Origin of the sequence: Alicyclobacillus suci (genome assembly GCF_017329615.1) — a bacterium.
Taxonomy (GTDB): Bacteria; Bacillota; Bacilli; order Alicyclobacillales; family Alicyclobacillaceae; genus Alicyclobacillus; species Alicyclobacillus suci.
Genome location: NZ_JAFMTW010000016.1, coordinates 1 through 57671 on the forward strand (window position 1 = coordinate 1; position 57671 = coordinate 57671).

Annotated in this window: 54 protein-coding genes and 1 pseudogene (1 of these 55 running past the window's edge); 38 read left to right on the forward strand and 17 right to left on the reverse strand. The window is 51.9% G+C overall.

Annotated elements, in window-relative coordinates; translation table 11 throughout:
• Positions 1–396: 396 nt before the first annotated feature.
• The gene (locus J3482_RS09890; RefSeq protein WP_146823761.1) at positions 397–1086 is read left to right on the forward strand and encodes a class II aldolase/adducin family protein; all 690 of its coding nucleotides are present in this window, start codon (positions 397–399) and stop codon (positions 1084–1086) included.
• A 176-nt stretch (positions 1087–1262) separates the two neighbouring features.
• Here the strand turns inward: J3482_RS09890 and J3482_RS09895 are convergent, their stop codons facing one another.
• The gene (locus J3482_RS09895) at positions 1263–2210 is read right to left on the reverse strand and encodes a LysR family transcriptional regulator (RefSeq protein ID WP_146823762.1); all 948 of its coding nucleotides are present in this window, start codon (positions 2208–2210) and stop codon (positions 1263–1265) included.
• Positions 2211–2376: 166 nt separating this feature from the next.
• Here J3482_RS09895 and J3482_RS09900 point away from each other — a divergent pair, with 166 nt between their 5' ends.
• The 10 genes from J3482_RS09900 to J3482_RS09945 all read left to right on the forward strand — a co-directional run bounded on the left by J3482_RS09900 (position 2377) and on the right by J3482_RS09945 (position 13462).
• Positions 2377–3255, forward strand: coding sequence for an NAD(P)-dependent oxidoreductase (locus tag J3482_RS09900; RefSeq protein ID WP_146823763.1), 879 nt, complete (start codon positions 2377–2379; stop codon positions 3253–3255).
• Between the two features lie 27 nt (positions 3256–3282).
• Complete coding sequence (locus tag J3482_RS09905; protein ID WP_236018106.1) at positions 3283–4767, forward strand: aldehyde dehydrogenase; 1485 nt, start codon at positions 3283–3285, stop codon at positions 4765–4767.
• Positions 4768–4791: 24 nt separating this feature from the next.
• Positions 4792–6096 (forward strand): MFS transporter, encoded by a 1305-nt coding sequence (locus tag J3482_RS09910; protein WP_146823764.1) that lies wholly within the window; start codon positions 4792–4794, stop codon positions 6094–6096.
• A gap of 85 nt (positions 6097–6181) precedes the next feature.
• Positions 6182–6955: an N-acyl homoserine lactonase family protein gene (locus J3482_RS09915; protein ID WP_146823765.1), complete on the forward strand. Its 774-nt coding sequence runs from the start codon at positions 6182–6184 to the stop codon at positions 6953–6955.
• Positions 6956–7081: 126 nt separating this feature from the next.
• Positions 7082–7342, forward strand: coding sequence for a hypothetical protein (locus tag J3482_RS09920; RefSeq protein ID WP_206922340.1), 261 nt, complete (start codon positions 7082–7084; stop codon positions 7340–7342).
• 68 nt (positions 7343–7410) lie between these two features.
• Entirely contained in the window at positions 7411–8523 is a 1113-nt protein-coding gene (locus J3482_RS09925; RefSeq protein WP_206922341.1) for an XRE family transcriptional regulator, read from the forward strand.
• Positions 8524–8596: 73 nt separating this feature from the next.
• Positions 8597–9646: an extracellular solute-binding protein gene (locus J3482_RS09930; protein ID WP_146823768.1), complete on the forward strand. Its 1050-nt coding sequence runs from the start codon at positions 8597–8599 to the stop codon at positions 9644–9646.
• 9 nt (positions 9647–9655) lie between these two features.
• Positions 9656–10423 (forward strand): ABC transporter permease, encoded by a 768-nt coding sequence (locus J3482_RS09935; RefSeq protein ID WP_206918621.1) that lies wholly within the window; start codon positions 9656–9658, stop codon positions 10421–10423.
• The gene (locus tag J3482_RS09940; RefSeq protein ID WP_206922342.1) at positions 10416–11420 is read left to right on the forward strand and encodes an ABC transporter ATP-binding protein; all 1005 of its coding nucleotides are present in this window, start codon (positions 10416–10418) and stop codon (positions 11418–11420) included. The genes J3482_RS09935 and J3482_RS09940 overlap by 8 nt, the downstream gene beginning before the upstream one ends.
• A 2-nt stretch (positions 11421–11422) precedes the next feature.
• A complete protein-coding gene (locus J3482_RS09945) occupies positions 11423–13462 on the forward strand; it encodes a sigma-54 interaction domain-containing protein (RefSeq protein WP_206922343.1) in 2040 nt (679 codons plus the stop codon).
• Between the two features lie 97 nt (positions 13463–13559).
• Here J3482_RS09945 and J3482_RS09950 read toward each other — a convergent pair whose 3' ends face one another.
• Positions 13560–14684 (reverse strand): M20 family metallopeptidase, encoded by a 1125-nt coding sequence (locus tag J3482_RS09950; protein WP_206922344.1) that lies wholly within the window; start codon positions 14682–14684, stop codon positions 13560–13562.
• A 387-nt stretch (positions 14685–15071) separates the two neighbouring features.
• On the opposite strand from J3482_RS09950, the gene J3482_RS09955 reads away from it, so the two are divergent.
• The 9 genes from J3482_RS09955 to J3482_RS09995 all read left to right on the forward strand — a co-directional run bounded on the left by J3482_RS09955 (position 15072) and on the right by J3482_RS09995 (position 26461).
• On the forward strand, positions 15072–15872 hold the full coding sequence (locus J3482_RS09955) for an SDR family NAD(P)-dependent oxidoreductase (RefSeq protein ID WP_206922345.1): 801 nt from the start codon (positions 15072–15074) through the stop codon (positions 15870–15872).
• Positions 15873–15934: 62 nt separating this feature from the next.
• The gene (locus tag J3482_RS09960; protein ID WP_328702682.1) at positions 15935–17695 is read left to right on the forward strand and encodes a M28 family peptidase; all 1761 of its coding nucleotides are present in this window, start codon (positions 15935–15937) and stop codon (positions 17693–17695) included.
• A 2-nt stretch (positions 17696–17697) separates the two neighbouring features.
• Positions 17698–19008, forward strand: coding sequence for an MFS transporter (locus J3482_RS09965; RefSeq protein ID WP_188332297.1), 1311 nt, complete (start codon positions 17698–17700; stop codon positions 19006–19008).
• Between the two features lies 1 nt (position 19009).
• A complete protein-coding gene (locus J3482_RS09970) occupies positions 19010–19789 on the forward strand; it encodes an SDR family NAD(P)-dependent oxidoreductase (protein ID WP_206922347.1) in 780 nt (259 codons plus the stop codon).
• A 51-nt stretch (positions 19790–19840) separates the two neighbouring features.
• On the forward strand, positions 19841–20707 hold the full coding sequence (locus tag J3482_RS09975) for a polysaccharide deacetylase family protein (protein ID WP_206922348.1): 867 nt from the start codon (positions 19841–19843) through the stop codon (positions 20705–20707).
• Between the two features lie 213 nt (positions 20708–20920).
• Entirely contained in the window at positions 20921–22351 is a 1431-nt protein-coding gene (locus J3482_RS09980) for a 4-hydroxyphenylacetate 3-hydroxylase family protein (RefSeq protein ID WP_206922349.1), read from the forward strand.
• 79 nt (positions 22352–22430) lie between these two features.
• The gene (locus J3482_RS09985) at positions 22431–23828 is read left to right on the forward strand and encodes an LLM class flavin-dependent oxidoreductase (RefSeq protein ID WP_206922350.1); all 1398 of its coding nucleotides are present in this window, start codon (positions 22431–22433) and stop codon (positions 23826–23828) included.
• A gap of 45 nt (positions 23829–23873) precedes the next feature.
• Complete coding sequence (locus tag J3482_RS09990) at positions 23874–25247, forward strand: short-chain fatty acid transporter (protein WP_206922351.1); 1374 nt, start codon at positions 23874–23876, stop codon at positions 25245–25247.
• 29 nt (positions 25248–25276) lie between these two features.
• Positions 25277–26461 carry an acyl-CoA dehydrogenase family protein gene (locus J3482_RS09995; RefSeq protein WP_328702683.1) on the forward strand — a complete coding sequence of 395 codons (1185 nt, stop codon included), beginning with the start codon at positions 25277–25279 and terminating at the stop codon, positions 26459–26461.
• A 119-nt stretch (positions 26462–26580) separates the two neighbouring features.
• Here the strand turns inward: J3482_RS09995 and J3482_RS21810 are convergent, their stop codons facing one another.
• The 7 genes and pseudogenes from J3482_RS21810 to J3482_RS10030 all read right to left on the reverse strand — a co-directional run bounded on the left by J3482_RS21810 (position 26581) and on the right by J3482_RS10030 (position 31666).
• Complete coding sequence (locus J3482_RS21810; protein WP_188332298.1) at positions 26581–26715, reverse strand: hypothetical protein; 135 nt, start codon at positions 26713–26715, stop codon at positions 26581–26583.
• Positions 26714–26860: pseudogene (locus tag J3482_RS10005) on the reverse strand (aldehyde dehydrogenase family protein); the annotation flags it as partial. The gene J3482_RS21810 and the pseudogene J3482_RS10005, both read right to left, overlap by 2 nt.
• Complete coding sequence (locus tag J3482_RS10010) at positions 26853–27980, reverse strand: zinc-dependent alcohol dehydrogenase family protein (RefSeq protein WP_206922354.1); 1128 nt, start codon at positions 27978–27980, stop codon at positions 26853–26855. The pseudogene J3482_RS10005 and the gene J3482_RS10010, both read right to left, overlap by 8 nt.
• A 129-nt stretch (positions 27981–28109) precedes the next feature.
• Positions 28110–28790: a LutC/YkgG family protein gene (locus J3482_RS10015; RefSeq protein WP_206922355.1), complete on the reverse strand. Its 681-nt coding sequence runs from the start codon at positions 28788–28790 to the stop codon at positions 28110–28112.
• Positions 28783–30216: a LutB/LldF family L-lactate oxidation iron-sulfur protein gene (locus J3482_RS10020; RefSeq protein ID WP_206922356.1), complete on the reverse strand. Its 1434-nt coding sequence runs from the start codon at positions 30214–30216 to the stop codon at positions 28783–28785. Before J3482_RS10020 ends, J3482_RS10015 begins: the two co-directional genes overlap by 8 nt.
• Positions 30213–30959, reverse strand: coding sequence for a (Fe-S)-binding protein (locus tag J3482_RS10025; protein WP_146823783.1), 747 nt, complete (start codon positions 30957–30959; stop codon positions 30213–30215). The genes J3482_RS10020 and J3482_RS10025 overlap by 4 nt, the downstream gene beginning before the upstream one ends.
• Positions 30956–31666 carry a FadR/GntR family transcriptional regulator gene (locus J3482_RS10030; protein ID WP_188332299.1) on the reverse strand — a complete coding sequence of 237 codons (711 nt, stop codon included), beginning with the start codon at positions 31664–31666 and terminating at the stop codon, positions 30956–30958. Before J3482_RS10030 ends, J3482_RS10025 begins: the two co-directional genes overlap by 4 nt.
• A gap of 253 nt (positions 31667–31919) precedes the next feature.
• Between J3482_RS10030 and J3482_RS10035 the strand changes: the two genes are divergently transcribed.
• The gene (locus J3482_RS10035; protein WP_146823785.1) at positions 31920–32840 is read left to right on the forward strand and encodes an aldo/keto reductase; all 921 of its coding nucleotides are present in this window, start codon (positions 31920–31922) and stop codon (positions 32838–32840) included.
• Positions 32841–32912: 72 nt separating this feature from the next.
• Here the strand turns inward: J3482_RS10035 and J3482_RS10040 are convergent, their stop codons facing one another.
• The 3 genes from J3482_RS10040 to J3482_RS10050 all read right to left on the reverse strand — a co-directional run bounded on the left by J3482_RS10040 (position 32913) and on the right by J3482_RS10050 (position 36058).
• The gene (locus J3482_RS10040; RefSeq protein WP_146823786.1) at positions 32913–33584 is read right to left on the reverse strand and encodes a YcnI family copper-binding membrane protein; all 672 of its coding nucleotides are present in this window, start codon (positions 33582–33584) and stop codon (positions 32913–32915) included.
• Positions 33585–33625: 41 nt separating this feature from the next.
• A complete protein-coding gene (locus tag J3482_RS10045; RefSeq protein ID WP_206922357.1) occupies positions 33626–35287 on the reverse strand; it encodes a copper resistance CopC/CopD family protein in 1662 nt (553 codons plus the stop codon).
• Between the two features lie 237 nt (positions 35288–35524).
• Positions 35525–36058 carry a hypothetical protein gene (locus J3482_RS10050; protein ID WP_146823788.1) on the reverse strand — a complete coding sequence of 178 codons (534 nt, stop codon included), beginning with the start codon at positions 36056–36058 and terminating at the stop codon, positions 35525–35527.
• Between the two features lie 222 nt (positions 36059–36280).
• Between J3482_RS10050 and J3482_RS10055 the strand changes: the two genes are divergently transcribed.
• Positions 36281–38467: a heavy metal translocating P-type ATPase gene (locus J3482_RS10055; protein ID WP_206922358.1), complete on the forward strand. Its 2187-nt coding sequence runs from the start codon at positions 36281–36283 to the stop codon at positions 38465–38467.
• An 8-nt stretch (positions 38468–38475) separates the two neighbouring features.
• Here J3482_RS10055 and J3482_RS10060 read toward each other — a convergent pair whose 3' ends face one another.
• Entirely contained in the window at positions 38476–39135 is a 660-nt protein-coding gene (locus J3482_RS10060; RefSeq protein ID WP_146823790.1) for a response regulator, read from the reverse strand.
• 146 nt (positions 39136–39281) lie between these two features.
• Here J3482_RS10060 and J3482_RS10065 point away from each other — a divergent pair, with 146 nt between their 5' ends.
• The 9 genes from J3482_RS10065 (at position 39282) to J3482_RS10105 (ending at position 47636) form a co-directional block, all read left to right on the forward strand.
• Positions 39282–40253, forward strand: a complete 972-nt coding sequence (locus tag J3482_RS10065) for a sensor histidine kinase (protein WP_206922359.1) — start codon at positions 39282–39284, stop codon at positions 40251–40253.
• Between the two features lie 70 nt (positions 40254–40323).
• Positions 40324–41142 (forward strand): methyl-accepting chemotaxis protein, encoded by an 819-nt coding sequence (locus tag J3482_RS10070; RefSeq protein WP_236018117.1) that lies wholly within the window; start codon positions 40324–40326, stop codon positions 41140–41142.
• Positions 41143–41582: 440 nt separating this feature from the next.
• A complete protein-coding gene (locus J3482_RS10075) occupies positions 41583–42056 on the forward strand; it encodes a chemotaxis protein CheX (RefSeq protein ID WP_236018107.1) in 474 nt (157 codons plus the stop codon).
• A 34-nt stretch (positions 42057–42090) separates the two neighbouring features.
• On the forward strand, positions 42091–42447 hold the full coding sequence (locus J3482_RS10080; RefSeq protein ID WP_206918012.1) for a response regulator: 357 nt from the start codon (positions 42091–42093) through the stop codon (positions 42445–42447).
• Between the two features lie 118 nt (positions 42448–42565).
• Positions 42566–43426, forward strand: a complete 861-nt coding sequence (locus J3482_RS10085; RefSeq protein WP_188332300.1) for a Rossmann-like and DUF2520 domain-containing protein — start codon at positions 42566–42568, stop codon at positions 43424–43426.
• A 38-nt stretch (positions 43427–43464) separates the two neighbouring features.
• Positions 43465–44331 carry a 3-methyl-2-oxobutanoate hydroxymethyltransferase gene (panB, locus tag J3482_RS10090; RefSeq protein WP_146823793.1) on the forward strand — a complete coding sequence of 289 codons (867 nt, stop codon included), beginning with the start codon at positions 43465–43467 and terminating at the stop codon, positions 44329–44331.
• The gene (panC, locus tag J3482_RS10095) at positions 44318–45187 is read left to right on the forward strand and encodes a pantoate--beta-alanine ligase (protein WP_146823794.1); all 870 of its coding nucleotides are present in this window, start codon (positions 44318–44320) and stop codon (positions 45185–45187) included. The genes panB and panC overlap by 14 nt, the downstream gene beginning before the upstream one ends.
• A 275-nt stretch (positions 45188–45462) precedes the next feature.
• Positions 45463–46689, forward strand: coding sequence for an NAD(P)-dependent malic enzyme (locus J3482_RS10100; protein WP_146823795.1), 1227 nt, complete (start codon positions 45463–45465; stop codon positions 46687–46689).
• 71 nt (positions 46690–46760) lie between these two features.
• Positions 46761–47636, forward strand: a complete 876-nt coding sequence (locus J3482_RS10105; protein WP_146823796.1) for a proline iminopeptidase-family hydrolase — start codon at positions 46761–46763, stop codon at positions 47634–47636.
• A 33-nt stretch (positions 47637–47669) separates the two neighbouring features.
• Here the strand turns inward: J3482_RS10105 and J3482_RS10110 are convergent, their stop codons facing one another.
• Positions 47670–48173 (reverse strand): hypothetical protein, encoded by a 504-nt coding sequence (locus J3482_RS10110; RefSeq protein WP_146823797.1) that lies wholly within the window; start codon positions 48171–48173, stop codon positions 47670–47672.
• A 419-nt stretch (positions 48174–48592) separates the two neighbouring features.
• On the opposite strand from J3482_RS10110, the gene J3482_RS10115 reads away from it, so the two are divergent.
• From J3482_RS10115 to J3482_RS10125, 3 genes are all read left to right on the forward strand, one after another.
• Positions 48593–49540 carry a peptidyl-prolyl cis-trans isomerase gene (locus tag J3482_RS10115; protein WP_223204204.1) on the forward strand — a complete coding sequence of 316 codons (948 nt, stop codon included), beginning with the start codon at positions 48593–48595 and terminating at the stop codon, positions 49538–49540.
• A 396-nt stretch (positions 49541–49936) separates the two neighbouring features.
• Entirely contained in the window at positions 49937–50419 is a 483-nt protein-coding gene (locus J3482_RS20905; RefSeq protein WP_146823798.1) for a MarR family transcriptional regulator, read from the forward strand.
• Between the two features lie 13 nt (positions 50420–50432).
• Positions 50433–51074 (forward strand): FMN-dependent NADH-azoreductase, encoded by a 642-nt coding sequence (locus J3482_RS10125; protein WP_146823799.1) that lies wholly within the window; start codon positions 50433–50435, stop codon positions 51072–51074.
• 100 nt (positions 51075–51174) lie between these two features.
• Here the strand turns inward: J3482_RS10125 and J3482_RS10130 are convergent, their stop codons facing one another.
• The gene (locus J3482_RS10130; RefSeq protein WP_188332301.1) at positions 51175–52428 is read right to left on the reverse strand and encodes an MFS transporter; all 1254 of its coding nucleotides are present in this window, start codon (positions 52426–52428) and stop codon (positions 51175–51177) included.
• A 343-nt stretch (positions 52429–52771) separates the two neighbouring features.
• Between J3482_RS10130 and J3482_RS10135 the strand changes: the two genes are divergently transcribed.
• Both J3482_RS10135 and panD read left to right on the forward strand, forming a co-directional pair.
• The gene (locus J3482_RS10135) at positions 52772–53248 is read left to right on the forward strand and encodes a hypothetical protein (protein ID WP_146823801.1); all 477 of its coding nucleotides are present in this window, start codon (positions 52772–52774) and stop codon (positions 53246–53248) included.
• A gap of 191 nt (positions 53249–53439) precedes the next feature.
• Positions 53440–53826, forward strand: coding sequence for an aspartate 1-decarboxylase (gene panD, locus J3482_RS10140; RefSeq protein WP_146823819.1), 387 nt, complete (start codon positions 53440–53442; stop codon positions 53824–53826).
• 72 nt (positions 53827–53898) lie between these two features.
• Here panD and J3482_RS10145 read toward each other — a convergent pair whose 3' ends face one another.
• Positions 53899–54120, reverse strand: coding sequence for a DUF378 domain-containing protein (locus tag J3482_RS10145; protein ID WP_146823802.1), 222 nt, complete (start codon positions 54118–54120; stop codon positions 53899–53901).
• 263 nt (positions 54121–54383) lie between these two features.
• Here J3482_RS10145 and lysA point away from each other — a divergent pair, with 263 nt between their 5' ends.
• Positions 54384–55727, forward strand: a complete 1344-nt coding sequence (gene lysA / locus J3482_RS10150; protein WP_438938584.1) for a diaminopimelate decarboxylase — start codon at positions 54384–54386, stop codon at positions 55725–55727.
• 241 nt (positions 55728–55968) lie between these two features.
• Positions 55969–57492 carry a fumarate hydratase gene (locus tag J3482_RS10155; RefSeq protein ID WP_146823803.1) on the forward strand — a complete coding sequence of 508 codons (1524 nt, stop codon included), beginning with the start codon at positions 55969–55971 and terminating at the stop codon, positions 57490–57492.
• 70 nt (positions 57493–57562) lie between these two features.
• Here the strand turns inward: J3482_RS10155 and J3482_RS10160 are convergent, their stop codons facing one another.
• On the reverse strand, positions 57563–57671 hold the 3' portion of the coding sequence (locus J3482_RS10160) for an MATE family efflux transporter (protein WP_223204202.1). The gene runs 1235 nt beyond the window's last position; only the last 109 of its 1344 coding nucleotides appear in the window; the start codon falls outside the window, past its right edge; its stop codon occupies positions 57563–57565.

Below are 57671 nucleotides of genomic sequence, written 5' to 3' on the forward strand. Positions count from 1 at the left end.
GAGGGGGGAATTGTGTCCATTGCTCTAGTTCCGTACCATGATTTCGCCGTGTTCGCCAACAAATCCACCAAATACTTGAAAACATGCCCCGGTCAATGACCTCAATCACCTAATCGTCGAAATCCGGGATTATGTCAGATATTACATCACAGGAATTGCAAGCGAGCGCATATAGTTTATTTTTTGCTATCACGTATGGCGCTTCGGCGGTCTGGCCTCTGATCTTATCGATTGTCGTAAGTCACTTCGGTTTTACCGCATTCTTCATCATTGTAGGTCTTTCTTACCTAGCGGGGGCTGTCATATATTGGACCGGAAATTGGAAGCCGTCTGTATCGTCTAGTCAGAATGTAGTTTCCTAATATTCAGGGTGTAATCAAAATGGGGGAGTAATCCATGAATCTACGAATGAAATTGGCTGAAACCGTGCGGTTGTTTGAGGCGATGCATCTATTTGACATGAATGGGCACGTCAGTGTGCGGCTCAAGGATGGTTTCCTAACGCATGGTCAGCAGGCTTCTAGGGCCGCGCTGACGGTCAATGACGTGATAGAAGTAGACTGGGATGGCGTTTTAAAAGAAGGACAACAGGAACCACCAAATGAAATTTATTTGCACTCAGAAATTTACCGTGCCAGAAAGGACGTTCAAGCTATCGCACATTTTCATGGCCACTGGATCAATATGCTGAGTGTGGCCGGGGTGAAATTTGTCCCGGTTAGTTCGGTCGCTTGTGGCCTAGGCAAAGATATCCCGATATATTCTATGCCCGATTCCATTAGCACGGCCGCGCGAGGGCGAGAAGTGGCAGCGTGTCTTGGTACTCAAAAAATTCTCATCCTCCGGGCACATGGTGCGATTGTTACCGGAAGCACACTCGAGGAAGTGCTCGTGGCAGCGAAGTACTTGGAAATCAATGCTCAGCGTCAAGTATTTGCCCAACTTCTGACGCCTGGAACGAGGTTGGCCGATGATGAGATAGAGAGAATCGGAAAATCCCTCTGGACGCAGAAGAACATTAAAAAGAGTTGGACCTATTACTATGAAAAGGCGAAGCGGGATGGCCATTTTTATGGGGTGATTTAGAGGAAGTTTGACGATGCTTGGGATGTTTTACTAGCGTTCTTTTTCAACTCCGTTTATCTTTGGCATAGAGGATTTCGCTTTCTAAAATTTCTAGTAAAAAGAGCCGTCCCAATGGTGGACGCCCTGGGACGGCTTTGCATGCATGGAGTTCCTCGTACCTATGCATCTCCGTCATCCTACCTTTGGTAGCTTGACGAGGAGTCATTTGGGTTTTTAACCGCAGAATGTGGCCCGTGCCCCTTTCGATTATCCCGTTCTATAAACTCCGGTACTGATACAATGAGAAATTCAATAAAAGTGCGTACCGATAAGTAAGATAGTGCTTCGTTGGTACTGTATATCCACGTTTCGCGTCGAAGAGGTTGATGATTATGGTCGTATAGTGGCCTGCAATGCAGATCCGGTTCGGACGCCAAAAGCAGTCCTGTCAGTATTGCGTAGCCTAATCCTGCACGAACCAACTCTTTACAGGTTTCTGCTGAGTCTACCTCCATTGATATGGTAGGTGGAACTTGAAAATGTGTAGACCACCATTGATTGATAAGCATTTGCAGAGAGGGATTGGTAATATAATTGATTCGGGCGAGCGATGGTAAATCTGTGAGTTCAACGGGTGAATTGGAGACTAGGTAAAGGTTTTCTGTCGATAACAAATGTTGATATGCGTTAGGGCCGATATTTTCTCTTAGTAGAGCAATATGAATTTCCCCGTGAGACAACAGGTTGGCGATTTTTGAAGTGAATCCAGTCACCAGTTTGACGTCGACGCTTGGATGATGGGCGAGAAAGGTGGACAGGATGTCTGGTAGTAGGTATTTCGCTACAGCGTCTGAAGATCCGATGCGGATAGTCCCTTTAATTTGTCCCTCCATCGTGAAGATACTTTCACGAGTTCGTCGCAATTCCTGAGTCATGTGTTTAGCATATTGAATGGCTTGTTCCCCTTGGGGCGTGATTTGAATACCTTGGTTGTTCCGGATAAAGAGTTTTGCGCCAAAGAATTTTTCAATTTTATTAATACGGTAGGTTAAGGCTGGCTGTGAGATAAACAATGCCTCAGATAATTTCGAAATACTTCGTTTTCCATCGATTTCGCACAGAATTTCCCAATCTCGTTCATCCACTTTCCCCACTCCTATCTAAACGCCCTGTAACTTTGCGTTCAATTTATTTTATAACGAGTGATAGCAATATTGTATTTTATCTTATAACAAGGTGCTCCTATAATCTGAATGAAAGCACTTACTTCGAGGCTCTATTTTAAGCATATGTCAAAGGAGACTTTCATCTATGACACTTACATTAGGAGTCGTCGGTCTAGGAAGAATGGGCAATGTCATCGCGCGGCGGTTGAACAGAAAATATCATGTCATCGGTTATGATGTTCAACCAGAGCAACGATACCGCCTACGTGAGAAGGGCATTGACGTTCGGGACGTGTTAGAGGATTTGGCTGCGGATGTCGATATGGTGATTCTGTCGCTTCCGAGACCTGATATCTCTTTAGATGTTGTTCGAAGTATTGCTCCGTGTCTTCGTCGAGGCATTAGCATTGTCGAAACCAGTACGGTTTTGCCCACAGACGTCCAGCGTTTGCACGATGTTTGTGCACCTTACGGTATACGTGTGATGGATGCAGCGATTTTAGGAGGTATATCGCATGTTGAGGAAGGGGCAGCAACGTTGCTCGTGGGAGATCTGGGTAGTGACGAAGATGCTGCACGAAATGTACTGAGGGAACTCTCAAGCGATATTCGACCGATGGGGACGTTAGGCTCTGGTATGGCTGGTAAGGTGATTAATAACGCGGTTGCCCATTCGGTTATGGTACTAATTGTCGAGGCAGCCGCGCTGGGGATTAAGTTAGGTATGACAAAACAAGCGGTTTATGAACTGTTGCGTGGGGAGACAGCATTATCTCGTCCACTTACTCACCGCTTTTACGAGCGAATTATGCACGGGGATTATTCTGGCGGTATGTCTACGGACAATGCGAGGAAAGACTCAACATTGGCGATAAAGCTTGCACAGGATATTGGGGTACCACTGTTTTCCATTCAATCCACACACACTGTCTACGAAATTGCCGCGCAAGAAGAATTAGCCAACCTTGATTACGCGTCGATTGCAACGCTGTGGGAAAAATGGGCGGGCATCAAATTTGTCTGAAATATCGTTCGGAATGAGGTGCAGACATTGAGAGAATTACAAATGTTAATTGATGGACAATGGGTCGCGAGTTCAACGGGTAAGAAGATGGAAACGATTAATCCGTTTACTCGACGCCCATGGGCAACCGTTCCCTATGCAAGTGTTGAGGACGTTGATTCGGCGATTAACGCAGCACGTCGTGCCTTTGAGGACACTTGGCGAAATACACCTGGAGTTGAGCGAGCAAAGCTACTATTTAAATTGGCGGAGTTATTGGATGAAAATGCAGAATGCCTAGCTCATATAGAATCTCTGGATAATGGGAAAATCATCCGCGAAACGAAGAGTCAAATGCATTTTTCGGCTAGGATGTATCGTTTTTACGCGGGGGCCGCAGACAAATTATTTGGAGAATCTATTCCAATGGATAACCCTAATTTGCTTGATTATACAATTCGTGAACCGTTTGGGGTTGTAGCATTAATTACGGCTTGGAATTCACCTATTCAATTGCTGGCCAACAAGCTTGGACCGGCACTTGCTGCAGGAAATTGTGTGGTAATTAAGCCTTCGGAACACGCATCGGCATCCACGTTGGAATTTGGGAAATTGATTTTGGAAGCCGGATTTCCAGCGGGAGTGGTGAACATGATTACGGGTGATGGGACAGTCGGAGCGCATCTCACCTGTTCTGGTAGGATTGACAAAATTAGTCTTACTGGTGGCGGACATACGGCTCGACATATTGGTAGAAATGCAATTGAGCATTTTGTCCCCTTGACGCTGGAATTGGGCGGAAAGTCGCCCAATATTATCTTTGCTGACGCGGATTTGAATCGGGCAGTTGTAGGTGCCATGGCGGGCATCTTTGCGTCTAGTGGTCAGACCTGCATTGCCGGCTCCAGATTACTCGTGGAGCGGCCTGTCTATCATCAGGTATGTGAGGCGCTCGTGGAAAGGGTCGGGGCAATTAAGTTGGGGAACCCACTCGATCCAAAGACGGACATGGGACCGGTCTCTAATGAGCAACAATATCAAAGGATACTCGAATTTATTGAAAGAGTTGAATTGCAGGGGGCACGCATTTTGGTCGGTGGCAAGGAAGGGGTAGGGATAGATTTGGTACCGACCGATGGCTATTTCGTGCCGCCTACAGTTGTGGCAGATGTATCGAATACAATGCCAATTGCTCGTGAAGAAATTTTCGGGCCAATTTTGAGTGTCATTCCATTTGACGGAGAAGAAGAGGCTGTAGAGATTGCGAACGATTCGGATTACGGGTTGGCATCGGGGGTGTGGACCACCAGCCTCTCGCGTGCTCATCGGGTTGCCAGGCAATTGCAAGCGGGCACTGTTTGGGTCAACACGTATAGGACGAGTGGTGCACAGGCACCTTTTGGAGGTACAAAACAAAGTGGCTACGGTCGTGAGCGGGGTATACACGCCCTTCAGGAGTACACCCGGGTTAAGAATGTGATGATAGACCTCTCGGATGAAGCGAGAGACCCGTTCTCTATACGCGTTTTATGATATGAGCTGAAAAGGGGTGTTAAAATGAAGGCGTACAGCGTTGAGGAAAGCGCCATCAGGAAAGTGAAGATATACATCTTGCCGTTTGTGTTTCTGCTTTACGTTGTTTCTTATATCGACCGTGCAAATGTTGGGTACGCCGCTTTGACAATGAATAAAGCGCTGGGCATATCAAGTCAGGCGTTTGGCTTACTTAGTGGAATCTTTTTTATCGGTTACTTTTTGTTCGAGGTTCCGAGCAATATGTTAATGCGTAAAGTGGGTGCTAAAAAATGGATTGCGCGTATTCTCATAAGCTGGGGGATTATTGATCTTCTTACGACCTGGGCACAAAATACTACTCATATTTTTGTGATACGATTTTTGCTTGGCGTAGCCGAAGCAGGTTTGTTTCCGGGTATCATCTTGTATTTGACATACTGGTTTCCCGCTAAAGAACAAGCACGTGCTTTTGCCATTTTTATGTTAGCCATTCCCGCTTCCAATATCATCAGCGCACCTGTGTCAACATGGGTTATGAGTCATGTGCACTGGTTTGGCTTGGCGGGCTGGCGGTGGATGTTTTTTATAGAGGCCATTCCCGCCATTTTACTAGGCGTTATCACGCTGTTTTTTCTTGTGGATAATCCTGATAAGGCAAAATGGTTGTCCAGAGAGGAACGGCAGTGGTTAATTGACAAATTGAATCGTGAGGATGCTGTCAAGCCTGTTCAAGCACATAGGAGACTAGAAGTTTTCAGGCAACCAAGCCTTTGGCGTTTCTCGGTAATTTACTTGTCTGTGACAATGGGATCCTATTCAGTGAGTCTATGGCTCCCGACGATTGTCAGTTCCTTTTCGAAGATCTTGACTCCGTTTGAGGTTGGATTAATCACGATGATCCCGTATATCATCGGTGGCGTGAGCATGATTTTATGGTCTCGGCATTCCGATAGGACTGATGAGCGCCGTGTTCATACGTGGTTGCCATCATTGGTTGGGGTGGTAGGGCTCTTTATTTGTGGATACGGTCACAATCCTGTCATTATGATTATCGGCATGACGCTGACCGTCATGGGCATCTACTGTTTCTTTGGCCCTTTTTGGGCGCTACCTGCGGAGTATTTGAACAAGGACACTTCTGCTGCTGGTTTGGCAACCATTAATTCCATAGGTAACATTGGAGGTTTTGTCGGCCCTTATGTAATCGGTTACCTAAAAGGGGCGACGGGGAATGTCAATGCCGGATTGTATTTCCTGTGTGGGGGATTTATTTTGGGCCTATTGCTACTTCTGTCAATCAGAAAGAAACGAGACAGCGGTCAGTCTACTTTGAGAGCGGAATCGTGAACTGTACTGTGTTGTAGTTTGTTCTCTGTAGCGTTTGAGCATGTATTTATAGCATGCATTTGTAGATTGAGAGAGGGATGTTTTCATGTCTAGAGACTTTCCAATTATCATACCTTTATTGGTAGGGGTTTTAACGATTGAGAAGTCGAATTTTGTGTACAGTCGATATCAAGGGACAAAAATTGAGGCGCCATGTATTATGTTTGTCATTGATGTGGGGGGAAAGAAAATCGTTGTAGATACGGGGCCTTGCGATTCGGAGAAAGCGGCGAAGTATCATGGCCCACTGCGTCGGGACCCGAGCATGCATCCGGAAAGCGCACTTCAGAGTATTGGCATAAATTCTGATGACGTGGAGTTTGTGATATTGAGTCATCTACATTGGGATCACTGCAGTAATTGCAAAATGTTCAAAAATGCCACATTTATCGTGCAAGAAACAGAGCTACAGTACGCTGTGACGCCAAATGAAGTGCAAAAGGCACAATACGAAATGGGTTTCCCAGGTGTCATTCCACCATGGGTAGAAGTTTTACCGCAAATTTCTACGGTGTCAGGCGATGTGCATGACTTTCAGAAAGGTGTGCATCTGATTACGCTACCAGGGCACACCCCGGGTCTCATGGGTGTTGCTGTTGAAACACAGAAACAACTTTATATTCTTGCGAGTGATTGTGTTCCACTTGTTGAAAATTGGATGGGCGACAATCGACTGAGCCACATTCCTAACGGTTTGCACATCGACCTCGCTGCATATGAAAATTCGTTTAAAAAGTTAGAGAAGCTCGGGGGAACCGTCTTGGCAGCACATGATTTTGAAACCCTCAAGCATTCGGTCTATCCGTTTGCGTCTCGTTGATAGCGTTAGTTTTAGCCATTAGTCGCTGTCCGTGTGATGTATAACGCGGGGAGGCGAATCTGCTATAGGCGACCGTACGAGGCAATCCGCGTTTGTCTGCATATGGTTTGGTTAGGGAGGGGGACTATGTGCGACAAGAGAGTGAATTTGCGGGTTGAACGGCGGCGCGAGTTATCGGGTACGGATTATATGCACTATTTGAATCTGGAAGATAAAGAGTACATTCGTATCTGGCGTGGCGAAGTTTGGTGTATACGAATGACAGGGGACGGAATTGATGTCGTTGAGTTGAATAAGCCCTTCAAGGTGACGACGACTAACACTCGCTTCTGCGGGTGTTTTTATTTTGGCTGTACGAAATCTGTGAGATTGGGACAAGGCGATTAGGTTTGACAAGTATAATTGACATCGTAGACAAATAAACATTACAATCGTCGGGACGGGAGGCGAAATCCATGTTGGAGAACCAACTGCGCGCATTGCGAAATCGTGCACATCTGTCGCAGGCACAATTGGCATCTGCGATTCAGGTCTCTCGCCAGACGATTCAAGCGATTGAATCGGGGACGGCGATTCCTAGTACACTGGTTGCGTTACGGCTGGCACGTGTATTCGGTGTGCGCGTTGAAGAAATCTTTCGTGAACGCCCTGAGGAGTCGGATAATCGTTCGTTTGTGGGCGATGAAGAACTGGAAGCTGGTGACCGTGTCGTCGTCACGGAGATTGATGGACGGCGTGTTGCGCATCGTGCAGTGTTCGAACTTGGGCAGCGCATTCCGTTGGCTACCGAGTCGCATATCGTGGCGAAGCGATTGGGGAAAGACCAGGTAGAGCTCGAGCAGTTTGATACCGACCAGAGCCGTCCATGGACGATTGTTTCTGGATGTGACCCGGCGCTTGGCCTCCTTGCCAATTACGTGTTTGACTCGAATCGCGACTGTCCGGTGTATTGGTTGAACGCGGACAATGCTAAAGCGACAAAGTTGTTAGCTGGTGGGGCCATTCAAATTGCTGCAATCCACCAGCCGTCTCGAATGAAAGCATCGCTTCTGGCGCCGCTTGCCGACGCGAGGTCGTATCATCGCGTTCACCTTGCGGATTGGGAGCTTGGATGGGTTGTCAAGCGATGGAATCCGTGTGGTTTTACAGATGCGTCCGATTTAGCATCCGGAAAAATTCGCCTTGTGAATCGTCCTATCGGCGCGGGCGCCCGAACGCTGTTGGATGAACAATTACAGGAAGCCGGAGTTGAGCCGCAAGCGGTCGCGCAATACTCGTGGACAGTTGCTGGGCACATGCAGGTTGGCATGGCTATTGAGTCTGGGGCAGCGGATGTAGGGATTGCGATAGCTGGTATCGCGAGTGCGATGCACCTGGATTTTATACCGCTTCAAGAAGAGTGTTGTGATTTGTGGATTCCAACGAGGCTCATGGAACAAAGCGGTGTGCAACGCTTGCTAGACTGTCTGTCGTCAGATATTTTCCGATGGGATTTGGCTCGTTTCGGCCCCTACGATACAAACCGTACCGGTGTGCTTGAAACTGTTCCCGATGGCATACACGGGTGAACGGACTTCGGTCTATATGATGTGAGAACCTCGTGTTTGCGTCAATTCATATTGAAAGAGGGATTTTGTTCAGATGAAATACTTACCAATACATAAACGGTTGCTCGCCTCAGGAATTGGGTTGCTCGCATGTGTCGCGATGGTTGGCTGTGGCACGGATGACAATAATACCAGCACCAATCGTGCGACAAACACTGCGACGAGCAACACTTCGACGTCGACGACCAAAGCATCCGGTAAGGCTGATGTGGCTTATGCCGGATCGTTACAGCTCACCAATGACAGCCATGTGGGACCCCTGTTTGAAAAACAGACAGGAATGTCCTACGCAGGGTATGGCAATGGCGCAGATGCGGTAGCCAATTTGATTAAATCAGGTCAAATTACGCCGAACGTGTTTGAAAGTATCGGTACCGCTCCCATTGCGTCCCTGGGCTCCAAGTTTACAGATTGGGCCGTTGGCTTCGCGAGTTCGCCACTTGTCATCGCATATTCCAAGAAATCTCCTTATGCGAGTCAACTCGAGGCGATTGCTGATGGCAAAAAGCCGATCTCCGATCTGTTTACGCTTATGGAGAAACCGGATTTCCATTTAGGTCGGACGGATCCGAATACTGATCCACAAGGGCAATATTTTGTCATGATGACGCATTTGGCAGAAAAGGAACTGCATCTCCCTACAGGGACGGCCGATAAAATTCTCGGTTCCTTGGACAATTCATCGCAAGTGTATAACGAGACGGATATTCTCTCTCGATTACAGGCTGGCCAGATGGACGCTTCCAGCGCATATTTGCCAGAAGCGATTCAACAGCACCTTCCTTATATCAAATTGCCAGATACCATTAATTTAGGCAATCCGGCGGACGCCAAAATTTACGCAACGGAAAGTTTGAAACTGTCAAACGGTCAAACGGTCACAGGTTCACCCATTGAAGTCTATATCACGACGATTGAGGGCACGCCTGATCCGGATGCAGGGACTGCGTTCGCGAAACTTACGTTGTCGAAGCAAGGACAGCAGATTTATAAACAAATGGGATACACGTTGACGCCATTCAAGGTTTGGGGTTCGAAATCCGACATTCCAGCGGCTATTGAGCAGGAAATCTCTAAGCAGTAGTATCTAGGCATGAGACTTCTTAAGTACGGACTTGTTTTCATCGCATTTTTATGTACGGCCTTCTTATTGCTGCCTGTACTGGCGCTCGTATTCCACGTGTCTTGGAGTACATTGGGGCAGGTGTGGCGGGGGCCGGGGGGGCAACCTTTCGTCACGTCGCTAGAGGCGACGATGATCACGATGGCAGTGGTTGTCGTCTTCGGCACGCCACTGGGTTGGCTGCTCGCCCGTGGGCGGTCTCGACTGTGGAGAGCCATTGAGTATATCATGGTTATCCCACTGTTGATGCCGCCCCTCGTCATTGGGCTTTTGTTAATTTACGCATATGGTCCGTATAGTTTCATCGGACAAGTGCTTTCGCACTGGCACATGTCGGCTTCCAATTCCTTGTTGGCTGTTGTCATTGCACAGATTTACGAGGCCATACCGTATTATGTCTTTTCCGCTCAGGGGGCGTTTTCTCAAGTTGATGCGCGGTTTGAATTGACGTCGTACTCGCTTGGGGTACCGCCGCTCCAAACGTTTCGTAGAATCACGCTTCCACTGGCGCTTCCTGGATTGGCTGTTGGGTTTACGATGGCGTTCGCTCGCGCCATTGGCGCGTATGGGGCCGTCATGGTGGTGGCTTACAATCCACACACGTTGCCCGTGAGCATTTGGGTGGCGCTCGAGGAACAAGGGTTGCCCACTGCGTTACAACTCGCGCTATTGCTGCTGGTCACAGCACTCCCACTGCCGCTGGCTATGATTCTCTGGAGGCGTATTCGACATGCTTGAATTGAGTCTACAGTTGCCCAGAAAGTCGTTTTCTGTCTCTGTCGATTTGCTGATAGAAAAGGGCGTCGTGTTTTGTTTATTTGGCCCTTCGGCTGCCGGGAAATCTAGTATTTTGTCTTTCATTGCTGGATTTGAAACGGGCTACGACAAGGCGTATTTAGCGATTGACGGAAATGTCCTAACGGACACGACGAGCGAGGCAAGTGTATTCTCCCCTCCGTGGCAGCGAGGCGTCGGCTATATGGAGCAGTCGGCGCGCCTGTTTCCCCATCTGACTGTGGAACAAAATATCCTTTATGGTGTGCGTGGACAGCGTGATGCGCACATCGATGACATCATTACATTCCTCGAATTGGAGAATTATCTTTCCGCCCGTCCCTCGCAACTTTCGGGTGGTTTGACACAGCGAGTTGCGCTCGCGCGGGTGCTCGCCACGAAGCCGCGTGTGCTGCTCTTAGACGAGCCTTTTTCGGCGCTCGATGCTATCGCACGGCGCGCCTTGCAAAACCTCGTGCTCAATGTGCATCAACAGTTCCCAATGACGATTGTTCTTGTTACACATCAGTTGACGGAAGCACAGCGGATGGCGGATCAGATTGCCTTGATTGATAAAGGTGCGATTTTACAAGTGGGCTCCCCAAACGAATTGATGGAATCGCCGTCGTCGTGGCGCGCCGCACAGTTGTTGGGATACGTTGCATACTTGCAGACATTTGCTGGGCAAGCTTACGCGCTGCACCCGGATAAGGCTGTTCTTGGTCGCCACACGGACATTGGAATATGCGTGGACGCACGAATTTGTGACATGGTTTGGCACGAAGGTCGTCGTCGGGCACTCATTCAATTTCGCGGTGCCAAAGGCGAGAAGATGGACGAAGTCATGGAAGTGAATCTTGCGCCAACGGATGTGGCCGAGGTAGGGGACTCTGTTCCTGTCACGTTTATTCGACCGCCTGTCGTGTCGGATGAATCACTTTGTACGTATTGGAGGGGGTAACCGTGTACAAGCCAAAAATTTTGTTAGTCACGAAAAGTACGGGTGTGTATCAGATGTTTCGCGATCAAATTACTGACTATTTTGATGATTATATCCATCTTGTCGACGGCACCAAAGTCGGTATGGAATGCCATCCAGATCTCGTTCTCGCATCGTACCGTGAAGTCGTCAAGGAATCGGAATTTCCACCCGAAAAACTCCTCGTCGCGCGCAGGACGGTGGACTTATCAAAAGTCGGCGCACTCATCGCGCTTTCTCCTGGAACTCGGTGTCTCGTGGTCAACAACAGTTATGATACGGCGCTAGAGACCATTTCGTGTCTGGAAAATCTGGGGTTAAACCTTGAATTGCTCCCGTACAACCCTGAAATAGATGCGCTGCCGCGTGATGTGGATGTGGCCTTGGTAGCCGAGACGGGGAAGGAATTTGTGCCGGACTCGATTCATCGAATTGTATATATTGGCATGCGCCCGATTGACTATGCGACAATTCTTGAAATCGGCTTTCGGTTGGGTATCCCCATCCCGGAGCCACAGGTCTATTCATCGAATTATATTCGTCAAATTGTTCAATTATCTGGACAACTCTCCAGGGCGCTGGAGAATGAGCGTGATTTGAATCGACAACTGGATGCGATTTTTCACACCGTTCACGATGGTTTAATTGGGCTTGATAAGCGAGGGGAAATCATTCAGGCAAATCAGTCTGCGCATAAGATTCTTGGGCGCGGTCCACTGGTATCTCCACTCCTCGGTCAGAAAGTTGACGATGTGTTCCCTGGTATCGAGATGAGCGATATTTCTGACCAGGAGACCATTCAGCAGTTGGACGACCGGTATTTCGTAATGAATCGGTCGAATCTTGATGAGGGACGGCTAGGGTCGGTCATTGCGTTTCAGGACGTAACGCGCCTGCAAAAGTTGGAGCAGGATTTCCGGAAGCGGGTCCAAGCGAAAGGTCTGATGACTCGATATTCAGAGGAAAGCATCATTGCCAGTAGCGAGAAAATGCTCAAGACCATCAGCGTGATGCGCAAGATTGCCCGGACGGATAGAACTGTGATTATTCTTGGCGAGAGTGGGACGGGCAAGGAACTGTTTGCGCACACAATTCACAAACTGTCGGACAGGCGACACGGTCCATTTTTGCCGGTCAATTTTGCGGGGCTGCCGGAGACGTTGGCAGAGAGCGAGCTATTTGGCTATGCCGAGGGTGCATTTACGGGCGCCAGACGTGGGGGGAAGCCTGGGTTGTTTGAATTGGCACACAATGGGACGTTGTTTTTGGATGAGATAGGGGATGCCTCTCCAAGTATTCAAGCACTGTTATTGCGAGTATTGCAGGAGCGACATGTGATGCGCGTGGGGGGCGACCAAGTCATCCCAGTCGATGTGCGCATTGTGGCCGCGACTAATCGAGACCTTCGAGATTTGGTGCGGGAAGGGAAATTTCGGCACGATCTCTATTATCGGCTGTTTGTCTTACCGTTATATATCCCATCATTACGTGAACGGCGGGAAGACATCCCACTACTGGTAGAACATTTCGTACGCCAGTACTCTGGCGGGCGTTTAGACGTTTCTCCGGATGTGATGGACAAGCTTGTAGCTTATGACTGGCCGGGGAATGTACGTGAGCTGGAAGCGGCAGCACAATATATGACGAGTGTTGCCGAAGGGCAGGTTGTGACGGTAGACGATTTACCACACCAGTTGTTCCAACTATCTGCGGATGACAGTGAGGAAATCATGGATGATGACGACATTCTTCACCGTAGTGACGCCAAGATGTTGCGCGTGATTTTGGAGTGCATGGATTGGGCGAAGTCTCACGGGATGAGTCGACTGGGACGCAGTGCGATTGTCGCCTTCGCGCGTCAGAAACAGATTGTAGTGTCGGAACAGCAGGTTCGCAACAGGATGGTCATCTTGCGCGAGCTGGGATTGATTGAGACCGGAAACCGGCGCCAGGGGAGTTGGATCACGGCGAAAGGTGAGCAGGCTCTGAAACGGATTCGCGACCGCATGCGAGGAGATGCCTGACGCCGTCTTGATGCTTGCTGGTTTGTTAGAAGACACTAGCCGATGATTCAATATGGGATCTTCGGCTAGTGTGGAGATACGAGGAGATGTAGATTGTTTAGCAGCGGATTAAGAGATTTGCAAGCAACGCAGAGCGTTGTGTGAGCGACGGTACGACGATGTGTTCATACTCGGCGTGTGGGCCGTCGCCGACGGCGCCGAGCCCGTCTAGTGTTGGAATACCTAGTGCGGCTGTGAAATTCCCATCGCTGCCACCGCCTACTAATGCCTCGGGTAACGCAAATCCTAATTCATCCGCAACACTTTTGGCGATTTCATATAGGCGCGCCGTGCGTTCTGTCCGCTCCATGGGGGGGCGGTTGATGCCGCCGCTCACGGAGATAGTTGTGCCGTTTAGGGTGGGTTGTAGGTGCTTCATGATAGCGGAGATGCGCTCTGCTTCTGATTGTGTCACTGTTCTGACATCCACTCGCGCTTCTGCAGCCTCTGGCACGACGTTACTCTGTGTGCCACCTTTGGCGACCCCAACATTGACTGTGGTGCCCACGTCGTAATTTGTCAGCCCTTCTAAAAATTCAATTTGATGTGCGAGCTCACGTACGGCGCTGATGCCGCGTTCATGGTGATTTCCGGCGTGTGCGGAGCGGCCTGAAATGTGGATTTGGTACATCGATACGCTTTTGCGCGCGGTCTTCAATGCACCACTGTTGGCCTCAGCCGGTTCTACGACGAATACGGCTTGGCTTTTTTTCGCCTCTGCCTCAATGAGTGTCCGAGAAGTTGGACTTCCAATTTCCTCATCTGAATTACAGAAGAAAACAATTTTTTTATTGAGCGTAAGACCGAGTTCTTTGATGGTTTTCAGTGCCCACAGCGCTTGAATAAGTCCGCCCTTCATATCGAGAACACCTGGGCCGTAGATCCGTTCTCCTTCCGCGCGAAGCGAGAGACGCCCTGGTTGCCACACTGTGTCAAAATGCGCGAGTATGAGCAGTTGTTCTTCACCGCGCCCGAACGTGAACTTGAGATGGTTGCCAACGGACGATTGTGGGATGACGTCGGGATGAATCCCGAGGTGCTGTTCAAATAGTGATGTCAGGGTGGTTCCACAGTGATCGACCAGGTCTTTGTGGTGGGTCGGGGACTCCGCTAAAACAAGTTGTTTTAGGGAAGCTATCAATTGTTCCTGATGCGATTGGAGATAGCGGTAAGGGTCTGACATTGGGGCACACTCCTTTGAACGATGTGTTCAGTTTATCGGCTGTCGATAGAACACACGCAAGAATAATGCCAATATCTATGAGTTTGCATGGATGTTAGCAAATCTCCGCGAGTGAGCGGGTTTGTCTGTGTGCAGATATGCGTGTGACGAGGGGGGAGGTGGCGATTGGATCAGCCTAAAAACCTGACAATAGGTTGATTTCAACCTAATACGCTTGGTAGAACGTTCGCCCAATCACTTGCTTTTCGCGTGGTTGTGAGATTACCGCGTTTATTGTCGGAATTGCCGCACATGGCATGCAACTTGCTTATTAACCCTATCGAAAGAATCATTCATCGTTTTTACACATCATGATCAGTCAATTCATCAAGCATGGAGGTATTCATTTTGCCGAGGGATGGAATTGCAGGAAAAATTGTTGTTGTGACCGGAGCAAGTCAAGGGATTGGCAGTGCCATCGCGCATGCATTCTTGGCGGCGGGCGCTGTTGTTATCTGTGTCGACAAAGTACGGCCGTCGGTCGTGCCGGAAGCGATGTACGTCATGGAGGTCAATCTTTATGATGCGCACGCAATTGAACGCGCTGTTGAGGGGATTGTCGAGCAATTTCAGGGTATTGACATCCTCGTAAATTGTGCAGGCATCTATCCCTCGAAACCCGCCATTGCCATCGACGAAACGGAGTGGGACGCCGTGTTGGACCTTAACTTGAAAGCACCGTTCCTGATGAGTCGCACGGTTGCAAAAATGATGATTCAAAAAGGCATTGCGGGAAGTGTTGTCAATATCGCCTCGACGGCTGCACAAAGTGCTCGTCCTGGCGTAGCGCATTACGCGGCGTCAAAGGCAGGCCTTGTGATGCTGACGCGCGTGTTGGCGCTCGAATGGGCTCCTTATCAGATTCGAGTGAACGCTGTGTGCCCGGGGCTCGTTGAGACGGACACGCTGTTGAAGAGCCTTTCGACAACGACACTGGTCGAAGAGCATCAGGAGAAAGTATCGAAAATTCCGTTGGGGCGTGCGGCTAGGCCAGACGAGATCGCAGAAGCTGTGCTCAATTTTGCGGATGCGACAACGTCCGCCTACACCACGGGTCAAGCGCTTTTTGTCGATGGTGGATATACAGCAGGACAGACGTTCGCGACGTTCCAAGAGCAGATGGACGAGTTACTTCTACAGATGAACTGAAGTGGCGATGGAACTGCAGCCGGACAATCAGTGCAATGGTGAGAAGACGGAGGGTGATGGCAGTGGGGGCAATTTCCGCGGATGTCGAGGCATTCGAGAAAGGGCTGTTGAACCAGGTGAGCCGCGCACAACTGATCGAGTTCAATCGACAAGTTGCCAAGGAAGTTCGGCTCTCGGGCTCGCCAGAAGAACTGCGAGCCTTTCAATACGTGCAATCCCAATTAGACCAGTTTGGCTATGAGACGGACCTTACATTTTCTGATGCCTATATCAGTTTGCCGATCTCGGCAGAATTGGCCGTCGACAACGAGATTTACCCATGCATTACGCATTCCATGGGAACCTCAGTGTCTGGCTTGACGGCCCCGATTGTCTACGTGGGGAAGGGACAATTTGGCGACGTAACGGAGAATATTTCAGGGAAAATCGTGTTGGTTGACGGCTTGGCGACGCCGCACACTGTGAAAGTCGCGTCCGAGCGCGGTGCAGTTGGATGTGTGTTCGTCAATGCCGATTACACGCACGAGATGATTATTTCACCGGTGTGGGGACATCCAACCCCCGAGACAGTGCATTTGTTGCCGACAGTTCCGGCTGTGTCCATCACGCGGCAGGTGGGCGACGAGGTGAAGGCAGCACTCGAGCGGTCATCTTCTGTCAGGTGCGCCATCACGACCAAGGTGGACACTGGGTTTCGGTCGATTCCTACGCTCGTCGCCGAATTGAAGGGCAGTCATGCACCGGATGACTTTGTCTTATTCAGTGGTCATATCGATTCTTGGCACTACGGTGCGATGGATAATGGAAGTGCCAACGCATTGATGCTAGAAGTCGCTCGAGTCATGGCGGAGAATCGTCGGGATTTGCAGCGGTCCTTGCGTCTGGCCTTTTGGTCTGGTCACTCACACGGTCGCTACGCAGGTTCCTCCCAGTACTGTGATGACCATTGGGAGGAACTGTTTGAGCACTGCGTTGTGCACGTCAATGTAGACTCCGTTGGTGGCAAGGGATCAACCATCCTGACCGAAGCCAATTGCATGGCTGAGACGAAGCCGATTGCCGCCGCAGTCATCAAGGCGTTGGTCGACGAGTCGTTCGTCGGGACGCGCTATGGTCGCTCAGGAGATCAATCGTTTTGGGGACCAGGCGTTCCTTCACTGTTTATGGGTCTCTCTGAACAACCCCCGACGGATAACCCGGCAGCGGCAGCATTTGGGGAACTGTTTGGTGGTGGGAAAACCGGCGGTTTTGGATGGTGGTGGCATACCACAGAAGATACGTTGGACAAGGTCGACCCCGATTGTCTCGTTCGCGATACGCAGGTGTACGTATCCGTGATTCACCGATTTCTGTCGGCCACAATCCTTCCGCTAGATCAGCATGCGGCGGCAAAGGAGATTTACACGGCGCTTGTCGCCTGGCAGGAGAAGGCGGGAGAGCACCTGGATTTATCTCCTGTAACGAAACGGGCCAAGACGCTCGTTGATCTACTTGCGGTATGTGAACCGCACTTGCGGAAATTGACTGAAAATCCTGTGATGACAGACGAAGTGAATCGGCATCTGATGCAGTTGTCTCGACGCCTGGTGCCATTGAATTACGTCGCTGGCAATGTGTTTGATCACGATCTCGCCCTTTCCCAACCGGCTGTTCCGAAGCTCAACGACATTTCAAACCTCGTCGTATGTGAGCCCGATTGCCAAGAATACCGGTTCTTGAAGGTGGCCTTGCGACGGAAATGCAACGAGATCAGCTTTGCACTAAAGCAGGCCATCGAGGAACTTAAGCAGCTTCAAGAGCAACTGCAAATGGAGGCGAAATGACGATGAGTACAGTGGCGAGCGTTGAAGACAAACACGTTCCCTTTCAGGATGGTAAGACGGTTCGGAAGGCCATTTTAGCCGGCTCGATTGGGAATGTGATGGAGTGGTACGATTGGTCGATTTACGGATTTTTCGCATCGACGATTTCTAAGCACTTTTTCCCTGCCGGTAACTCGGTCGCCGCATTGCTTTCTACTTTTTTGGTCTTCGCACTTGGGTTTATCATGCGGCCGCTCGGCTCTCTTGTATTTGGTCCCTATGGCGATAAGGTAGGGCGGCGGAAGGCGCTCGCCATGTCGGTTATTTTGATGGCGATTGGCACATTTATGATTGGCGTCATTCCGACGTATGAGCAGATTGGTAATGCTGCGCCAATATTGTTGGTCGTCGCTCGCTTGATTCAGGGATTTTCGGCGGGGGCGGAGTGGGGCGGCTCGACGTCGTTTCTCGTGGAGTACGCGCCGAGATGGAAACGTGGGTTTTATGGCAGTTGGCAACAGTTTAGTACGGGTGCTGGACTGTTCTTTGGCTCTGTGGTTTCCACGGTCATCATTGCATCGTTATCACCAACGGCCCTGGACGCTTGGGGGTGGCGCGTCGCATTTCTGATTGGTATTATTCTTGGAATTGTCGGCCTTTATCTTCGGATGAAAATGGAGGATACGCCGAAGTTTCGTGAAGTCGCAAACACTGAGCACGTAGCACAGCGGCCGTTGAAAGAAATGGTGACCAAGTACCCGCTGCAAGTCTTGCAGGCGATTGGCTTTACGATATCCTGGACGGTCTCGTACTATATCACGTTTACGTATTTGCCGACGTACATCAAGACAGTTGTTAACATGTCGTTTGGTGCAGCCATGGCATCGAATTTGATTATTCTCGCGTTCTTCATTATTCTGATACCAATTGTCGGCGCACTATCTGATAGAGTGGGTAGAAAGAAACTCTTGATGCTGTCCTGTGCGGGTTTTGCGATACTCGCGTACCCAATGTTCTTGTTAATCAATCGCGGAAGTTTTGTTATGATTCTGATTCCGCAGTTTGTTCTCGCTCTATTTGAAGCATTTTTTGCAGCACCTGGCCCTGCGGCATTGGCCGAGATTTTCCCGACTCGTGTACGAAACAGCTCGCTGTCCATCGGATATAACATCGGCGTCGCGTTGTTTGGAGGAACCGCACCGATGATTGCGACGTATCTGATTTCCTCTACACACAGTAAGCTGTCCCCGACCTATTACGTGATTGGTTGCGCGGTTGTTACCTTCTTTGTCCTGATGGGATTAAAGGATAGATATCGTGAGGAGCTCGACTGAAATGATGGAATTTGCGAAGAAGCGGGTTGTCATCACTGGAGCGGCTGGAGTACTGGGTAGTTGGATTGCGGAGGCATTTGCTGGGCAAGGTGCGGCGTTGTGCTTGAGCGACATTCGAAGCGATGCACTGGAAGCGCGTCTAGCCCAATCCTCCATTTTATCGTCTGCGACGACGATAGTGCACGCGACGGATCTTACGTCCAACGACTCAATCCAATCACTTGTATCGCTTGTTGAGACGCATTGGAAATCACCGGATGTCGTCGTCAATAACGCGGGCATTTATCCGAGCCGGTTACTCATGGATATGACGAATGAAGAATGGCATCAGGTTCTGGGCGTCAACCTGGACGCACCATTTCAGTTAACGAAGGCGTTTAGCCGGTTGATGATTGATACGGGCATCAAGGGGTGCTTTGTCAATATGACGTCGCTGTCGGCTACTCGTCCGCGTGTGGGGGCTGCGCATTATGCGGTTTCGAAAGCTGGATTGAGTATGCTGACACGGGCATTTGCGCTCGAGCTCGCGCCACACGAAATCCGTGTCAATGCCGTCAGTCCAGGGTTTGCACCAGGCAGTCACGTGAGTTTGGTGTCGGAGGACTATGTTGCTGCGATGACACAAACGATTCCACTCGGGCGAACATCGGGACCCAAGGATGCGCCAGAGGCAATTCTTTTCTTGTGTTCTGAGCGCGCCTCGTACATTACAGGTACCACCCTCGTGGTAGATGGCGGAAGCTCGGCTGGGAACTATCAATTACCTGTATCAAAACCGTAGTTGTCCATCCTGTTATCTTGTACATCATGTAGTTGCGGAGGCGAACGGCGTATGACAATGCAGTGGCCAAATGGAAAGCGGGTTGCCGTCTGTTTAAGCTGGGATGTGGACGGTGAATCCGCGCAATATGTGCGATATCCCGAGCGGGCCCGCAACCAGTTGAGCGAATTGCACCAACGTTTGTACGGACCTCAAGTGGGCATCTGGAAAGTGCTCGATTTGTTGAAGCGTTACGCGTTGCCAGGGACATTTTATATTCCTTCGTATACGGCAAAGTTGCACCCGGATATGGTTGAAGCCATCTTACAGGATGAGCACGCAGTTGGCTTACATGGTCATTTGCACCACAGTTTAGACCAACTGACGAAGGCGCAGGAGGAAGAGGTTCTACTCAAATCACAGGAGATCTTTCAGGAGCTGACAGGGGCAGTACCGAGGATTTTCCGCTCTCCCTCGTGGGAACTCAATCGGTGGAGCCCAGAGTTGCTGGTACAACACGGTGTTGTCTCCGATTCCAGTTTGATGGACGATGAAGCGCCGTATGCACTTAAAACGCCAAAAGGTCCGCTCATTGAGATTCCAATCCAGTGGTTGCTTGACGATGCAGAGCATTGGAATCATCATCGTGCGAACAGGGATAAAGCGATTGCCGATCCCGATGCAGTGTTTCGCCTGTGGAGTACCGAATTTGATGGGTACTATGCGACGGGCGGGTGCTTTGTCCTCACCTTGCACCCGTTTATCAGTGGTCGATGGGCGTACATGAACGTGCTGGAGCGGCTGGTGAAGTACATCCTCGGCTTTCCTGACGTATGGTGGACGACATTAGATGAGGTAACCGGCTTCGCGCTCGATAGGTTGCAGCAGAATGAACTGCCGATTCGTCAGTCGCCGGCACCGGAGCCGCTCGATTTCTAAGTTTGTCGTAGAATGATAGGCTATGCCCCGCGAAAGCGGGGTTTTTTTATGGCTATCTCACATGCTTCACCGCGTGTACTTATGATCATGTCATATCGAATGTCAACTAAAAACGTCGGATTTCTGCATATTGTATTGAGCGGCAAATGGGTCACACATATACTGAACGCATCTACAGCACATGTGAAGGTGATTGGGGGGATTGGAATCGCTATGAGCAGAGGAGCACAGTTTTTACAAAGCTTGAACGATGGTCGAACGGTTTGGTTGGATGGCAAACTTGTGCCAGATGTGACGAAGCACCCTTCTTTCTCAGGAACGCTTGCGACTATCGCTCGGCTGTTTGATAGCCTGGATGCGGAGGATGTGCAAGCGCAGATAGGCTTTGTGAGCCCTCGCACCGGTCAGTATGCACACAATGCGTTTTTGGTACCCAAAACGCCCGAAGATTTGATTCGCCGGCGGACTGCGTTTCGTTATTGGGCGGAGCAGACGCATGGCGTGATGAGTCGGCTTTCAGATTACGCGAGGTCGATGGTGACAGGATGGTATGCGGTACGGTCAGCTTTTCAATTGGACGATTCTCATTTTGCTGATAAAATCGCCCGCTATTATGAGTTTGCACGGGATAATGACCGCTTTCTCACCACCGCACTGTTAGACCCGCAAATCAATCGTGCGAAGCGCCTTGATCTTCAGAACCCCGATGCGGTTCTCCGTATTATATCGGAAAATTCGGAAGGAATCGTCATCCGTGGCGCCAAAATGATTGCGACTGCAGCGCCTTATACACATGATTTTTTGGTTTTTCCCTTTCATCACGTGGACGCAGAACATCCGGAATATGCCCATGCTTTGATTGTGCCAGGAAATCTGCCAGGACTGCACATCGTCTGTCGGGAGTCATTCGCAACACAAGATGATGAACAGCATCCGCTCTCCGCTCAGTATGACGAGATGGATGCGGTGCTCATTTTTGACGACGTCCTAGTGCCGTGGGAACGCGTGTTACTGAAGGGAAATCCAGAAGCGGTTTGGCGATTGCGCCAGCATACCTCTGCCAATGCGTTGGCATTTCATCAGACGGTCGTCCGGGCGCTTGCCAAGCTCCAGTTCGTTGCCGGGGTCGCCTGTGCGATTGCGGAATCGATTGGCGTGAATGGTTTTTTACACGTGCAAGAGAAACTCGGAGAACTGTTGACTCAGGTCGACGCGCTGGAGGCGTTGGTGGTTGCGTCAGAAGTGAACGGCCATGTAGACGAATTCGGAAATCAAATTCCAGCCATTCGATTTTTGGACACCGCACGTAATTTAAATAGTCGATATTACCCGCGCGCAATTGAAATTCTCCAGCAAATCGGGGCGGGCGGCTTTATGCAGGTTCCATCCGGCCACGCGCCATATGCGGATGCAGTATCTCATCTTATCGATAAGTATTTTGCTGGCGCCAATGTCTCTGCGGATGTGAAAATTCGCTTGTTTCAATTGGGATGGGATTTGATTGGAAGCCAATTGGGTGCGCGACATCAGCTGTACGAGCGGTATTATGCTGGCGATCCGGTGCGCATGTACGCCAATCAGTACGTACAGGCGGATAAAAAGCGCCTGACGAAGCCGGTGTGGGATATTATCCGTCGGTCCTGAAGGTCGCGCGTGTCATTCTGCGCTGCTGTCCTGTCGGACAAAGGTGTATTTCTGGAGATTACAAGGAGCGGACGTGGACATGAAGCATGGACGGATTTACCTCAATGCATTTGTGATGAATTGTGTGGGACATCAGTCTCCAGGCCTGTGGACGCACCCTGAAGATGAAAGCCATCGCTACACGGATATCGAGTATTGGGCAGATTTGGCTCGAACGTTGGAACGCGGGCGGTTCGACGCCGTGTTTTTAGCGGACGTGTTGGGGGTCTACGACGTGTATGAAGGGTCGCGTGATGCTTCCGTTCGCAATGCGGCGCAGATTCCCGTGAATGATCCGATGCTGGTCGTCCCTGTCATGGCTCAAGTGACGAAACATTTAGGATTTGGCGTCACCTCGTCGGTGAGTTACGAACCGCCGTATGTATTCGCGCGTCGCATGTCGACATTAGATCACCTTACAAAAGGGCGGGTCGGATGGAATATTGTCACGTCTTATTTAGATAGTGCAGCGCGGAACATGGGGCTCGCCAAGCAGGTCAGCCACGACGAGCGCTACGACATCGCCGAGGAGTATTTGGAGGTCTGTTACAAGCTTTGGGAGGCTAGTTGGGAGGACGACGCGGTCGTTTTCGATAAGCTGCAAAAGTTATACGCAGACCCAAGTAAAGTGCATGACATCGGCCACCGCGGCACGTATTTCACTGTACCGGGCATTCATCTGTGTGAACCTTCTCTGCAGCGGACGCCCGTGTTGTATCAGGCGGGCTCATCGACCCGTGGACGCGCGTTTGCAGCAAGGCATGCGGAGTGCGTGTTTATCATTGCGCCCACCGTTGCGATTGCCAAGACTTATGTTCGGGCATTGCGCGAAGAGGCGGCGGGAATTGGTCGAGAACCAAATGAAATCCGCATCTTTTCGATGTTTACGCCGATAGTTGGTCGAACACAGGCGGAGGCGGAGGAAAAGTATCTGGACTACCTCAGCCATGCGAGTACGAGTGGCGCATTGGCCTTGTATGGTGGTTGGAGTGGGATTGATTTGTCTCAGTATGGGCCTGAGGAACCGTTGAAGTATGTGCAGAATGAGGCCATTCACTCGGCGATTGAGGCCTTTACAACGATGGATCCCGATAAGCAGTGGACGGTTGATGACGTTGCCAAGTTTATCGGAATTGGCGGTAGAGGGCCTGTATTCGTAGGCACGCCAGATAAGGTTGCGGATACGATGGAAGCTTGGGTAAATGAGGCGGATGTGGATGGCTTTAACATTGCCTATGCAGTGACCCCTGGCACATTTGTGGATTTCGTCAATCTCGTCGTGCCAACGCTGCAACGCAGGGGACTGGTGCAAACAGAATACGTCGCAGACACGCTGCGCGGCAATTTGTATGATGGCCGACGCCATTTGCCAGACAGTCATCCAGGTCGGCAATATCGCAGGAAAATACAAGCGGGGGCGTCACACCTTGGTGTTTGACGTTGGAATCATGCGAGCGGTTTGATACGGGAGGGGAGTGTTTGTGTGGACAAGGAGCCCATCTTATTGCATGCCGATGAGCCAATCTCAGTCAGGGTCAACGTATTGCAGAGAATCACCGAATTCTTCGCGGCGTTGATGGGAAGGTATCTGCCGGATCCGTTTGTGCTCGTGATACTCCTCACATTCCTCATGTTGGTACTTGGCGTGACCGTGGTTCATCAGGGTTTGCCGACCATGATTGGCGACTGGTCGACGGGCTTCTGGGATTTCTTGGAGTTTTCCATGCAGGTGGCTCTAGTGGTGGTGACAGGCTACGCTTTAGCTGTTTCCCGACCTGTGGCCAAGTCTTTAGACTGGGTAGCCACGAAGTTTCACGGTCCTCGCGGGGCCATTGTTTGCACGACGGTTGTCGCTGGCGTCGCTTCGTATATCAGTTGGGGATTTGGCTTGATAGCCGGTACGTTGATGGCGCAGCAATTGGCTAAACGAATCCGCGGAATCCACTATCCACTGTTGATTGCTAGTGCCTACTCCGGTTGGGTGATTTATGGACTCGGTATTTCGGCGACGATTCCCATTACGATTGCCACCGCGGGAAATCCGTTTGCAACATCCATTGGTGGCTTGATTTCGCTCAAACATACAATTTTCTTACCGGCGGTGCTGGTAGATGTCGTGATTTTGTTAGTGACTTTACCCATACTCAATATGTGGATTCACCCGCATCCTTCACATGTGATCGATGTGAATCCCGAGACATGGCAAACCAATCATCCAGACACGTCGGAAACGTCGCGTACACCTGCACAAAAGTTAGAGAGAATGTGGCTTTTGAACGTGCTGATAGCGCTCATGGGCGGAAGTTATCTCGTCTATCACTTTTATTCTGGTGGTTCGCTCGACATCAACACGTTGAACGCTATCTTCTTGTTTTTGGGACTCCTGTTTCACGGCACGCCGACCGCGTATGTTCGCGCAGTCGGGAACGGAGTGAAAAGCATTGGTGGCATTGTGCTGCAGTTTCCGTTTTACGCTGGGATTATGGGGATGATGAAGCGTTCTGGGCTTGCCGTTGCGATTTCGAAATGGATGGTTGGTATCTCTACTGTACACACACTTCCGTTCTATGGGTTCTTAAGCTCATTTTTGATTAACTTTTTTGCTCCGTCCTCCGGGGGGCATTGGGCCATTCAGGGACCTTTCATGATTCAGGCGGCGAAACAACTAGGTGCGAACTTGGCGAAAACGAGTATGGCGGTACAGATGGGCTGTTCGTGGAACGACCTTGTACAGCCGTTTTGGCTGGTGCCCATTTTAACGCTGGCTCGCCTCAATGTCCGTCAAATCATGGGCTATACCATTGTACCTTTTTTGTGGGTAGGGGTCGTTTATGCCGTGACGATTTTGCTTTGGTAGATAGGATGAAACACCTGGGAGGAGATTTTGTGGGTACATCATCGGTCAGTCAGGAAGCGGGTTATCTTCAGACAGCCATTGCGCTCGCAGAACGGTTTCAGACGGATGCGGTAGAGCGCGACAAACAAGGTGGAACGCCGAAGCAACAGCGCGATTGGATTCGCGAAAGTGGATTATTAAAACTGCTGATTCCTACCGAATATGGCGGGGATGGGATGCCGTGGTCAGCGGTATTGCGCGTGATTCGGGAATTTGCCCGCACGGATGCAGCCTTGGGGCACCTCTATGGGTATCACTTTTTGAGCCTGTCGGCGGTACATCTAGCAGGAACACCGGATCAAAAACGGCATTATTATGAAGAAACAGCCAAGCATCATTACTTCTGGGGAAACTCGGTCAATCCCCTCGACGACCGTACGATTGGCGAACGAACGGACGATGGTGTCATCGTGAATGGGCAGAAGTCGTTTAGTTCTGGGTCGCCAGATTCAGATATCCTTCTACTGTCGTGGAATGACAAGGAGACTGGGGAGCTTTATAAAGGGATGGTTCCCATCAATCGTCCAGGTGTCCAGGTGCACGATGATTGGGACTGCATCGGACAACGGCAGACTGGAAGTGGGACGGTGTCCTACCACGACGTCAGACTGTACGATTCGGAAATCCTCGTTCGCCCTTATGAGGTGGACAATGTGTTTGCGACGCTGACTCCAATTTTGTCCCAGAGCATTCTCGCTAGTGTGTTTGTGGGCAGTGCCAGGGGCGCCTTGGAGGCGGCCAAGGAATATACGTCGACCTATTCCAGGGCCTGGTATCGATCCGGCGTCTCACATGCCACAGAAGAACCGTCCACATTGCGTCGATATGGTGAAATGTGGGCAGCGTATCAGTCGGCACTGAGCTTTGTCGAGAAGGCGGCCGCACACTTGGATGAAACTTGGGAAAAAGGTAGCGCATTGACAGCGCAAGCGCGCGGCGAATGCGCGGTGCTCGTGGCTGCCGCGAATGTGCACGCGGGGAACGTGGCGTTGGATATCACGTCGCGTATCTTTGAAGTGATGGGGGCACGGTCGACCAGTGCTCGCTTCGGATTTGACCGATTTTGGCGGAACGTGCGTACGCACACACTCCACAACCCTGCGGAGTTTAAGATGCGCAATGTGGGGAATTGGTTTCTCACCGGACAGATTCCGGAACCCGGCTTTTATTCCTGAGGTTTGTGGAATCTGCGCGCAGATGGCCGTGATGGCCTGGGGGAATCCTCAGGCCATCACGGCCATCGGGTTGTCGGGGGCGCCGGGGAGTGTGATGTCACCCCGGTAATGATGTCTTATTAAATGATTAGGCACACGCGTGTCGTGAGGCCAATAAGACAACGATTTGTTGACACGCATGTTTCACCCATACCACGCATCTTGCACAGGGCCGTATTTTGAACGGCTACATCGAGATTGGCATCATTAAACACAATCAGCGGCGAAAGCAGGACCTAGTTTCCGTGTAATCATTGCAGCCGGGAAATTCCAAGGAGTAATGGCTGCCGTAATTCCTGCTGGACGTCTTAAAACCATAATGCGTTTGCCTGCAGAGCTGGATGGAATCACATCACCATATCGTCACGACGATTCTTGAAGCTTCACCGCGTGCCAATCGATCGAACCCTTCATTGATTTGTTCCAAACTAATTTTGTCTGTTAACAGACGTTCAACGGGTAAGCGTCCCTGTTTATACAGTTCGATAAAACGAGGAATGTCTCTGGCTGGAACGCAACTGCCAACATATGAACCTTTGATGGTTCGTTCTTCTGCTGTTAATGAAACTTGAGGAAAAGAAAATTGATGGCTCGGGTGTGGAAGGCCTGTCGTGACAGTGGTCCCGCCTCGACGTGTAATACCATACGCCACTTGCATCGCGGGTACTGCACCCGCCGTTTCAAACGCATAATCTACGCCACCATTCGTGGCCGAGCGAACGAGTGAAATCACATCTGAGTCTCTGGAGTCAAAAGTATCTGTCGCACCTAATTCCTTAGCGAACTGTAGTTTCCCGGGATGAATGTCTACAGCGATAATTCGGCTGGCGCCAGCCCCAATTGCTCCTAACAATGCACTGAGACCTACGCCCCCCAAACCGACAACCGCCACGGTGCTTCCGTACTGTATGCGTGCCGTATTGACGACAGCTCCAACCCCCGTCATCACTGCGCACCCAAAAATCGCAACCTTATCGAATGGAACCTCTGGATCGACCTTAACTAAAGAATTTCTCGCAATGACGGCGTACTCTGCAAACCCTGAAACACCCAGATGGTGGTGAATCACCTCATCATTGAGGTGCAACCGCCTTTCACCACTGAGTAGCGTACCTTCGTTGTTTACCGCTGCTCCGGGTTCACATAAGGCCGGGCGTCCTTCTTGGCATGGGAGACAATGACCGCAACTTGGGACAAAGGAGCACACAACATGATCTCCCGGCTTGAGATCGGTTACACCTTCACCCACTTCTACCACCTCGCCTGCCGCTTCATGGCCAAGTGCCATGGGCATTGGGCGGGGGCGGTTGCCATTTATGACCGAGAGATCTGAGTGGCAGAGTCCCGCAGCTTTAATCTTTACCAATACTTCACCATACTGTGGAGGATCTAATTCCAGTGTTTCTATTTTTAAAGGTTTACTTTCTGAGTAAGGGTTCGGAAGTTCCATTTCATGTAATACGGCAGCTCGAATCTTCATTTCCTCAGCTCCTGTTATTCTTCCATAAATTTAAGCAATTGTATGTTCAGAGTAAGCCAAGTGAACACAGTATGCTGACATTGAAGCAACAACTCGAGAGATACGAACGTCGTCCCGGGCGCCCCCACGCTACTCCAGCAGTAGCACAATCACGCGGGCTGGTCCGTGAACGCCGATGCTTTGGTCATTTTCAATGTCCGAAGACCGGCTGGGGCCACTCACGAAGTGCACTGACGCGGGCAACTCGTGATGGCCGTCACTCGAGCGTAAGCCGGATTTGACTTCGTCGAAGACTTCGCCGAGGCGCAGGCGAATTTGGTGTGCGCGCATGAGGACAATGTGGATGAGCGGCATGATGTGGACGCTTCGCCCTTGTTCTGGTCCACTGGTCATGACGATGCTCCCGGTATCGGCGATAGCATAGGCGCAACCGGTCACACTCGCCTGGACGTTCGCGAACGCGTGCGGCGTCATGCCAGGCGCCCAGCGCAGGGCATGGTACGAGGTCAAAACATCCTCGACGTTTACCGGCCACGCCGCATGTGGTCCCCAAGCGCCAATCTGTTGCGGTGCCAAGTCGTCGAGCAATTCGGCGAGGCGAGTGGATAGTGCGGATTCTGTGCTGAACTGTTCAAATTCCCCGCCAAGGGCTTCGAATTGTTCGCGGAACAGTGCAACGCGTTCGGCTTCAGATTTTTGTCGATGGATCCAAAACTCAGGCGCCCCGACGATTTGACGAGGATTGGGCGATTGTGTCGTGGTGCGTCCGAGGCGGCTGGCAATGTTGGTGAGAAATGTCGTCTTATTCATCGGCATCGCCTCCGTTTTCAAGATGCGGCCAGAGGTCGCGAAATGATCGCTTGGCGAGTGCAGGAAAATCCCGACTTGCTGTCCAACCGCCCAAGGGGCCGATGCGCGCACGAATCTTGCCGTTGTGCACTAGTGGGCCTTGGAAACTGCGCGCCATTCGAACGGCAAGCCGATAGCGTCCAGGTTTGGCAAACATTTGCCGATATCCCTTCATCGCCAGTTGTTCCAAGGGCTTGCCGTGACCCTTTTGCACTTGCCGCTGGCGTTCGTGGACGAGCATATCGTGCAGCGGTATGCGGACAGGGCAGGCTTCGTAGCAGGCTCCGCAGAGACTGGACGCGTAGGGGAGGTCGCTGTACTGTTCGCCACCGTTGAGCAGTGGCGAGAGGACGGCGCCAATGGGCCCTGGGTAGACCGCGCCATACGCGTGACCGCCGATTTGCCGATATACCGGGCAGACGTTTAGACAAGCTCCGCAGCGAATGCAGTGGAGCACGGCTTGGAACTGGGCGTCTCCGAGTTGGCGGGAGCGGCCGTTGTCGAGAATGATGACGTGGAGGTCTGTGGGGCCGTCGTGATCGAGTGAGCGCCTTGGGCCGGTAATCATGGACATGTAGGTGATGACGTTTTGACCAGTTGCGCTTTTTGGCAGGAGATGTGCCATCACTTCGAGGTCTGATAGTGTTGGAAGGATGCGTTCCATCCCCATGACAACGATGTGCGTCTTCGGGATGTTCATCACCATGTCGGCGTTGCCTTCGTTGGTGAACAGCACCATCGACCCCGTCTCAGCGATGCCAAAATTGCAACCGGTGATGCCGATGTCGGCTGCGAGAAACGCTTCCCGCAGTCTGTGGCGGGCAAACGCAGTGAGATCTCTGGTCTCTGTCGACAGGTTCTTTGCGCCGTCTGCTTCGAACAAGGCGCGGATTTGTTCGCGATTTTTGTGGATGGCCGGGATGATGATGTGGGATGGTGCCTCATGCGCCAATTGAATGATGTATTCGCCGAGGTCTGTCTCGATGACGCGCACACCGTCTGCTTCGAGGTGCTGGTTGATGTGGATTTCCTCCGACACCATCGATTTTGACTTGACGATTTGTTTGGCGCCCTTCTCGCGAACCACTTCCCTGACAGCGGTTACAGCTTCGGCAGCATCATGTGCGAAGTGAACGTGGGCGCCCTGTTTTTCCAGGTTGTCGGCAAATTGACCGAGGTAAAAATCGAGATTGGCGATGGTGTGCGCGCGGATGGCTTCGCCGCGCTCGCGCCAAGCCTCCCAATGGCCGAATGACGCAGTGACTGTTTGCTTTTTGTTGCGCAGCCTGTCGGTGGTAAAGCGCACAGCCTTGCGCAAAAATTCGTCTTGCATCGCCATTTCGGCGCGCTTTAGGACGGTGGTCGAGTGTTCGCTTGCGTTTGTCATACAAGGACCTCCTTGCTGTTTCGCATGCCTTCGTACAACAGTTCCGCCAAGTGCATCACGCGTGTCGACTGCCCTGTGCGGCTCAGGCGTCCGCCGATGTTCATCAGGCAGCCCATGTCGGTGCCGACGAGCACCTCTGCGCCTGTCTCCGTGACGTGCTGGGCCTTTTCGTCCACCATCGCGCCAGAGATATCGCCCATCTTGACCGCAAACGTGCCGCCGAATCCACAACAGTCACGCGCGTAGGGCAATTCGATGAGTTGCAGGCCGCGCACGTGCTGCAGTAGCCGCAGGGGTTCGTCTTTGACGCCGAGTAAGCGTGAACCGTGACAGGACGGATGATACGTCACCGCGTGAGGGAAGCGTGCGCCGACGTCGTCGACGTTTAGCACATTGACCATAAATTGCGAGAACTCGTAGGTTTTATTCGCCACGTCAATGGCCATTTCACGCCACTTTGGGCTATCGGCGAACAATTCGGGGTAGTAGTGCCGAATCATGCCGACGCAAGATCCGGACGGGCTGACGACGACATCGGCCTCGTGCAAGGCCTGGATGAGCGTTGCGGCGACGTCTCGCGATACGTCACAGTAGCCGCTGTTGAAAGACGGTTGGCCGCAGCAGGTCTGCTCCGGGGAGAAGTGCACATCGCAGCCATGTGCCTGCAGAATGCGCGTCATGGCCACACCGACGTTTGGAAAGATATTGTCGACCAGACAGGTGATAAACAGGCTTACTTTCACAGTCCATCCCCTCCTTGCAATTGTTTGCTCACATGGTGCAAATGTTGTTGCATAGCGCTCACGGCACGCGTTTGGTCCTGGTCTTTGATGGCCTCGTAAATTGCATAGTGCTGTTCGACGAGTCGTTTATCTTCACCAGGAATGCGATAGAGTTGCAAGCGACTGGCCAGTAGGGCAGATTGAATTCGTTCGGCAATGCTGTCCATGAGCGTCTGCATGTAGAGATTCTGCGAGGCCTTCGCGATGGCGTAGTGAAATCGCCAATCCGCCTCTTCCCCCAATTCCGCATTGCCTAAATCCCGCTCCATCTGATTGAGAATTTGGCGAATTTCCTCCAGGTGCCGTTCTGTGCGGCGCAGAGCAGCATATTGAGAAGCGCCGGTCTCAATCCAAATCCGTAGTTCTAAGAGGGCATGTACGTCGCGTTGGGCACTCACCTCCAGTTGTTGAATGCTGTCTGCAATTTCACTGGCGTCAAGCGGCGTGACAAACGTGCCATCCCCCTGCCGCACTTCGACCAGACGCAGCGCACGTAGGGCACTGACAGCCTCTCGTACCGCCGCCTGGCCGACACCGAGTGTTTCTGACAGCGATTTCACGGACGGCAAGCGACTACCGGGTGGAAATGTCCCATCGATGATGGCTTGTTTGATTCGCTCAATTACCAACTCGTAGGCCTTCGCCTGTTGGACAGGGAGGAGCGACATTGCGAAACCTCCTTGACGGCTGTGTTGAGGTGATGACACCTTAGCACTTAAACAGTTAGTCATTTAGTCATCTGACGTCTAAAGGATAACATATCCATTTGTCTGTGCAAGAGGAGAATTGTAACGTGTATCGCGTGATTTAGAAGAGAGTAGTGATAAAGGATTGGATACTGTCTCTTCGCAGAAGGATGAACAGGCGCAATTGTCGAACGATTTAGGGGAGTACAAAGGTCGTTAAAAGGAGAGATTCGCTTTGCGTACGATTCAATTAGGGTCGAGCACACTGCAGGTTCCAGTTGTCGCAGTTGGGTGTATGCGGATTAATACGCTTGAGAAGGCTGAAGCCGAGCGTTTTGTGCAGACGGCGCTGGAGGCCGGGGCAAATTTTTTTGATCACGCCGACATCTACGGCACCGGTACCTGCGAAGAAATATTTGCCGATGCTATCCACATGAATGACGATATTCGCGAGAAAATTATCCTCCAGTCCAAATGCGGTATTCGTCCAGGCGTGATGTTCGACTTTTCGAAGGAGCATATCCTGGAAGCGGTCGATGGCAGTCTCCGGCGTTTGAAAACGGATTACCTCGACGTCTTGCTGCTGCATCGGCCGGATGCTCTTGTGGAACCGGAAGAAGTTGCAGAAGCGTTCGACATTCTGGAACGCGCCGGCAAGGTGCGTCACTTCGGCGTGTCCAATCAGAAACCGATGCAGATTGAGTTGCTCAAAAGGTGGGTCAAGCAGCCGATTGTCGCCAATCAACTGCAATTGAGCATCACGAATGCGACGATGATCTCCAACGGCATTAACGTCAATATGGAGAACGACGCGGCGATTGATAGGGATGGTAGCATACTCGATTATTGCCGGTTGCACGATATCACAGTCCAGCCTTGGTCGCCGTTCCAATACGGATTTTTCGAAGGCGTCTTCTTGGATAATGATAAATTTCCAGAGTTGAACCAGAAGATTAACGAAATCGCAGACAAATATGAGGTGACGAATACGACCATCGCCATTGCGTGGCTTCTGCGACATCCGGCACGGATGCAACCAATCACGGGTACGACCAACGTCAATCGCCTAAAAGATTGCTGCAAGGCCAGTGATATTTATCTGACGCGCGAAGAGTGGTACGAAATTTATCGAGCGGCAGGGAATGTACTACCGTAATCTAGCATGCGAAGGGGTGTCCCGCAGTGCCGAAGCACTTTTGGGACATCCCCTGTTCACATCCATAAACGCTTACTTCTTGCTGCCGCCGCGCAGTGACATGATGATGGCGAAGATGGATATTAAGATAGCCACAACGGAGACCGTCAGCACCCAAGTGTCAGCGGTGGTCCAGCCTAGTCCGTACGTTGCAGCGGACGCAGCGGGTGTTGAACTTTGTGCACTCGCGTCGGACGAGGTGGAAGCTTCACTATTGGATGTCGTTTGTGTGGCATCGCTGCTGTTTACTATCTGGGTGATGGAGTGTGGCGTCTCGGAATTGGGCGCACCCGTCCATTCCACGATGGTTCCGTCCTGATAGTACTGATAGGCATCCCAATCAATTTCTGTCGGTTGCTTGGGATTCGTGGCGATAAACGGGAATTCCATGAATTGCCCTGGTTGAATACCGGCGCTGCTGGTGGCCTGCCAGGTGACAATTTCGGTTTGGCCCGATTTTTGCGTCTTCACGCTCCAACCTGCTACAGGTTCGTACTGCTGGAATTGGACGTCGCTAGGGAGTTTCAACACCACTTTTGTCGTCGCGTCCGTCTTTTCACAAGGTACGCGCATCGTGTATTCCTGCCAGGCACCGACGGTGGATTGGGCAGGGGAGACGATAACATGTGCGAAAGCAGTGGCTGTTACAGCAAAGGTTGCAAGTCCGCTACTCAGGGTCAGTAATCCACGAACGATTCGATTCATCACTAGTCCTCCAGTTCATTTCCATGTGTTTTGCTTCAATTTCATTGACCGACCGTGATGGGGAAGGTCGTCTTGATATCGGTGAACGTGTTGGTCAACACGTCGACCGTAACGGTCCAGCGCCCACCGCCGGAGAGACTCAACCCTTTGCCGGCATATACGCCAGGCTGTGTCTGTGAGAGACGTAGCGTTTCGGCACCTTGCGGGATAGATGCGGAGCCAAATGCCAGGGTCACCTGTTGCGCGTTGGTGAGTGGCTTGCCTTCATTGTCGACGATGGACACGGTAAATTGGTTTTCACCAACATGGTTTGGCGTCACCGAAAACGATATTTTGTCTCCTGAGACGACTTGGGTCTTGTGTATAGGACCTGGATTATTTTGTCCTGTCGGCAAATTCGTCAACAGCGAGGTCGCGACAAAGATCGCGACACTTGCGATGAATTCCATGACCATGAAAGTGCGTAGGGATGACGTGACACGAGCCCTCCGCAGCCTGTGAATCAACGCGAATAGCAGCATCAGAAAGAAGAGTGCCAGTTTGACCAACAGCGTTTGTCCGTAGCCCGTATGAAATAGGGCATACCAGGTTGGAATGTGAATCAGCGCGCCATAGAAGCCACTGAGCCCCAATAGGGCAATGCTGATGATTGCAACCAGCGAAAAACGCCCGATAGCGTGGAGGATGTCCTTCTGTTCGACGCTTGCCTTATCGCGCAGCCAACTGTGTACGAGCAGTATCGATCCGACGATACCCCCCACCCACACCGACGCCGCGTAGATGTGCACAACGACGGCGATGACGGGTAAGGTCGGATTGTCTTCCGCCACAGCGTGACCAATCAGCCCCATGGTGATTGGTAGCAAGAAGATGGGGGATAACGACCACCACCAACGATGACGCACGTGTGGGTTTAAAAGTATAGCGATAACGGCTGGCACGATGAGCAGCAATAGCATCTGGATAATCCACAAGTAGCCGAATAGCGTAAAATTCAACGTCCGCAGCATGTAAGTCGGCGAGAACGACGTCAACCCGTGGACACTCCAACTAATGGCCGTTTGCAAAGGCAAACTGAGTGCCATACCCACAGTGAGAATCGCCCAGCCAAATCCGAGTACCCATTTTTGTGACGCGGACAATCGACGTGTTTCTTCTTTCGAAGTTGGCCACAAAAACCGCAGGAACACGGAGAGACCAATGATTATGGAGATGCCGAGATACTGCGCCGTTCTATCGAGAATCATCGCAGCACCTGGGATATAGCCAGTTTCAGTCGCGCCTTTTTGCAGCGAACTGACGTCGATTCCGATACCGAACGGGATAGTCCCTTGGACCATGTGTCCGTCCGCTGAGATGACTTGCCAGTGAATGGTATACAGTCCCTTTGATAAATTTGCGGGTACATGGACTTCTATCTCTCGATGGTTCTTCGGATCTAGCTTGGCATCTTGCAGATCTACACGGTGATTGTCGACATCGGTCACCGTTAGTCCACCCGGGACCAGTTGGACGTTTTCGTCGAACTGTACTTCGACGACCGATGGCGCTTTGCTTAGCGACTGACTGACAGCCGGACTCGACTGTACGACGTATGCGTGTGCGCTGGCGACCATCGGCATAAAAAAGAATGCTGCAAAGCATCCACAGATGGCGAGAACGACGACGTTTAGTTTTTGTCTCAATTGGTTTATGTAAATCACCTACTTATCCTTGTGTAGTAACTTTTCAGATGGTCAGGAAATCGACATCTAAATCGTAAACTGTTTCAATCCAACAGGACTAGCCCGAAAGAGCTATTTTTGTGACAAGAGTTCAGCAACTGTGCAATCTAGGGCAAGTTCTATCAGTTTGTTCTGTATCTTTTGCGCGATCTTTCGCACTTATATGTAATTAATTAGATTGTTTGTGTGGATGAGGAAAACGAATTTCGAGCAGAATCATCGCATCAAGTGCGGTATGCCGAGCAGAAGGCTGGCGACGATGACGGTGGCGGTGGCGACGATGACAATGCCTCGGAGAATTTGTTTTGAAGACGGCGGTGTGACCGGATGAGCATTTACACGGATGTGAATGAGTTGATGGATGAGAAAGACGATTGCCACGAAGAGTAGAAGAAAGCAACCGCTGGTGAAAATGGGGGTGTCGGACATCAGCATTGAGCCCATCATTCCGCCCATGATTCCAGCGACTAGGCCTTCTATTGCGGCCTCGAACATCATCGGTAGCCCGACCACGACACCAGCGCCCATGCCGATGGCCATCGAGCTGAGTAAGGCGATCAAGCTGGTTGCGTGCATCAGGCCGTTGATGACTGATCCGGTTGTGATTCCCGACATGGTTCCGATACTCATACTCATGACTTTTTGCAGGTTGTGTGGCAACTCGTTTCGGAATAAAAGTGCTAAACTGCACATTCTCGCGGTGAGAATGACAGTGACGAATAGCGCTACTATGGTCAGTAACAGATTCATGACTGCTCGGCTCCCTTGGTCACATCGACCGCTAATTGGCAGGTACTTGTACTACCTTGGATATATACGTGGGCGTCAATCGCCATTATGTTGGCCCGATGGGGCTATTTTTGATAGGAAGTGCTGTGCGTGTCATAGGGCATAATTTGCCGCCCATACAATAGTGTTGAATGGTGGACAATCCACAGAATTGCCGGGGATGTCCCATTGGGAGGTCGCGACATGAGCCCTCAGAAAGAAACGCTCTCGATTACAGGCATGCATTGCGCGGCATGTGCCGCCCGGATTGAAAAAGTGGTGCGAAGGCAAGCAGGGGTTATCGACGCGCACGTAAACCTTGCCACGGAACGCGCAACTGTGACGTTCGCACCTGAGGATATCGGATTGAGTGACATTATCGCTCGAATTGAAAAGTTGGGTTACGGCGCGACGACGAGTCAATCGAATGACGCATCGATGGCCGCTGAACGCTTTGCGTCCCTTCAGATGTTTTTATTCTCGCTCTTGTTATCTATACCATTTTTTCTATCAATGTTGCGGATGTTTGGGATTCCTGCCGCACCACCGGTCTTCTTTCAGCCGGTGGTGCAGTGGGCCCTGGCGACGCAAATTCAGTTCATTGCAGGTTGGACCTTTTATGTAGGCGCCTACAAAGCACTTCGCGCAGGCACGGCCAATATGGATGTTCTTGTCGTGCTGGGCACGTCCACGGCTTACGTTTACAGCGTGTGGATGATTTTACAAGGCGGAAAGGAGACCTATTTCGAAACGAGTGCTATTATTATCACCTTGGTGTTGCTCGGGAAACTGCTCGAGGCGAAAGCCAAGACCAAAACCATGGATACGATTCGGCAGCTCGCACAATTGCGGGTGCAGTGGGCGCATCGAATTACAGATGGCACCGAAGCGGACGTACCAGTGGATACCATCGCGATGGGCGATGTACTGATTGTGCGTCCTGGCGAACAGGTGCCTGTAGACGGACGTGTGATGAGTGGCGAATCGACAGTCGACGAGTCGATGTTGACGGGGGAGATGACGCCACATCATAAAGTTGCTGGGGATGTGGTGTATGGCGGCACGCTGAATCAACATGGCGCGTTGACCATCACGACGACGCGCATTGGCGCCGATTCTGCGCTCGGCCAGATTATTCGGCTCGTCGAGGAAGCGCAGGGATCAAAAGCGCCTGTACAACGCCTGGCGGACGCAATTTGCAGTGTCTTTGTGCCGATTGTCCTGGTACTTGCTGTTGCGACGTTTGCGATTTGGTACTTCTTCCTTGGCGCTTCGTTGGAGACGGCCTTGCTGAATATGGCGACGGTATTGCTTACGGCGTGTCCTTGCCCGCTCGGACTCGCAACGCCTGCGGCGCTCATGGTTGGCATTGGCCGTGCAGCGGAGAAAGGCGTGTTTTTTAAAGGTGGGGTGCAACTAGAGCAACTCCACAAGACCCGGGTCGTTTTAATGGACAAAACGGGTACGCTCACACACGGTCAACCGAGTGTGACAGATATCTACTTGGGGAAGCACCCTTTGGTGAGATCGCACAAAGATTTGATATTTTTCATTGGCAGTGCGGAGTCTTTGTCGGAGCATCCGCTGGCGCGGGTGATGGTGGATTACGCGCAGCGCGAAGTTCGAATAGTTCGGCCGACCGATTTTTCCTCGGTGAGCGGCCAAGGTGTTAGGGCAGTAGTCAACGGCCACGTGGTTCTTGTGGGCAATCGCCAGCTGCTGGCGGCGCATGGTGTAGAGATTCGCGGCACGCAGTCATGTGTTGGCGACTGGGAGACGTCGGGGAAGAGCGTTGTCTGGGTAGCTGTGGATGGTTGGATGGCTGGTATCGTGGCGGTGGCTGACACAATTAAACCTTCTGCGCGGGAGGCCGTATCCGACCTTCAAGGGCTGGGAATGCAAGTGATCATGATGACCGGCGATAGTGTGGATACAGCTCGTGCAGTTGCGCGTAATCTCGGCGTGGATGATGTATTAGCTGGGCTTCAGCCAGACGACAAACTGCGCGCAATTCAGTTTTATCAAAAGCAAGGCCACGTTGTGACGATGGTAGGCGATGGCATTAACGACGCCCCGGCGTTGGTGGCCGCGGATGTCGGAATCGCCGTTGGAACAGGCACTGACGTCGCTTTGGAGGCCGCAGACGTGGCGTTGATTGGTGCAGATTTAAAAGGCGTTGTCCACGCGGTGCGGATATCGAGGGCGACGATGCGCGTCATTCGCCAAAGTTTCGTTTGGGCGCTCGCCTATAACGGGTTGACGATACCGTTCGCTGCGCTGGGGCTGTTGAGCCCATTCATGGCGGGTACGACGATGGCATTTAGCTCCGTGACTGTCGTACTCAACGCACTGCGGTTGAAACGCATGGATTTTGCGAAAATCCGTTTCTGAACGATTCTTCACGATTCCTTGTTCAGCCGTTTATCCCGTACGTAGGTCGCCAATTGGACTCGATTTTGAATGTGCAGTTTTGCCATGATGTTTTTTAAATGGTTTTTCACGGTATTTTCCGCGATGAACAGGGCGTTCGCAATTTCTCGGTTGGTCGCTCCTCTGCTGACCAATTCCAGAATTTCGCGCTCGCGGTTGGTCAATTTTTCGATGTTGTCCGCTTGGCATCCTTTTATCGTCGGATTTGTTCTAAATTCCGACAACAGCCGCTCAGCCATCTCCCGGGGCAACGGCGTCTCTCCATCGAGGACGCCATGTAAGTATGTAATCCAATCAGATGGCCGCAGACTTTTGATGAGATACCCCTGGGCGCCGTTGCGAATGGCCTCAAAAAGGTCAGCTGCGTCATCGGAGACACTGAGTATGACGATGCGCACATTCGGAAGCATCTGCTTAATTTGTCGCGTCGCTTCGAATCCATTCATCCCAGGCATGTTAATATCCATCAACACCAAATCCGGCACGTGCTGTCGTGCGAATACAATGGCCTCTTCGCCGTTTTTGGCATCCGCTACGACTTGAAACAGCGGTTCTGAATTCAGGAGGAGGCGAATGGCCGAGCGGGATCGCGCGTTGTCATCCGCAATTAAAATTTTGTACGGGCCCATGTCTTCACCGCCATAATTCGCTCATCATCATTTGTCCGACGTTGCGTTATGCTTATCATAACGTAACATCGGCGTAGGTCTATCCATGACCTATGTGTGAAGGGTGATTTACAAGGTTTTATTTTGATGGAAGACGGAGGGTGTCCATGATTCCGCGTTACATAAAATGGGCGTTATTTTTCGTCCCGGCGCTCGTAATCGGCGGGTTTGAGACGGTTCGTCACACGCTCTTAACGAACATCTTGCCAATGGAGATGGGGAATTGGGTGACGGCGGTGATTGATGCGGTGGTGATTGCCATTGTGTCGAGAACGCTGTTTCAACGGTTTGCCCGAACGGAGCAGGCACTGAGTCAGGAGCGAGAGTCCCGCGCGGTGATGGAGGAGCGGGAGCGGCTTGCCCGGACGCTGCACGACCATATTGCGCAGTCGCTGTTCTACGCCGGGGTACAGATTCAAGCGGTGAAATCGCGGACGTCTGCCTCTGCCGATCCGACATTACAAAGCGAGCTGGACGATATTTCACAGTCTCTGCGTGAAATGGACGAAAACGTGCGGCAAGCGATTTTCAACTTGAAGCAGAAATCGGTTGTGGGGGGTGCCTTTGAAGATAGAGTCCGATCTTATCTTGACCAGACTCTATCCCCGACGAGAATTCGCTGGACGATGGAGGCGTCTTCACCACTTCCCGCCCTGCTTACGACGGAACAGGTTCAGTTGTTTGGCATTCTCCAGGAGGCGATTACGAACGTGATGAAACATGCGCGCGCGTCTCACGTGCGCGTTCGTTTGGAGGCGGACGAGCGCGATGCTACGCGCTGGCAGTTTACGATAGAAGACGATGGGGTTGGGTTTGATTGGCAGAATGTGAGTCAACAGGCGCCTGGTGCCAGACGATATGGGATGGAGATGATGGCGACGCGTGCCCGCGATATGGGCGCTGAATTCCTGGTTCAGTCGAGCGTAGAGGGGACTGTGATTACAATTCAGTCGCCATCGTTCGCAAAATCCAGGGCCCCATTCGACGACATAATGTGTCTAGCGATATCGCGACATAGCGAGAATTTTCCGAATGTGTCATCGTCAAAGCATAACAAACGTGATATAAATGGACAGTAGGTCCTATCTCTCATTTTTGAACTTTATTTCTATGATAGCGTAATAATTGGTAGTGGAGTGGTTCCTCTTGATGACTTTAGACACGGTAATATCGGTGGCTTCTTATTTCCACGGCGTGATTCCGTACGCGCACATGGTGGTGACGGATAGGGAAAAGTATCTACACGCCTTAGCGGGAGACGACTTCTTCCTGCACTCGTTCGACGCGGGTCAGCCAATTCGCGAGGGGAGCATCGCCCGCGAAGTGATTGCGACGGGGGCTGTGGTATCCAGGGTGGGAGACCCTGCGCTTACAGGTGGTATCCCGTATCAAGGAACGGGGGTCCCACTCGTAGAAGATGGCGAGACGGTGGGGGCACTTTGTGTCTTCTTCCCAACGAAGACGAAGGAAATCCTGCAATCTACGTCGGACAAAATGGTCGCGATGGTACAACAGCTCGGAGCGACCAGTGAAGTTATCCAGCACAACTCCGTAGCATTGTCGGAATTGACACGGCAACTTTCCGAGGAGAGTAAGGAGATAGAGGGGTCGAGCGACGATATCCGGGCCATGGCCGCGATGATTTCCGACGTATCCGCAGAGACGAAGATTCTCGGCCTGAACGCTGGGATTGAATCTGCGCGCGCTGGTGAGGCGGGGCGCGGATTCCAGGTCATTGCGATGGAGATTCGCAAACTCTCTCAGCGCACGGCCGAGTCCAATCAAACTGTGGTTGAGGCCACGCAGCGCGTGGTTCACGCCATCCGGTCCATCGACGAGAAAATCCAAAACATTTATGCGGAAATTCAGCAGCAAGCCGACGGCGTCACGGGACTCACGCAGTCTATCGATGAACTCACCCGGGTAGCCGATAGTTTAGCGGAGCTCGCCCAGAACATCCGTGCGTGACGGCTACACTCAGGTTGGACATCACATAGGCGGCACTTAGGCTGCAGGATAATCCGTTGGCGGGGCCGCTGACCTGCTGTTACTTGTGCCGATATCGCCCCGCCGGCGTGTCTCAGCGGGAATGCCGGGTCTCCGCCGACGCGTTTCGACATACCTGCTCGGCCTCGGTGTCTTAATCAGACATCCGGTTGTTTCCCCTGCCCCGTTGATCCCCCTGCTGGTCTTGCCTCACGCCGCCGCTCCGCCATCTCCGCATTCCCATGACGACATTTGACGGTGAGTCGAAATCTGCATACAAGCTAGGCCATATTTTTCGGAGGTACTCTATAACGGTTGTTTGAGGGGCTACATGCTGCGCATATTTCGTGAACAGCGGTCGGGGTTCGACAACCGATAGTTAAATATAGAGAGAAAAAACAGTGCTAGAGAGGGATGGATAAATGGGGATGGAGATGTTGTCTCCGATGACAGAACTGATTGACGGGATTGGGAATGCGTTAGGCACGGTGTTGCCTTTGCCCGTGTCCCTGGGTACGCCGGATGTTGTCGACGGTGCAGTTTATCAGCCGGAAATGGGCGTGTTAGTCGGTGTGACAGGAGACTTTCGCGGGCGTATCATTATTCAAGCCAGTCAATCTGTGTTTTCTAGCTTTGGGATGAATATGTACGGGATGGCCCTGGAAGGGGATATGCTGGAGTCGTTCGTCGGGGAAATCGGGAATATGATTGCTGGGTCGACCTGTACAGCGATTTCGCAAAAAGGCTTAACGCTCGATATTACACCGCCAACGGTGCTGGTTGGTCATACAAAGCTTAGTGGATTCGCACGCGCGCTGCAAATTCCTGTGGGCATTGATGGCGTTGGTGAATTACAAGTGCTTTTGGTGTTAGAAGAACATCTCAGTCAACAATGAGCATCGAGGAGGAAATGATTTCGTGGCACGAATTATGGTCGTAGACGACGCTGCTTTTATGCGGATGATGCTAAAAAACGTTCTAATAGATGGCGGACATGAAGTGGTGGCTGAGGCGGCGAACGGCATGGAAGCCGTGCAACAGTACGAGGCTCACCGTCCGGATGTGGTGACAATGGATATTACGATGCCGGAAATGGATGGCATTCAGGCGGTGCGGGCCATTGTTAGCATCGATGCCGGTGCTAAAGTCATCATGTGCAGCGCCATGGGGCAGCAACAAATGGTGATTGAAGCGATTCAGGCCGGCGCCAAAGGGTTTATCGTGAAGCCATTTGATAAGGATAAAGTTCTGGCAGAGGTCGGAAAATTAGTGCCGAATCCCGTTTGAGTTGATTGTTTTGATAAAATAGAATGGCAGTCGAGTATGGGCGAGGTCGTTGACCGAGCCCATATTCACTGTGAGCATGGTGCGAAAGGAGGTTCGCATCGAGTTTAGGAGGCTTGCGATGGCAGGGTTTGTATTTGTGGGGCCAGGTCGCGTGGGAACAGGACTCGCATTGGCGCTGTCAGCGGCTGGTTACGAGGTCGGTGGCGCCGTGTCGCGCTCGAACCAATCGGTTACCCGCTCGTCCAATCGCTTCACGGAGTTGACCCATCTGCCAGCTTTGCGATGGATGGATGCCCGTTCATTGATTGAAGAGGCGGATGTGGTGTTTCTGACGGTTCCAGACCAGGCTGTGACTCCAGTAGCACAGACCTTGGTCGCCGATGGCTGGTTGCATCGCGGGCAAATTGTCGCACACACGTCTGGTGCGCACTCGAGTGCGCTGCTGCAATGCGTCGAATCGGTTGGTGCGCAAAAGTTGTCGCTGCACCCGTTGCAGACCATTGCTAATCCGGCGAAGGCGCCTTTGTTGTTCAAAGGCGCAACATTCACGGCGGAGGGTGACGAAGAAGCAGTCACCAGGGCCTTTGAATGGGTACGTGCGCTTGGGGGAATTCCCGTTCGCTTGCGGGCGGAAGAGAAAGCCAAGTATCACGCGGCGGCTGTGCTTGCGTCGAACGCCGTCTTGGCGCTCATGGGTGTTGTAGACGAATTGGCCGGTTTGCCGAACGGCTGGGCTGCGTTTTTGCCGCTGGTCGAAGGAGCGCTGGAAAACTTACGGGCATTGGGGCCTAAAGAGGCATTGACGGGCCCAATTGAGCGGGGCGACATTGCGACCGTACAGAAACATCTTGACGTATTGAGGGACAACCCCACCGCACTTCTTGTCTATGTCGCCTTAGGGCGTGCAACCGTTTCGCTGGCTGCTCAAAAAGGTAGCTTGTCGGATGCACAGCGGGATGCATTAGAACGGTTGCTTTGAATCGATGGCGTTACCATCATCTCGGGGGGTATGTAACCGTGACAAAAAAGGTCACCGTACGGACATTGTTGAATATGAAAAAATCCGGCGAGCACATCGCCATGATGACAGCTTACGATTTTCCGACAGCCAAGCTACTCTCCGATGCAGGGCTGCATGTCCTGTTGGTCGGGGATTCACTCGGCATGGTTGTGCAGGGGCACGAGACGACGATTCCTGTCACTGTAGATCACATGATTTATCATACCAGCATGGTGTCGCGCGGCGCTGATGGTCCGTTGATTGTGACGGATTTGCCGTTTATGTCGTATCACGCGTCGCCAGAGGTCGCGTTACACAACGCTGGCCGCATTCTTCAGGAAGGCGGTGCGCACGCCGTGAAGCTCGAGGGCGGGCGGGAGATGGCGCCGACAGTGGCGCGGCTCGTCGAGGCGGGGGTGCCCGTCATGGCGCACATTGGCCTCACACCGCAGTCGGTGCACGCCCTAGGTGGCTTCGCGTTGCAGGGGAAGACAGTGGCGTCTGCAAAGCGCATTCTCGACGACGCACGCGCACTGGAGGCCGCGGGTGCTTTTGCGGTGGTGCTGGAAGCGGTGCCAGCGCAATTGGCCGCACTCGTGACGCAGCGGTTGCGGATTCCGACGATTGGCATTGGCGCTGGGCCAGACTGTGATGGACAGGTGCTCGTGTTCCACGACTTTATCGGATACACATCTGGGTATATTCCCAAGCACAACAAACAGTTTGCTGATGTGGCGAACACGATTTCAGAGGCTGCCCGCGCGTATGTCGATGAAGTCGGCGGCGGCAGTTTCCCTGGTGAAGCTCAGACAATCCGACTCAGCGATGAAACGTGGGAGACGATATTGGCAGAATTGAAGGGTGAGTCAGATGCAACAAATTGAGACTATCGCGCAATTGCGACAGGTGGTGAAGGCGGCGAGATTGCAAGGGAAAACCATCGGTCTCGTGCCGACCATGGGTTATTTGCACGAAGGGCATCTATCCCTAGTACAGGCCGCTGCAGAGCGCGCAGATTTCGTCGTCGTCAGCATTTTTGTCAACCCGCTACAGTTTGGTCCGTCGGAAGATCTTGCCAATTACCCGCGGGATCTTCATCACGATCTCGCCCTGCTCACCACACAAGGCGCCGCTGACGTCGCTTTCACGCCGAGCGTCGAGGAGATGTATCCGCAGCCAATGGCTACGCGTGTCGAGTTGCCAGAGTTGTCTGGTTTTCTGTGCGGTAAAACACGTCCTACGCACTTTCAGGGTGTCGCGACGGTCGTCAGCAAGTTATTCCATATCGTCCTTCCGGATGTCGCCTTTTTCGGGCAGAAGGACGGGCAGCAGTTGGCAATTATCCGGCGGATGGTCAAAGACCTCAATTTTCCGATTGAGATTGTCGGCGTGCCGACGGTGCGCGAGGCGGACGGCCTGGCCAAAAGTTCGCGTAATGTCTATCTGACACCGGATGAACGTGCGCATGCGACGGTCTTGTATCGCACGCTGTGTTGGGCGCGGGATCAGATTGCAACGCAGAGTGTAACTGGCAGTGAGCTCGCGGCGGGCATGCGGCAGAGGATTTCGGCGGATGGCGTGGCACGTTTGGACTACGCAGAGGTTGTGAGTATGGACACTTTGGCGCCGATTGACCAGATTGAAGGATCTGTTATGCTCGCGGTCGCGGCATACTTCGGCAAGGCTCGGTTGATTGACAATATGCAGTTTGTTGTCGAGCAAGGACGGATTGTCGGTTAAGATCCCCTTATCGCTTGCTGTAGATGTTTGACTTACGGAGGCCTTGGCGGATGACCGATTTCGCCAAGGCCTCTTCTTGTAGGTGGATTGCCGCTTGGTTTTGTCGTGGCGGCTTTGTCTATTGACCCACACGCACTCGTGCCTCGTCACAAAACGTTCTTGAAATCTGTACACAAAAACACTCGTAAATATCTATGTTTTCTGTTAATTTAGGTGGTACCAATCGTATAAAAAATTGAAGATGACTTGTTATTTTCGAACGGGGGAACGTGGATATGTCCTTAAAGGAAGAGGCGCTAGAGCTACACCGCTTACATGTCGGCAAGTTGGCTGTGACGCCGAAAATGAATGTCGAGACGGAACGCGATTTGAGTTTGGCTTATTCGCCGGGTGTTGCAGAGCCTTGTAAAGAGATTCAGCGGAATGCGGAAATGAGTTACGAATACACGGGCAAAGGCAACACTATCGCAATCGTGACGAATGGTACTGCAGTCTTGGGGCTTGGTAACATTGGCGCAGCGGCTGCGCTGCCTGTGATGGAAGGCAAGGCGGTTTTATTCAAGCGATTCGCTGGCGTGGATGCGTTCCCGATTTGCATTAACTCGGAAGATCCCGATGAGGTCGTCCGAACTGTCAAACTGCTGGAGAGCCAATTTGGCGGTGTCAATCTAGAAGATATCGCGGCGCCGACGTGTTTCGAAATTGAGCAAAGGCTGATTGAGGAGACCAATATTCCAATCTTCCATGATGACCAACACGGTACCGCCATTGTTACTGCCGCCGCATTGATGAATGCGCTTAAATTGGCAGGCAAGGCGGTGGATAGTGTGCGCGTCGTCGTCAATGGCGCCGGAGCCGCTGGCGTGGCCACGGTGGATTTACTCTTGTCGATGGGGATTCACGACATTGTCTTGTGTGACACGCGGGGCGCGATTTATGCGGGGCGAAGCGAAGGCATGAATCCGATGAAGGAGGCCTTGGCGAAGCGGACGAACATATTTAAGTTGCGGGGGTCACTCGCTGAGGTCATTGTCGACGCAGACGTCTTTATTGGCGTGTCTGTCGCCGATGCGCTGACGCCGGAGATGGTGCAGGCTATGGCGCCGGATAGGATTATATTCGCCATGGCAAATCCCGACCCGGAGATTCTACCGGAGGTCGCGAGGGACTTGGGCGTTTTGGTGATTGGGACCGGTCGGTCGGATTATCCGAACCAAGTGAACAACGTGTTGGCGTTCCCGGGTGTCTTTCGCGGCGTTCTCGACGTGCGGGCCAGTCGCATCACATTAGGTATGAAAGCGGCTGCAGCCAACGCGATTGCCAACTTGGTGTCCGAGTCCGAATTGCGCCCGGATTACGTCATCCCCAAACCGTTTCACGCGCAGGTGGCGCCGTCGGTCGCAGAAGCCGTGGCCCAGGCTGCCATTGCGGAAGGTGTGGCGCGTCGGATGGTTCGTCCGCAAGAGGTGTTTGAACGCACGACGTCGTTGGTGCGCGTGTAAGCTGGTTCCCATACCTGTCGGACGGGGGTATGATGAGCTAGTAATCACCTGCGATGGGAGACATGACGGGCATGCATAAAGAAGGGTTTGTGGAAGTAGAGGGCGGGCGCGTTTGGTATCAAATCAACGGGCGTGAATCCGGTGTCCCGCTCGTCGGTTTACATGGTGGCCCAGGAGGTTCTTCAGTCGGCATGGAGCGGCTGTTGGCGCTATCCGACGACAGACCAGTTGTCCTGTATGACCAACTGGGGTCCGGCAAGTCTGACCGCCCGTCTGACGCGTCGCTCTGGCGCGTAGATCGGTTTGTTCGCGAACTCGCCACCTTGCGTTCAGCGCTTGGCCTCGAACAGGTACATTTACTGGGACATTCGTGGGGGACCATGCTGTTGGCAGATTACTTGTTGACGCAGCCAACGGGTGTTGTCAGTGCGATTTTTTCGAGTCCTTGTTTGAGTGCGCCGCGTTGGGTAGCCGACGCGGATAGGCTGCGACTCGATTTGCCTGCCGACGTTCAGCAGGTTCTCACCGAGTGCGAGGCGACGGGCAACACGAAGTCTCAAGCGTACAAACAGGCAACCGAAGTGTACATGAAAAAGCACGTGTGTCGGGTCGAGATTTCCCCAGAGGAACGCGCGCGAAGGGATGCCGCCTTTGGGGAGGAGGTCTATAACGCGATGTGGGGACCTTCCGAATTTCACGCCACAGGCACCCTGAAGACGTATGACCGAACGGATAGGTTGCACGAAATTACGGTTCCAGCACTCTTTACTTGTGGTCGCTACGATGAGGCGAGTCCTGAGTCGACTAAGTATTATCAATCGCTAGTCCCAGGTGCCAAGTATCACGTATTTGAAGAGAGTTCCCATTCGGCCATGCGCGAGCAGCCGGAGGAATATCTCCGTGTGATTCGCAATTTCGTCGCTCGTGTCGAGCGGACCAACGCGTAATTGACAAAGGAATAGGCATGCCGATAGGGTTCATCACGACAAGCTTCGCGGACGTTCGTTGTGCAGACGCGGATTGATGAGTGTAGCTGGCATTGGCGTCAGCACCGGTCCCGTTTCTTGGCGCGATTTGCCCGATTCGGCGGCTCGCTCCTTAAATTCGCTGATTTCCTTGTGATAGATGTCGAGAGACGTGCCAATTTCGTGGATTTTTTGCTGTAGCACGCTCAACTCTTGCAGTTTTCGGTTCGCCTCCTGTAGTTCCGCCAGCAGTTTTCGGTTGACAGCAGTTGCAGGGTTGCGGTGCTTTGTGACAGGTTTTGTGGCACGAGGCTTCCGCTGGGATGCCCCTGTCCTCAAATCAGGTTTGCCAGTTGCACTCGTTTTTGCGACGTGCGCATCTTTTCCAGGATTCTTCCTGCGCTTTCCATTACTTTGTACACTCGACCCAGGCGCATCTTCTTTTGATAAGCGGGATTGCGCATCGTAATATGCGCGAATCAGCATCGGAAGCCAACGCAATCTATCGAACCGAGCCACTAAGATTCCCCCTTCGTCGTTCGTTTAGTTTATTCTCCGACATGCTATTTGCGTAGAGGACGAACGTCTAGTGGACTGTTGTTCCAGTGCGTTTGCGAACATCACGCCAATTCTCATCGGTCTTGCTCGGGGAATGTTGCAAAAGTTTGTGCAGGGGGTCATGGAGGGGAGTCATATCCCGGTTACCCGTATAAATCCATAGCACGCCAGAACATTCTAGGACAGGATACCCATTCGTCACTCTTATATGGGAGAAGGTGACATAGGTGTCAGGTCAAAAGTGGGGTAGGCGGGTATCTAGCAGATTGACGTTCATGGTAAGCTTCAACGTGTGTGGAATGTGATTTTCAATGAAAATTCCATATAAGTTTGGTACGCTGACGAACAGATGAATTTAGGAGGCAGTAAATTTGGTTGCAGTGAACAAGGTTCTGTCGCCCGTGATTGGTGCGCTGGTCGGCGCAGCGATTGTTGGGGGCATCTGGTATGGTACTTCGGCATCAAACAATCAAAATGCTGTTGTGGCAAAGGTGGACAACACGCCGATTACAAGGTCACAGCTGTTGGCAGAGTCCGAGTCGTACGCTGGATCGAGTATGTTATCGCAATTAATCACGAATCAATTGGTGCTCGACGCAGCACAGCAGCAGAACATCAAGGCATCGGATGCTGAGGTCAATCAGGCCTTACTGGGCCTGGAGCAGCAAAATGGTATCACGAGCGACAGCCAGCTCAATGAGTTGCTGCAGCAAAGTCACATGACGAAGGATCAGCTGATGACGCAGTTGAAGGTTGAAGTCCTCGGTCAAAAGCTTGCGGAAAGCAAGGTAAAAGTGACGGACAAGCAGATTCAGAGTTACTACAACAAAAACAAGAGCAGCCTGACGACACCGGAAAAGCGGTCGATTTCGGATATTGTCGTCAAGACGAAGTCGAAGGCTCAGGATATAGAAAATCAGTTGAAGCAAGGCAAGGATTTCGCAACGCTGGCTAAGTCGAATTCGATTGACAGTGTCACGAAATCGAAGGGCGGCGCGATGGGTTCCTTCACGCAAACTGACTTGCAGAGTCAGTACCCGGAGATTGCTTCGCAGGCGTTTAAGTTGAGTCAGGGTGCGGTCAGTGATCCGATTAAGGTCAGCGATGGCTACGAGTTGATTAAAGTGACGAAGATCACACCTGCCAAGACGCCAACTTTGGCACAGGCGAAGAGTGAGATTACGACCGCACTAAAGGAACAGAACGCCGAGTCCCCGCAACAGTTATATGCGGATTTGGCGAAGAAGGCGAACATTCAAATTCTCGACAGTAGTTACGCGTCAGTGAAGGATTCCATCGAGAACCCGCAGCCTACGACAATGAGTTAAAGGTGCGCGTGTGGATGGTTTGGCTTACAGGACAGAGTTGCCTCGACAGCAGCGTCGGGGCAACTTTTTTATCAAATGCGCCGTAAAACCTCTAGCTTTAGCTATGGTGATATAAGGCGCAGGTGAATCCATGAGGAAAGCGTATAAATTCAAATTCTCATTGTGAAGAACGGTAGTAAAAGGCAATTCATGCACTGGCGAAGCTACACGAGCATATCGCGAATCAACGCAAGGAATCCGCGCACAAGGCGTGGGGAGTGGTCACTGCCTCCCGGATGTCCCGGTTGCATTTCCGTGATTCGATAGGCGCACGATTTTGTCGTTGTTTGACTTGACAATATGCATAAACGCTTGCATGATGTTTCCTGGGAATCAATATAAGGTGGTGATATTTCCGTGGTGCTCCCTGATGAAGTGGCACGAATGTGGGAAGTGGTCGTGCATCACTTAGAACAGGAAAAAGACCGAAACGTGGCGCGCCTGATGGAGGCGTTCAGTGAAAAGCAATTTGGCTCAACCGATGGATATCAGTTGTCGGAAATTCATGTTATTGATCTCATAGGCAACATGGAGAACCCAAATGTCACTGCTATCGCGGAACGGATGCATATGACGCGTGGGGCTATCTCGAAGATTGCTAGCAAGTTAAAGCAACGTGGAGACATTGAGAGTTTTCAGCTCCCGGACAATCAGAAAAATCTGTATTTCCGATTGACCCGTCGGGGGCAACGCATTCGGCGTTTGCACGCAGACATCCATGCACAAGCTGAGAAGCGGGTTGTAAACTTTTTCTCCCGGTATGCGCCGGAAGAGCTACAGGTTATTCAGACGTTTTTGTCTGACGTTTCTAAACACATTGAGGACATGCTGGTTGAATAGGAAGCATTGTACGATGGCGACTGTACTGTATATTATGGCACATCCACTCTCTCAAATACAGGAGAACGAGTCGAATTGTTTGTCCGTTGGTCGAGCGTTTATTACTGAATATCAAGCTGCGCATCCAAACGATGAGGTTGTAGAACTCAATTTGTATCAGATGGATGTGCCCCCAATCGACCAAGATGTCTTTATGGGCTGGAAAAAGGCCCGAAAGGGACGGGAAGTCGAGTTGACCGAAGATGAACGGAAGAAATTAGCTCGACACACAGAGCTTGTCGATCAATTTATTGGCGCGGATAAGTACGTGATTGTGAATCCGATGTGGAACAAACTTTTCCCACCGATTTTGAAACAGTACATTGATACGCTATGCGTAGCGCGAAAGACCTTCACGTACACGGCAGATGGACCAATTGGTTTGCTTGGTGAGAAGAAGCTGCTTCATATTCAATCGCAGGGTGGCATTTACTCAAGCGGGCCTCTCGCCGGCGAGGAGATGGGACATCGATATATCACCCTGGTGTGTGAAATTCTTGGAATTACTGACGCCGGTGTTTTATTTATTGAGGGTCAAGACCAATATCCGGATAGGGCGGATGTAATCCGCCGGGAAGCGATTGAGCGGGCAAAACAAGCCGCAAAAGTATTTTAATGACTGTTTTGTTTCTTGGGAAACGTTTCGTTCAGGAGGCCGCCGGGCCCCCTGCCGGGGATCCGGCACCGCCTCCGGACGCTGCTACTACGGACCATCGTCAGTTCACATCACAGTTCCCCGACTTTTCTTGGGCATGGTGTATCGCGGCGCTTCGTCGTTGCTTCCATAACCAAATCGGGAAGCCGATAACTACGCCGAACAGGACGAGGCCACTGCACCAATGAAAGGTCTGGATGGTGCTACTTCTGCTCGACACGTAACCGAATAGAGGGAAGATAGCAACCATGAACAGTGAGAAGGCAGTCGAGTTTCCCGATAGCAACGTGGCGCGTAGAGAACCGGGGAGCAGGGTGTTTAGCGACTTGTCGATGAGCGGCTCAGCTGTGCTGCCCATTGCCTGTGACAACAGATAGCCGAACGCCTTGCAAAATGGTGGGAGCCAGGCGAATAGTGCGAGGCCGCTCGCGGTGAGTATCACGATGCCCGGAATGTGTAATTTTCGGGTAATAGTGGCCGATGCGACGGATGCGATTGCACTCGCCGCACACTCTACGCCCATTAAGATGCCAACGGATTGTGTCGACCAACCGACGTCATGCAAGAGCGATTGCCCATAGAAGGAAAACGTCGCGATACATCCTGAGAGTGTTGCACTAAAGGCGATCCAACGACGATATGCGCTATTTTTGCTGGCGAATCGCGCGGATGTCATCAACATGTCTATTAAGGACGGCGTAGCTGCCGCCAGGGTATGCGCAGACGCCTTCGATTCCTTTCGGCGAGGTGTACTCAGAAACAAGCTACATGTAGCGCTGAGCAGATTGGCGAGGGTGAATAAGCCATAGACGGCTGCCCAGTTCCATGCAGCGAGCCAACCTCCGAGTCCTTCTGCCAGGCCGAGTGCCAGAATCTGCGTGGCATATAGGCGACCGCTTAGGGACTGATAGTGATTTACATTGCCGCTAGATAGCGCCGTTTCATACGTAAGCGCCATGTCGCTTCCATTGGCAAGGGTGATTTGAACTCCGCGAAATACAAAGGCGCTAAAGGCACCCAGAGTGACGTATGGGAGAAGCGAGCACGCGCAATACATGGCGCCTGCGATGCCGCTCAGAAAGAGCGAATACTTCCAACCGATTTTATCCGCGAGTATGCCCATCGGAATGTCTAGCAGAAGGGACACCAGGTGTAACAGTGCTTCAAGTAGGCCAATTACGAACAAATTTAATCCGCGATGTTCCCAATAAATCACCCACAGCGCACCGTCAAACCATAGGTGTGAAGTCACTTGGAACAAGTACAGTAGGGTGATATTGCGGCGATACAAGGACTTGGCATGAGATGTTTGCAAGAAAGCAACCTCCATTTCGTTGAGTCGACGTCGATGATTTGCCCTGACGCGACGACGAAACTGGATGCGCTACTCTGCGAGGGAACCGCTAAGTGCGCGAACAGCCGGAGTCGCCGAAAAAGGGCAGACGAATCCCGTTGAACGCCACTCTAGGTCCAAATTGAAGTACGTAATACTGCCGGGCAGATGGCTTCACGCTGTTCGCACTCCTCTCGAATAAAATGTGAATTTAGAATAGAGGCGCGATGGGTAGTTGTCAATCCACAAACTGTACAGTGGAGGATTTCGGAAGCATGATTTCGTGCGTAAGTGGACAATCTTCCAGTAAAAAGGGGCGGATGAAATGGAGGATTTGCAACAGGCGATTGCCGAGATCAAGATGACGGCTGCAATGCGGTTGCAGCAGGGGATAGCGAATCCAAAGATGCCATTACCACCGACCAAAGACCAGCAGGCGATGGAAGCCATGCTACGCCAATTGGCAGAGGCGTTGGTTGGCGCAGATAAAGATGTCCAGGTCACAGTGACGGGTGGACAGAGTCCGGGGCTTGTGGCGGGATTTTTCGACGCGCACTTCAATACGCCGCGGTTCATTGTCAAGACCACTTGGACAACAAACGGCGTTCAGGTGTCCGTGACCGATGGCAAGTGGGAGCAATTGCCGAATCAAAATGGACTTTGGGCAGATTGGACGGATGAACGAGTGGTATTCCAAGGTGCATTTTCAGAATCGGTGATTCGCAGAACATTAGAAACTGGTTTTTTGAATTGGTATCAACGCGTGAAAATGGATGGTCACATGGGTATCCCTGTTCAGTGATAACGCGTCACATACGGCCATCGTACAAACCATTCATCCAGTGTAAATACTGGTGAAGCTACTTGTGACGATTGGCGGATGAGAACTGGCGCTGTATACTTGCTGTCGGAGGACAGCCGATGATTTGGCGTTCTACTGTTTTGTGGAGTGCGGAGTTGCTGCGTGATCCACGAAGGAGCGCATTTGGACAGATGTTTAGAACAATGATGAAATCAAAAATCCACCGGGCGACGGTTACGGAAGCGGACTTGAATTACGTTGGCAGTATTACGATTGATTCGGATTTATTAAAGGCAGTGGATATCCTTCCGAACGAGAAGGTGCTTGTCGTCAATAACAACAACGGAGAGCGGTTCGAGACGTACGCGATTGCGGGGGAAGCTGGCAGTGGGCAGATTTGCGCGAATGGCGCTGCCGCACGCCTGGTCCAGCCAGGAGACCTCGTCATTATCATGGCTTTTGCCATGTTGTCGGAGGACGAACTGAAGGACTTCACACCAAAGGTCGCATTTATGAACCCAGACAATACGATTGCGGAATTGGTTCATTCGGAGAATCCACAAACGAAATTTGTGTGAATTTGATACAATGCAAAAACAGGCTGATTGAGGCGCATCGCCACGAATCAGCCTGTTTTTGTAAGGATTCGGTCAGGCGTCGCTCCGCGTGCCGGTGCCGGATTTGGCGATGATCGAAATCAGCTGCCACAAGGCGCCAAGGCCGACGACAGCGTAGATGGTTCGGCTTAGGCCGGACATTGGTCCGAACAGTGTGTCTACGAGGTTATAATTGAAGAAGCCAATCAATCCCCAGTTCAGACCGCCGATGAGCATTAATACCCAGGCTATCCAGTCAATTGCGTTCCACCGCATATCCCTTCACCCTCCTTCGGGGAATTTGGCATTTGTCAAGGTTAGCGTTTGATGAATTTACGTTCCTTATGCGAGTATTCGCCACATGCGTGGATTTGTGCGGCAATCGCACGTACGTCTGTGTTCAGCGTTCTGTGGCATCGACAAGACAGTACCATTAGCGCTTTCCAGATAACTGACCGTATGCAGGCCCACCTTACTGTGGTATAGTAGTGCATTAAAGAAAAGAGATAGTGTGAGGAGCAGCGAGGGAGCGAAGAGAAATGGCATTTGAGGAGCAAACGGCGGTTCGGGCTGGTGCATTTCTGCCGGCGCGTATGCAAATTGGCGATAATCATCATTTGTATATCGGGGGCTGTGATGCAGTAGAACTGGCCAAATCGTACGGGACGCCCTTGATTGTCTATGACGAAAAGCTCATTCGCACGACGATTCAAGCGTTTCATGAGGTGTTTCGCCGCGCAGGCGTGCCTTATCAGATATCGTATGCTAGTAAGGCTTTTTGTACGATGGCTATGTGTCAGTTGGTCTACCAAGAGGGCTGTGGCATAGATGTCGTCTCTGGCGGGGAACTTTATACCGCACTCGAGAGTGGGGTACCCGCTAGCGCTATTCATTTACACGGCAACAACAAGACGCCCGACGAGTTGGGATTTGCCGTCGACGTGGGGATTGGCGCGATTATCGTCGACAATTTTTTTGAAATCGCCCTCCTGCAGGACATCGCTGCAAAATCTAATCGCATCGTCGATGTTCTCATTCGCGTCGCGCCTGGCGTCGAGGCCCATACGCACGAATTTATTGCGACCGGCGGACAGGACAGCAAATTCGGGTTTGACCTCGCCAGTGACCAAGCCCATATGGCCTTGCGCCAACTGGCGGACGCCGAAAATTTGCGGTGTGTGGGGTTGCATTCGCATATCGGATCGCAAATTTTCGATGTCGACGGCTTTGTCGTCGCCGTGGAACGACTGGCGGACTTGTATCAGTACGGCGTGCGCGAACTAGCCCTCCCGCTGACGGTGCTTAACGTCGGCGGGGGCTTTGGCATTCGCTATACGGACGAAGACGCGCCGCCGGTCGCAGAGACGCTCTCCGCCATCATTGCGGCGACGCGTCAAACCTTTGAAGCCCGAGATTTGGATTTCCCCACGCTGTGGATTGAACCGGGTCGCAGTATTGCTGGGCCGGCAGGCACCACGTTATATCAGATTGGCAGTCAAAAGCGAATCCCAGGGATTCGGAATTATCTGGCGGTTGATGGCGGCATGACGGACAATCCAAGACTTGCGCTTTACGGCGCCAAGTATCACGCGGTGTATGCCAATCGCGCCGATGCCGAACCGGAGGACACGTGGTCGGTAGCCGGGAAGTGCTGCGAGAGCGGCGATATGCTCATTTGGGATGCAGAATTGCCGAACCCTAAACCGGATGACATTCTCGCCGTGTTTGCGACGGGCGCGTATAACTACAGTATGGCGAGCCACTATAATCGCATCCCCAAACCCGCTGTGGTATTCGCTCGGGATGGCGTGGCGACAGTCGTCGTGGAGCGGGAAACCTGGTCAGATCTCATCCGCAAAGACAGGCGACTTACCGATTTGTAAGCGAATTTTATCCGCGAAGAAATATCAAAAAACACCCTACTGCGTTTCGGTAGGGTGTTTTTTCACGACGTAGCTTGTGACCCATGCCGTCGCGTCGAACAGATGCTATGGATAAACGGCGGGTATGCGCTTTTGGGGGAAATAAGGGAGAAAGGGGGGAGCGCGATGAATTGCGGACGGATCGTGCTATAATTTTTATGGATTGTGTTCGCAATTGGGAATTGCGAGAGGAGGAATTTTTGTGGCAGCAAAGGACAGCTTGCTACAACTCATCACGGAGACGTCGACGAACTTGCCTCCAGACGTGCGCCGGGCGATTAAAAAGGCGCAGATTCAAGAGGAATTCGGTTCACGGGCGGCACTAGCGCTCAATACCATCGTGGACAACATTGTCTCCGCAGAGGAGGACGTGCAACCTATTTGCCAGGACACCGGTATGCCGACGTTTATCGTCCACTGTCCGGTTGGGTTCAACCAGATTCAGTTCCAGCGGGACATTGAGGAAGCTATCGTCGAAGCGACCAAGCTCGGGAAGCTGCGTCCCAACTCGGTTGATCCGCTGACGGGCAAAAATACCGGCAACAATCTGGGGGAAGGCGTACCCGTCGTCCATTTTCATCAGTGGGCGCGCGATGACGTCGAGGTTAAGCTGATTCTCAAAGGTGGCGGCTGTGAAAATAAGAACATTCAGTACGCGCTGCCGACGGAGCTTCCGGGCCTAGGCCGTGCAGGCCGCGATTTGGAAGGTGTGCGCAAGTGTATCTTGCACGCAGTATATCAGGCGCAGGGACAAGGCTGTAGCGCTGGTTTCATCGGTGTGGGTATCGGCGGTGACAGGACCTCCGGTTATGATCTCGCCAAGGAGCAACTGTTCCGTCCGCTCGACGACGTCAATCCAAACGAGACGCTCGCCGAACTTGAAAATTACATCATGGAGACCGCCAATCGCCTCGAAATTGGCACGATGGGCTTTGGTGGCAAAGTGACCCTGCTCGGTTGCAAAATTGGTGTGCGCAACCGTATTCCGGCCAGCTTCTACGTATCGGTCGCGTACAATTGTTGGGCGTTTCGCCGCTTAGGTGTGGTGCTAGATCCAAAGACGGGCGACATCAAACAGTGGCTCTATCGCGACTATGAGGAAACATTGCAACGTCCAGAGAATGCGTTTTCGACGGATGGCGCAATTGTCTTGCAGGCGCCGATTTCTGAAGAGCAAATCCGCTCTTTGAAGGTGGGGGATGTCGTCCTCATCAAGGGTGAGATGCATACTGGCCGTGACGAAATTCACAAGTATTTGATGAAGCACGACGCCCCGGTGGATCTCAACGGCGGGATTCTTTATCACTGTGGTCCGGTGATGCTGCAGGATGACGATGGTACATGGCACGTCAAGGCTGCTGGTCCGACGACGAGTTCCCGCGAGGAGCCTTACCAGGCGGACATCATTGAGAAGTTTGGCATACGGGCGGTCATTGGTAAAGGCGGTATGGGACAAAAAACTTCGGATGGTCTGAAAAAATCAGGCGCCGTTTATTTGAATGCCATCGGTGGTGCTGCACAGTTTTATGCGAACTGCGTCAAGGCAGTCAAAGGGGTTCATTTCATCGAGGAATTCGGCGTTCCCGAAGCGATGTGGCATCTCGAAGTTGAAGGGTTCCCGGCCATTGTCACGATGGACGCTCACGGCAACAGCTTGCACAAGGAAGTTGCCGAGGACTCCATGGTCAAGTTAGAGGAGCTCAAAGACCCGGTTTTTGCTTCGTAATCATAAACTTTGTGAATGGTCAACCGGTCAGGTATGTGTCTGCCTGGCCGGTGTGACTGCGTGTGATTTGTTAGCCCCGGCGCAAGCGTTTTGCGCGGCGAAGGACACTCAGCGTCATTTCGGCGTACGGACGCAAATCGTCCTTGCGAATGTAGAGTAGGTCGCGGCCTTTGCGTCCT

Bases quoted from the DNA above. Each gene is read 5' to 3' on its own strand.
- J3482_RS09890 (WP_146823761.1), top strand. From the start codon at position 397: ATGAATCTACGAATGAAATTGGCTGAAACCGTGCGGTTGTTTGAGGCG.
- J3482_RS09900 (WP_146823763.1), top strand. From the start codon at position 2,377: ATGACACTTACATTAGGAGTCGTCGGTCTAGGAAGAATGGGCAATGTC.
- J3482_RS09910 (WP_146823764.1), top strand. From the start codon at position 4,792: ATGAAGGCGTACAGCGTTGAGGAAAGCGCCATCAGGAAAGTGAAGATA.
- J3482_RS09915 (WP_146823765.1), top strand. From the start codon at position 6,182: ATGTCTAGAGACTTTCCAATTATCATACCTTTATTGGTAGGGGTTTTA.
- J3482_RS09920 (WP_206922340.1), top strand. From the start codon at position 7,082: ATGTGCGACAAGAGAGTGAATTTGCGGGTTGAACGGCGGCGCGAGTTA.
- J3482_RS09925 (WP_206922341.1), top strand. From the start codon at position 7,411: ATGTTGGAGAACCAACTGCGCGCATTGCGAAATCGTGCACATCTGTCG.
- J3482_RS09930 (WP_146823768.1), top strand. From the start codon at position 8,597: ATGAAATACTTACCAATACATAAACGGTTGCTCGCCTCAGGAATTGGG.
- J3482_RS09935 (WP_206918621.1), top strand. From the start codon at position 9,656: ATGAGACTTCTTAAGTACGGACTTGTTTTCATCGCATTTTTATGTACG.
- J3482_RS09940 (WP_206922342.1), top strand. From the start codon at position 10,416: ATGCTTGAATTGAGTCTACAGTTGCCCAGAAAGTCGTTTTCTGTCTCT.
- J3482_RS09950 (WP_206922344.1), bottom strand. From the start codon at position 14,684: ATGTCAGACCCTTACCGCTATCTCCAATCGCATCAGGAACAATTGATA.
- J3482_RS09965 (WP_188332297.1), top strand. From the start codon at position 17,698: ATGAGTACAGTGGCGAGCGTTGAAGACAAACACGTTCCCTTTCAGGAT.
- J3482_RS09970 (WP_206922347.1), top strand. From the start codon at position 19,010: ATGATGGAATTTGCGAAGAAGCGGGTTGTCATCACTGGAGCGGCTGGA.
- J3482_RS09975 (WP_206922348.1), top strand. From the start codon at position 19,841: ATGACAATGCAGTGGCCAAATGGAAAGCGGGTTGCCGTCTGTTTAAGC.
- J3482_RS09980 (WP_206922349.1), top strand. From the start codon at position 20,921: ATGAGCAGAGGAGCACAGTTTTTACAAAGCTTGAACGATGGTCGAACG.
- J3482_RS09985 (WP_206922350.1), top strand. From the start codon at position 22,431: ATGAAGCATGGACGGATTTACCTCAATGCATTTGTGATGAATTGTGTG.
- J3482_RS10010 (WP_206922354.1), bottom strand. From the start codon at position 27,980: ATGAAGATTCGAGCTGCCGTATTACATGAAATGGAACTTCCGAACCCT.
- J3482_RS10015 (WP_206922355.1), bottom strand. From the start codon at position 28,790: ATGAATAAGACGACATTTCTCACCAACATTGCCAGCCGCCTCGGACGC.
- J3482_RS10020 (WP_206922356.1), bottom strand. From the start codon at position 30,216: ATGACAAACGCAAGCGAACACTCGACCACCGTCCTAAAGCGCGCCGAA.
- J3482_RS10030 (WP_188332299.1), bottom strand. From the start codon at position 31,666: ATGTCGCTCCTCCCTGTCCAACAGGCGAAGGCCTACGAGTTGGTAATT.
- J3482_RS10040 (WP_146823786.1), bottom strand. From the start codon at position 33,584: ATGAATCGAATCGTTCGTGGATTACTGACCCTGAGTAGCGGACTTGCA.
- J3482_RS10050 (WP_146823788.1), bottom strand. From the start codon at position 36,058: ATGAATCTGTTACTGACCATAGTAGCGCTATTCGTCACTGTCATTCTC.
- J3482_RS10055 (WP_206922358.1), top strand. From the start codon at position 36,281: ATGAGCCCTCAGAAAGAAACGCTCTCGATTACAGGCATGCATTGCGCG.
- J3482_RS10060 (WP_146823790.1), bottom strand. From the start codon at position 39,135: ATGGGCCCGTACAAAATTTTAATTGCGGATGACAACGCGCGATCCCGC.
- J3482_RS10065 (WP_206922359.1), top strand. From the start codon at position 39,282: ATGATTCCGCGTTACATAAAATGGGCGTTATTTTTCGTCCCGGCGCTC.
- J3482_RS10070 (WP_236018117.1), top strand. From the start codon at position 40,324: ATGACTTTAGACACGGTAATATCGGTGGCTTCTTATTTCCACGGCGTG.
- J3482_RS10075 (WP_236018107.1), top strand. From the start codon at position 41,583: ATGGGGATGGAGATGTTGTCTCCGATGACAGAACTGATTGACGGGATT.
- J3482_RS10080 (WP_206918012.1), top strand. From the start codon at position 42,091: ATGGTCGTAGACGACGCTGCTTTTATGCGGATGATGCTAAAAAACGTT.
- J3482_RS10085 (WP_188332300.1), top strand. From the start codon at position 42,566: ATGGCAGGGTTTGTATTTGTGGGGCCAGGTCGCGTGGGAACAGGACTC.
- panC (WP_146823794.1), top strand. From the start codon at position 44,318: ATGCAACAAATTGAGACTATCGCGCAATTGCGACAGGTGGTGAAGGCG.
- J3482_RS10100 (WP_146823795.1), top strand. From the start codon at position 45,463: ATGTCCTTAAAGGAAGAGGCGCTAGAGCTACACCGCTTACATGTCGGC.
- J3482_RS10105 (WP_146823796.1), top strand. From the start codon at position 46,761: ATGCATAAAGAAGGGTTTGTGGAAGTAGAGGGCGGGCGCGTTTGGTAT.
- J3482_RS10125 (WP_146823799.1), top strand. From the start codon at position 50,433: ATGGCGACTGTACTGTATATTATGGCACATCCACTCTCTCAAATACAG.
- J3482_RS10135 (WP_146823801.1), top strand. From the start codon at position 52,772: ATGGAGGATTTGCAACAGGCGATTGCCGAGATCAAGATGACGGCTGCA.
- panD (WP_146823819.1), top strand. From the start codon at position 53,440: ATGTTTAGAACAATGATGAAATCAAAAATCCACCGGGCGACGGTTACG.
- J3482_RS10145 (WP_146823802.1), bottom strand. From the start codon at position 54,120: ATGCGGTGGAACGCAATTGACTGGATAGCCTGGGTATTAATGCTCATC.
- lysA (WP_438938584.1), top strand. From the start codon at position 54,384: ATGGCATTTGAGGAGCAAACGGCGGTTCGGGCTGGTGCATTTCTGCCG.